This window comes from Promicromonospora xylanilytica (assembly GCF_054782895.1).
This window is the reverse complement of record NZ_BAAGRP010000019.1, coordinates 1-55,772: the sequence shown is the minus strand read 5'-3', so window position 1 is coordinate 55,772 and position 55,772 is coordinate 1. Positions and strand designations below refer to the sequence as shown.

The 55,772-nt window shown below is 71.4% G+C and carries 51 protein-coding genes, 1 pseudogene and 2 riboswitches (1 of these 54 running past the window's edge); of the genes and pseudogenes, 35 read left to right on the top strand and 17 right to left on the bottom strand.

From position 1 onward, the window contains the following. On the bottom strand, positions 1-459 hold the 5' portion of the coding sequence (locus ACYVK7_RS16320; protein ID WP_460888777.1) for an anhydro-N-acetylmuramic acid kinase. The gene continues 702 nt to the left of window position 1, outside the view; the window shows 459 of its 1,161 coding nt (coding positions 1-459); the start codon lies at positions 457-459; its stop codon lies off the left edge, out of view. Positions 460-603: 144 nt separating this feature from the next. Here ACYVK7_RS16320 and ACYVK7_RS16315 point away from each other — a divergent pair, with 144 nt between their 5' ends. Further along, entirely contained in the window at positions 604-1,452 is an 849-nt protein-coding gene (locus tag ACYVK7_RS16315; RefSeq protein WP_460888776.1) for a class I SAM-dependent methyltransferase, read from the top strand. Here ACYVK7_RS16315 and ACYVK7_RS16310 read toward each other — a convergent pair. Next, positions 1,430-2,263: an alpha/beta fold hydrolase gene (locus ACYVK7_RS16310; protein WP_460888775.1), complete on the bottom strand. Its 834-nt coding sequence runs from the start codon at positions 2,261-2,263 to the stop codon at positions 1,430-1,432. The genes ACYVK7_RS16315 and ACYVK7_RS16310 overlap by 23 nt on opposite strands. A 377-nt stretch (positions 2,264-2,640) precedes the next feature. Between ACYVK7_RS16310 and ACYVK7_RS16305 the strand changes: the two genes are divergently transcribed. The 4 genes from ACYVK7_RS16305 to ACYVK7_RS16290 all read left to right on the top strand — a co-directional run bounded on the left by ACYVK7_RS16305 (position 2,641) and on the right by ACYVK7_RS16290 (position 5,774). Beyond that, positions 2,641-3,165, top strand: coding sequence for a low molecular weight protein-tyrosine-phosphatase (locus tag ACYVK7_RS16305; protein ID WP_460888774.1), 525 nt, complete (start codon positions 2,641-2,643; stop codon positions 3,163-3,165). A gap of 62 nt (positions 3,166-3,227) precedes the next feature. Continuing rightward, a complete protein-coding gene (locus ACYVK7_RS16300; RefSeq protein ID WP_460888773.1) occupies positions 3,228-4,163 on the top strand; it encodes an NAD(P)H-binding protein in 936 nt (311 codons plus the stop codon). Then, on the top strand, positions 4,160-5,368 hold the full coding sequence (locus ACYVK7_RS16295; RefSeq protein ID WP_460888772.1) for an alpha/beta hydrolase: 1,209 nt from the start codon (positions 4,160-4,162) through the stop codon (positions 5,366-5,368). The genes ACYVK7_RS16300 and ACYVK7_RS16295 overlap by 4 nt, the downstream gene beginning before the upstream one ends. A gap of 112 nt (positions 5,369-5,480) precedes the next feature. Next, positions 5,481-5,774 carry a hypothetical protein gene (locus tag ACYVK7_RS16290; protein ID WP_460888771.1) on the top strand — a complete coding sequence of 98 codons (294 nt, stop codon included), beginning with the start codon at positions 5,481-5,483 and terminating at the stop codon, positions 5,772-5,774. A gap of 15 nt (positions 5,775-5,789) precedes the next feature. Here the strand turns inward: ACYVK7_RS16290 and ACYVK7_RS16285 are convergent, their stop codons facing one another. Next, positions 5,790-6,425, bottom strand: coding sequence for a DnaJ family domain-containing protein (locus ACYVK7_RS16285; protein ID WP_460888770.1), 636 nt, complete (start codon positions 6,423-6,425; stop codon positions 5,790-5,792). A gap of 64 nt (positions 6,426-6,489) precedes the next feature. Here ACYVK7_RS16285 and ACYVK7_RS16280 point away from each other — a divergent pair, with 64 nt between their 5' ends. Further along, a complete protein-coding gene (locus ACYVK7_RS16280; protein WP_460888769.1) occupies positions 6,490-7,659 on the top strand; it encodes a pyridoxal phosphate-dependent aminotransferase in 1,170 nt (389 codons plus the stop codon). A 16-nt stretch (positions 7,660-7,675) separates the two neighbouring features. On the opposite strand, the gene ACYVK7_RS16275 is transcribed toward ACYVK7_RS16280, so the two are convergent. Beyond that, a complete protein-coding gene (locus ACYVK7_RS16275; RefSeq protein ID WP_460888768.1) occupies positions 7,676-8,149 on the bottom strand; it encodes a DUF6328 family protein in 474 nt (157 codons plus the stop codon). A 158-nt stretch (positions 8,150-8,307) separates the two neighbouring features. Between ACYVK7_RS16275 and ACYVK7_RS16270 the strand changes: the two genes are divergently transcribed. Then, positions 8,308-9,873, top strand: a complete 1,566-nt coding sequence (locus ACYVK7_RS16270; protein ID WP_460888767.1) for a hypothetical protein — start codon at positions 8,308-8,310, stop codon at positions 9,871-9,873. Positions 9,874-9,993: 120 nt separating this feature from the next. On the opposite strand, the gene ACYVK7_RS16265 is transcribed toward ACYVK7_RS16270, so the two are convergent. Continuing rightward, a complete protein-coding gene (locus ACYVK7_RS16265; protein WP_460888766.1) occupies positions 9,994-10,419 on the bottom strand; it encodes a hypothetical protein in 426 nt (141 codons plus the stop codon). Between the two features lie 216 nt (positions 10,420-10,635). On the opposite strand from ACYVK7_RS16265, the gene ACYVK7_RS16260 reads away from it, so the two are divergent. After that, positions 10,636-11,400 carry a TetR/AcrR family transcriptional regulator gene (locus ACYVK7_RS16260; protein ID WP_460888765.1) on the top strand — a complete coding sequence of 255 codons (765 nt, stop codon included), beginning with the start codon at positions 10,636-10,638 and terminating at the stop codon, positions 11,398-11,400. After that, complete coding sequence (locus ACYVK7_RS16255; protein WP_460888764.1) at positions 11,390-13,984, top strand: PEP/pyruvate-binding domain-containing protein; 2,595 nt, start codon at positions 11,390-11,392, stop codon at positions 13,982-13,984. Before ACYVK7_RS16260 ends, ACYVK7_RS16255 begins: the two co-directional genes overlap by 11 nt. A gap of 20 nt (positions 13,985-14,004) precedes the next feature. Here the strand turns inward: ACYVK7_RS16255 and ACYVK7_RS16250 are convergent, their stop codons facing one another. Then, a complete protein-coding gene (locus ACYVK7_RS16250) occupies positions 14,005-14,865 on the bottom strand; it encodes an SDR family oxidoreductase (RefSeq protein ID WP_460888763.1) in 861 nt (286 codons plus the stop codon). Between the two features lie 146 nt (positions 14,866-15,011). On the opposite strand from ACYVK7_RS16250, the gene ACYVK7_RS16245 reads away from it, so the two are divergent. Further along, a complete protein-coding gene (locus tag ACYVK7_RS16245) occupies positions 15,012-15,698 on the top strand; it encodes a PAS and ANTAR domain-containing protein (protein WP_460888762.1) in 687 nt (228 codons plus the stop codon). A gap of 78 nt (positions 15,699-15,776) precedes the next feature. Continuing rightward, positions 15,777-16,613 carry an endonuclease/exonuclease/phosphatase family protein gene (locus ACYVK7_RS16240; RefSeq protein ID WP_460888761.1) on the top strand — a complete coding sequence of 279 codons (837 nt, stop codon included), beginning with the start codon at positions 15,777-15,779 and terminating at the stop codon, positions 16,611-16,613. 13 nt (positions 16,614-16,626) lie between these two features. Here ACYVK7_RS16240 and ACYVK7_RS16235 read toward each other — a convergent pair whose 3' ends face one another. Beyond that, positions 16,627-17,037: a VOC family protein gene (locus ACYVK7_RS16235; RefSeq protein ID WP_460888760.1), complete on the bottom strand. Its 411-nt coding sequence runs from the start codon at positions 17,035-17,037 to the stop codon at positions 16,627-16,629. Positions 17,038-17,093: 56 nt separating this feature from the next. After that, positions 17,094-17,465, bottom strand: coding sequence for a CBU_0592 family membrane protein (locus ACYVK7_RS16230; RefSeq protein WP_460888759.1), 372 nt, complete (start codon positions 17,463-17,465; stop codon positions 17,094-17,096). A gap of 190 nt (positions 17,466-17,655) precedes the next feature. Here ACYVK7_RS16230 and ACYVK7_RS16225 point away from each other — a divergent pair, with 190 nt between their 5' ends. The 6 genes from ACYVK7_RS16225 to ACYVK7_RS16200 all read left to right on the top strand — a co-directional run bounded on the left by ACYVK7_RS16225 (position 17,656) and on the right by ACYVK7_RS16200 (position 24,595). Continuing rightward, the gene (locus ACYVK7_RS16225) at positions 17,656-18,561 is read left to right on the top strand and encodes a LysR family transcriptional regulator (protein WP_460888758.1); all 906 of its coding nucleotides are present in this window, start codon (positions 17,656-17,658) and stop codon (positions 18,559-18,561) included. Positions 18,562-18,679: 118 nt separating this feature from the next. After that, a riboswitch (glycine riboswitch) is annotated at positions 18,680-18,797 on the top strand. A gap of 226 nt (positions 18,798-19,023) precedes the next feature. Beyond that, positions 19,024-21,990 (top strand): aminomethyl-transferring glycine dehydrogenase, encoded by a 2,967-nt coding sequence (gene gcvP, locus ACYVK7_RS16220; protein ID WP_460888757.1) that lies wholly within the window; start codon positions 19,024-19,026, stop codon positions 21,988-21,990. A gap of 87 nt (positions 21,991-22,077) precedes the next feature. Beyond that, the gene (gene gcvT / locus ACYVK7_RS16215) at positions 22,078-23,244 is read left to right on the top strand and encodes a glycine cleavage system aminomethyltransferase GcvT (RefSeq protein WP_460888756.1); all 1,167 of its coding nucleotides are present in this window, start codon (positions 22,078-22,080) and stop codon (positions 23,242-23,244) included. A gap of 29 nt (positions 23,245-23,273) precedes the next feature. After that, entirely contained in the window at positions 23,274-23,645 is a 372-nt protein-coding gene (gcvH, locus tag ACYVK7_RS16210; protein ID WP_460888755.1) for a glycine cleavage system protein GcvH, read from the top strand. Positions 23,646-23,846: 201 nt separating this feature from the next. Further along, positions 23,847-24,071: a LuxR C-terminal-related transcriptional regulator gene (locus tag ACYVK7_RS16205; RefSeq protein WP_454850295.1), complete on the top strand. Its 225-nt coding sequence runs from the start codon at positions 23,847-23,849 to the stop codon at positions 24,069-24,071. A gap of 98 nt (positions 24,072-24,169) precedes the next feature. Beyond that, positions 24,170-24,595: a (deoxy)nucleoside triphosphate pyrophosphohydrolase gene (locus ACYVK7_RS16200; RefSeq protein ID WP_460888754.1), complete on the top strand. Its 426-nt coding sequence runs from the start codon at positions 24,170-24,172 to the stop codon at positions 24,593-24,595. Between the two features lie 24 nt (positions 24,596-24,619). Here ACYVK7_RS16200 and ACYVK7_RS16195 read toward each other — a convergent pair whose 3' ends face one another. Continuing rightward, a complete protein-coding gene (locus ACYVK7_RS16195; RefSeq protein ID WP_460888753.1) occupies positions 24,620-25,441 on the bottom strand; it encodes a 2-phosphosulfolactate phosphatase in 822 nt (273 codons plus the stop codon). 155 nt (positions 25,442-25,596) lie between these two features. On the opposite strand from ACYVK7_RS16195, the gene ACYVK7_RS16190 reads away from it, so the two are divergent. The 6 genes from ACYVK7_RS16190 to ACYVK7_RS16165 all read left to right on the top strand — a co-directional run bounded on the left by ACYVK7_RS16190 (position 25,597) and on the right by ACYVK7_RS16165 (position 34,025). Next, positions 25,597-29,208, top strand: a complete 3,612-nt coding sequence (locus tag ACYVK7_RS16190; RefSeq protein WP_460888752.1) for a phosphodiester glycosidase family protein — start codon at positions 25,597-25,599, stop codon at positions 29,206-29,208. A gap of 17 nt (positions 29,209-29,225) precedes the next feature. Then, the gene (locus tag ACYVK7_RS16185) at positions 29,226-29,444 is read left to right on the top strand and encodes a hypothetical protein (RefSeq protein WP_460888751.1); all 219 of its coding nucleotides are present in this window, start codon (positions 29,226-29,228) and stop codon (positions 29,442-29,444) included. 352 nt (positions 29,445-29,796) lie between these two features. Next, entirely contained in the window at positions 29,797-31,041 is a 1,245-nt protein-coding gene (locus tag ACYVK7_RS16180) for an extracellular solute-binding protein (protein WP_460888750.1), read from the top strand. Between the two features lie 45 nt (positions 31,042-31,086). Continuing rightward, entirely contained in the window at positions 31,087-31,962 is an 876-nt protein-coding gene (locus tag ACYVK7_RS16175; protein WP_460888749.1) for a carbohydrate ABC transporter permease, read from the top strand. Then, positions 31,962-32,879, top strand: a complete 918-nt coding sequence (locus ACYVK7_RS16170) for a carbohydrate ABC transporter permease (protein ID WP_460888748.1) — start codon at positions 31,962-31,964, stop codon at positions 32,877-32,879. The genes ACYVK7_RS16175 and ACYVK7_RS16170 overlap by 1 nt, the downstream gene beginning before the upstream one ends. A gap of 81 nt (positions 32,880-32,960) precedes the next feature. After that, positions 32,961-33,076, top strand: a riboswitch (SAM riboswitch). A gap of 4 nt (positions 33,077-33,080) precedes the next feature. Further along, entirely contained in the window at positions 33,081-34,025 is a 945-nt protein-coding gene (locus ACYVK7_RS16165) for a methylenetetrahydrofolate reductase (RefSeq protein ID WP_460888747.1), read from the top strand. A gap of 317 nt (positions 34,026-34,342) precedes the next feature. Here the strand turns inward: ACYVK7_RS16165 and ACYVK7_RS16160 are convergent, their stop codons facing one another. The 3 genes from ACYVK7_RS16160 to ACYVK7_RS16150 form a co-directional block, all read right to left on the bottom strand. Beyond that, complete coding sequence (locus ACYVK7_RS16160; RefSeq protein WP_460888746.1) at positions 34,343-34,987, bottom strand: lysophospholipid acyltransferase family protein; 645 nt, start codon at positions 34,985-34,987, stop codon at positions 34,343-34,345. 88 nt (positions 34,988-35,075) lie between these two features. After that, entirely contained in the window at positions 35,076-36,968 is a 1,893-nt protein-coding gene (locus tag ACYVK7_RS16155) for a glycoside hydrolase family 2 protein (RefSeq protein WP_460888745.1), read from the bottom strand. A gap of 128 nt (positions 36,969-37,096) precedes the next feature. Beyond that, entirely contained in the window at positions 37,097-38,155 is a 1,059-nt protein-coding gene (locus ACYVK7_RS16150) for a LacI family DNA-binding transcriptional regulator (protein ID WP_460888744.1), read from the bottom strand. A gap of 126 nt (positions 38,156-38,281) precedes the next feature. Between ACYVK7_RS16150 and ACYVK7_RS16145 the strand changes: the two genes are divergently transcribed. From ACYVK7_RS16145 to ACYVK7_RS16130, 4 genes are read left to right on the top strand one after another with little or no spacing between them, the layout of a single operon-like run. Beyond that, a complete protein-coding gene (locus ACYVK7_RS16145; protein ID WP_460888743.1) occupies positions 38,282-39,640 on the top strand; it encodes an extracellular solute-binding protein in 1,359 nt (452 codons plus the stop codon). 14 nt (positions 39,641-39,654) lie between these two features. Further along, on the top strand, positions 39,655-40,620 hold the full coding sequence (locus ACYVK7_RS16140) for a carbohydrate ABC transporter permease (RefSeq protein WP_460888742.1): 966 nt from the start codon (positions 39,655-39,657) through the stop codon (positions 40,618-40,620). A 1-nt stretch (position 40,621) separates the two neighbouring features. Continuing rightward, a complete protein-coding gene (locus tag ACYVK7_RS16135) occupies positions 40,622-41,533 on the top strand; it encodes a carbohydrate ABC transporter permease (protein ID WP_460888741.1) in 912 nt (303 codons plus the stop codon). 15 nt (positions 41,534-41,548) lie between these two features. After that, positions 41,549-42,634: an App1 family protein gene (locus ACYVK7_RS16130; RefSeq protein ID WP_460888740.1), complete on the top strand. Its 1,086-nt coding sequence runs from the start codon at positions 41,549-41,551 to the stop codon at positions 42,632-42,634. Positions 42,635-42,641: 7 nt separating this feature from the next. Here ACYVK7_RS16130 and ACYVK7_RS16125 read toward each other — a convergent pair whose 3' ends face one another. Then, positions 42,642-43,892 carry an NYN domain-containing protein gene (locus ACYVK7_RS16125; protein ID WP_460888739.1) on the bottom strand — a complete coding sequence of 417 codons (1,251 nt, stop codon included), beginning with the start codon at positions 43,890-43,892 and terminating at the stop codon, positions 42,642-42,644. A 192-nt stretch (positions 43,893-44,084) separates the two neighbouring features. On the opposite strand from ACYVK7_RS16125, the gene ACYVK7_RS16120 reads away from it, so the two are divergent. Beyond that, the gene (locus ACYVK7_RS16120) at positions 44,085-44,702 is read left to right on the top strand and encodes a TetR family transcriptional regulator (RefSeq protein ID WP_460888738.1); all 618 of its coding nucleotides are present in this window, start codon (positions 44,085-44,087) and stop codon (positions 44,700-44,702) included. A 62-nt stretch (positions 44,703-44,764) separates the two neighbouring features. Further along, positions 44,765-45,637 carry an LLM class F420-dependent oxidoreductase gene (locus ACYVK7_RS16115; protein ID WP_460888737.1) on the top strand — a complete coding sequence of 291 codons (873 nt, stop codon included), beginning with the start codon at positions 44,765-44,767 and terminating at the stop codon, positions 45,635-45,637. A 29-nt stretch (positions 45,638-45,666) separates the two neighbouring features. Here the strand turns inward: ACYVK7_RS16115 and ACYVK7_RS16110 are convergent, their stop codons facing one another. Both ACYVK7_RS16110 and ACYVK7_RS16105 read right to left on the bottom strand, forming a co-directional pair. Beyond that, positions 45,667-46,275 (bottom strand): DNA-3-methyladenine glycosylase I, encoded by a 609-nt coding sequence (locus ACYVK7_RS16110; protein ID WP_460888817.1) that lies wholly within the window; start codon positions 46,273-46,275, stop codon positions 45,667-45,669. 154 nt (positions 46,276-46,429) lie between these two features. Next, on the bottom strand, positions 46,430-47,314 hold the full coding sequence (locus ACYVK7_RS16105; RefSeq protein WP_460888736.1) for a TetR/AcrR family transcriptional regulator: 885 nt from the start codon (positions 47,312-47,314) through the stop codon (positions 46,430-46,432). Positions 47,315-47,447: 133 nt separating this feature from the next. Here ACYVK7_RS16105 and ACYVK7_RS16100 point away from each other — a divergent pair, with 133 nt between their 5' ends. Genes ACYVK7_RS16100 through rlmC form a run of 6 tightly spaced genes read left to right on the top strand, consistent with a single transcriptional unit; the run spans position 47,448 to position 53,124 of the window. Further along, a complete protein-coding gene (locus ACYVK7_RS16100; protein WP_460888735.1) occupies positions 47,448-48,413 on the top strand; it encodes an ATP-binding cassette domain-containing protein in 966 nt (321 codons plus the stop codon). Next, entirely contained in the window at positions 48,410-49,177 is a 768-nt protein-coding gene (locus ACYVK7_RS16095) for an ABC transporter permease (RefSeq protein WP_460888734.1), read from the top strand. The genes ACYVK7_RS16100 and ACYVK7_RS16095 overlap by 4 nt, the downstream gene beginning before the upstream one ends. 44 nt (positions 49,178-49,221) lie before the next feature. Next, positions 49,222-49,956 (top strand): DUF2306 domain-containing protein, encoded by a 735-nt coding sequence (locus ACYVK7_RS16090; protein WP_460888733.1) that lies wholly within the window; start codon positions 49,222-49,224, stop codon positions 49,954-49,956. Positions 49,957-49,985: 29 nt separating this feature from the next. After that, on the top strand, positions 49,986-50,609 hold the full coding sequence (locus tag ACYVK7_RS16085) for a DinB family protein (RefSeq protein ID WP_460888732.1): 624 nt from the start codon (positions 49,986-49,988) through the stop codon (positions 50,607-50,609). 33 nt (positions 50,610-50,642) lie between these two features. Further along, positions 50,643-51,917 (top strand): M15 family metallopeptidase, encoded by a 1,275-nt coding sequence (locus ACYVK7_RS16080; RefSeq protein ID WP_460888731.1) that lies wholly within the window; start codon positions 50,643-50,645, stop codon positions 51,915-51,917. Positions 51,918-51,951: 34 nt separating this feature from the next. Further along, complete coding sequence (gene rlmC, locus ACYVK7_RS16075) at positions 51,952-53,124, top strand: 23S rRNA (uracil(747)-C(5))-methyltransferase RlmC (RefSeq protein WP_460888730.1); 1,173 nt, start codon at positions 51,952-51,954, stop codon at positions 53,122-53,124. On the opposite strand, the gene ACYVK7_RS16070 is transcribed toward rlmC, so the two are convergent. Both ACYVK7_RS16070 and ACYVK7_RS16065 read right to left on the bottom strand, forming a co-directional pair. Further along, positions 53,091-54,719 carry a zf-HC2 domain-containing protein gene (locus tag ACYVK7_RS16070; RefSeq protein ID WP_460888729.1) on the bottom strand — a complete coding sequence of 543 codons (1,629 nt, stop codon included), beginning with the start codon at positions 54,717-54,719 and terminating at the stop codon, positions 53,091-53,093. The genes rlmC and ACYVK7_RS16070 overlap by 34 nt on opposite strands. A 199-nt stretch (positions 54,720-54,918) precedes the next feature. After that, positions 54,919-55,772, bottom strand: a pseudogene (locus ACYVK7_RS16065) (hypothetical protein); the annotation flags it as partial.

Below are 55,772 nucleotides of genomic sequence, written 5' to 3'. Positions count from 1 at the left end.
GCCGGCGAGCCACAGGGCGTCGAACAGGCTCACCAGGGGAGCGCCCTGCCCGCCCGCCGCGACGTCGCGGGTGCGCAGCCCTGAGACGACGGGCAGCCCGGTGGCCTCGGCGATCCAGGCGGGCTCGCCGAGCTGCAGGGTGCCGCGCACACCGCCGTCGTCGGGCGCCCAGTGGAAGACGGTCTGACCGTGCGACACGACCAGGTCGGCCTGCCCGGCGCAGAGCTCGGCCACGGCGCGCGCGGCCAGGTCGGCGAAGACCTGGCCGATGCCGGTGTCGACCCGGCACACCGCCTCCATCGTGGCGTGGGCCGGGGGCAGCGCCGCGACGAGCGCGGACCGGAGACCCGGCGGATAGGGCACGGACAGGTGCCCGAGCGGCGTGAGCGCCAGCGTGTCCCCGGTGAGCCGGAGCTCGCACGCCGCCGCGTCGACAGCGTCGTGGGACGTGCCGGACATGAGTCCGACGACCCGGAGCGGCGGCGCCGTCTTCGCAGGTGATGCGTGATTTCTGGGTATCGGTTTCCCCATCGGACCGACTCCTCCGGTCGTGTTTGCGCCAGTGTTACCCCCTTGGGCTCACTTTGCGCCACAATCTCCACCATGCTCGACGTCTCGATCGCCCCAGCTCCGGCGCCGGACGCGCCGTTCGAGGACCACATCGAATGGGCGCGCAACGCCCCTGCTACCCCCTTGACCCCCGCGGCGCTGTTCACCGGCGGTCTCACCGACGCTCCCGTCGACGACCGTCTCACGGTCGACGCCCCCGCGTGGGACTACCCGGCGCTTGCCCGCGAGGCCGTGCTGCGGTCCCGGGGGGCGGTGCTCGACATCGGTACCGGAAGCGGTGACTTCTTCGCCGGCCTCGGCCCGCTCCCGAAGGGTTCGGCCGCCACGGAGACAGGCCCTGCCTTCCTCACCGCCCGACGCCGGCTCGAGCCGCTCGGCGTGGACGTACGCCGGGCCGAGCCGTCCTGGACGGGCGACGTGCTGCTGCCGTTCTTCGACGGTCAGTACAGCGTGGTGCTCAGCCGGTTCAGCACCATCGAGCCCAACGAGGTGGGCCGCGTCCTGGAGCCGGGCGGGACGTTCCTCACCGAGCAGGTGGACACGCGCGACGGTATCGCCCTCAACCGGGCCCTCGGGGTGCCGCTCGGCTGGGACCCGGACGGCGTCACGATCGACGTCGTCTCCGACGGGCTCGTCGCCTCCGGCCTGGAGATCGTCGAGGCCACCGAGTTCGCGGGCACGCGGACGTTCAAGGACCTGTCCTCGGTGCTCTGGTACCTCCGGACGGCGGCATGGCAGGTGCCGGACCTCGCCGACCTCAGCCCGGCCGCCGTCGCACGCCACGAGGCAGGGCTGCGCGCGCTGCACATGCACTTCGCGACGGGCAACGAGCTCGTCGACGAGGCGCCGCGGATCCTGGTCACGGCGCGCCGGCCCTTCTGAGCAGGCTCGCCACGGCGTTCGCCATCGCCTCCGGCGGCACCTCCGTGCCGTGGCCCGGCAGGGTCACCCGCCGTGCCGCCGGGAGCACGGCGGCCAGCGACTCCGCGGCGAGCGCGACCGACATGGCGCTCGCCGCGCCGTCGGCCACGACGACCGGCTGGGTGATCACGTCCCACCGGCCCATCAGGGCGCGCTGACCCAGGGCGACGCCGGCGAGGACCCTGCCGTCGTAGGCGATGGTCGGGGCGATCGCCTCGAGCCCGGGCCACGACGGCGACTCCCGCATGCGCGGCAGCAGCCGGCACGGCATGCCGACCACGTCGAGGAACAGCTCGACGGCACTGCCCGGGTCGCCTTCCTCGATGCAGTTCTCGACCCCGGCGATCATCCGGGGATCGGTGGGTGGCTCGCCGCTCGCGACGTCGTACGTGGGCTCGTAGCAGAGCACGCCGGTGACGCCGTCCCCGAGGTCCGCCGCCGCGCGCAGCGCGAGGAACGAGCCGGAGGAGATACCGAGCAGCGCCGCCGGGCCGGTCACCTCCAGCAGGGCGGCGATGTCGTCGACCTCCCGGTCCACGCTGTACGGGGGAGTGTCGCCGCTGCCACCGCGTCCCCGTCGGTCGTACCGCAGGGTGGTCGCCCGGTCGCCCAGCTCCGACGCCACGGCGAGCGTGACGGGCAGGCGGTGGGCGAGAAAGCCGTCGACCACCACGATCGCGGGAGCGAGGCCGGGTGTCGGACCGGTCAGGTCGTACGCGAGCCGGGTGCCGTCTGCCGACGTCGTGAAGGCGTCGACGGTGCTGGTGGTCATGCAGGGCAGACGGCCCGCACCCCCAAAAGTCGTCGCTCGGGCAGGTGACCGGGGCCGGCGATTTCGCCGCGAGGAAAAAACCTGGGCGACTGCCGTGTCGAGGCGTAGGTTCGTGGGCACATGAGAAGGGAGGTGATCCGAGCTGTGATTTCACATCGGACCCATGAGGTGGTCGCGCGCTAGTCGCGTGACGCGTATGCGTTTCGCGCCCACGCAGGTCGGAAGGCTCAGCACGGGGCCTCGCTGATCTGTTCGGGCGCAACGGGACATGGTGGCGAGTCTCTCGCGACCACCGGAGCCCGCGGGTGCCGTGCCCTCGTCCAGCACGGCTGACGAAAGTCGCCCCGCGGGCTTTCCCGCGCCTGCGGACGGGGAGAATGGGGCGCGTGACTGCCTACCGTGTGATGACCGTCTGTACGGGCAACATCTGCAGGTCCCCGATGGCCGAGATCGTGCTCCGTGACCGCTTCGAAGCGGCGGGCCTCGGCGAGTCCGTCGTCGTGGACTCGTCCGGCGTGAGCGACGAGGAGCACGGCAACCCGGTGGACCGGCGGGCACGGGCGGTCCTCGCCGAGCACGGCTACGACACCGGTAGCGCACACGGCGCGCGCCAGGTGGCCGCGGCGGACGTCGGATCGCGAGACCTGCTGCTCGCGATGACGGCCCGGCACGCGCGCCGGCTGCGGGACCTGGCCGGGCGGGTGCCCGGAGACACCACGATCCGGATGTACCGTTCCTTCGATCCGGCGGCCGACGGGCTTGCCGAGGAGCAGCTCGACATCGCCGACCCCTGGTACGGCGGCCCGGACGACTTCGAGGTGTGCCTGGCCGAGATCGAGGCGGCCGCCGACGGGGTCGTCGCCTTCGTCCGGGCGCGGCTCGGCGCGCCCACCCGCAGCTGACGCAGGGGCGTTTCACCCCGCTACATCCGGCTCGGTGACGCCACGCCGATTACGGTGTGGGAATGACGTCCGCGTCGCCCGGCCGGCTGGTCGTCCTCACCGGGGCCGACGGCCGCCTGGGGTCCAGGCTCGCCTTCCGCGTGGCAGCGGCGGGTGGTCACCAGCGCCTGCTGGTCGCCGGCAAGGGTGCGGCACCGCGCCTGCCCGACGGCACCCCGCTGCCGGAGGCGGAGATCGTCGCCGTCCCCGCCGAGGCAGGCCCGCGGGTCCTGGCCGCCGCGTTCCATGGTGCGTACTCGGTGTTCCTGGTGCCGGGCAGGGAACGCCCCGGGCGGGTGGCCAGGCACCGTGCGGTGATCGACGCCGCGGTGCTCGCAGGGGTGCGGCACGTGGTCTACGTGTCATCGGTGGGGGCGGGGGCGGACGCGGTGTCGTCCGCCGCCCGTGACGACTGGCTCACCGAGGAGTACCTGCGCGGGACCGACCTGGCGTGGACGATGCTGCGGGTCTCGATGTTCCACCGCACCCTGACCTTCGCCGTCTACGACGAGTCACGCAGGTCCGGGCAGGGCGCCGTGCTGCGCGCGCCGGCCGGGGACGGCCGGGTCGCCTCCGTTTCGCACGACGACGTGGCCGACGTCGCCACGGCCGTGCTCCTGGACGAGGACCCCAAGCGTCACGCGAGCCGGACCTACCACCTCACCGGACCGGAGGCGTTGAGCCTTGACGAGGTGGCCGCCGCCCTGTCCACCGCGACGGGCCGCACGATCCGGTACGCGCCACAGACTCTCGACGAGGCGCGCTCGCTGTTCTACCGGTCGACCGCCGCGGAGGTCGAGGACTGGATCACGCAGTGCCAGGCGATCGCGGCAGGCGTGCTGGCCCAGGTGAGCCCCGACGTCAGGCATCTGGCGGGGCGCGGCGCGCGGTCGCTCGAGGCGTGGCTCGACGACTATCCGACGGAGTGGGCGCACCTGCGGTTACCGTCGGTGAGATGACGAGCCTCTCCTCGGACCTGGACGACGGAACGACGCCGGAGCCCGCGTGGGAGCCCGATGTGCTGCCGGGCTTCGAACGCCTGACACTGCCTCTGCACCCCGACGAGGACGAGCCGGAGGTCGTGGCGACCCTCGTGCGCCGAGCCCGGCCCGCGCCGGACGAGCCCTCGGAGGGCGACGGCGTCCCGTCGCGCCGAGGCATGCGCCGGGTGGGTGCCGAGAACCCACAGGTGGCGCGCCTCTGGGACGAGCTGTCGGAGCTGGGACGGCGGCTGCACCTGCGGGGTGCGGCACGTCAGGACACTGACGCGGCGGAGGACGCGGCCGAGGCCACCGACCCGAAGGTCGTCGTGCCCGACGCCGGAGTCGACGTCCTGTACGTGCACGGCTGGCTCGACTACTTCTTCCAGACCCATCTCGCGGACTTCTGGGAGACCCTCGGAGTCCGTTTCCACGCCCTCGACCTGCGGCGTTACGGTCGCAGCCTGCGGGAGGGGCAGACCCCCGGATACGTCCGCAACCTCGGCACCTACGACGAGGAGATCGAGGCGGCGCTCACCGCCATGGGGCACGGACGTGACGCGGCTACCGAACGCAAGCTCTTGCTCATGGGCCACAGCACGGGCGGTCTGATCGTCAGCCTGTGGACGGCGCGCAACCAGGAACGGGTCGCCGGACTGGTCCTGAACTCGCCGTGGCTGGAGTTCCAGCCGCGCGAGGCGGTGCGCAAGATCATGGAGCCCGGCATCCGGGTGCAGTCGGCGCTCGTGCCGCGCAGCCAGCTCGTCAACCTCGATCGCGGCCTCTACGCGCGCTCGATCTCCGCGCGCTTCGACGGCGAGTGGGACTACGACGTCGCCTGGCGTCCCGACGCCGGATGGCGCGCGACGCCGGGCTGGCTCGCGGCGATCTTCCGCGGGCAGGACCAGGTGGCGCGCGGGCTGGGGATCCAGGTGCCGGTCCTCGTGCTGCTCAGCACCCGGAGCACCATCCCGACGCGGTGGAGCGAGGACATGAAGAGCACCGACTCGGTGCTGGACGTCGTCGGGATCGCCCGCAGGGTGCCCGACGTCGGCTCACTCACCACCCTGGTACGCATCGCCGGAGGCCTGCACGACGTGACTCTCTCGGCGAAGCCCGTGCGTGAGCAGGTGTGGCGCGAGACGCGCCGCTGGTTTCGCGGCTACGTGCTGGCCGGTGACTGACGCAGGGGCGCGATTCCGGGCCTCCGGCCCCTGGCGAGGCCGCGCGCATGGTGGGATCCTTGAAGGGAGTCGAGGTGCCCACACCGACGTCGGGCACGAAGGGCGATGCGCCATGACAACGCACCAGGAGACCCATCCCCGGGCTCGCCGGGGCGGGTTGTTTCTCGCTCGGAACGAGGCAGCCGTCGGGATCGCCGCACTGGTCCTCGGCATGCTGATCTCTCAGGGAACAGCGGAGGGGGTGACGATCGCCGGCTGTCTCGCCATGGCTGCCGGCGTGGTGCTGGGCAAGGCCGGCGCCCGCCGGGCCCGCCTGGCCGTGGCAGCGGGGCTGGGGCTCGTGCTCGGGTCCGTTCCCTACTGGCTGATGACCGCGGTGGTCATCGTGACCGTGTACGGGTTCTGACGCCGTTCCACCGCCTCACCAGAACCTCCACCAGGGCCGGTTCTGCGAGGTCGCCGGCTGACGCGTGGCCGGCGTCGCACTGGATCCTGCCGTCCGCCGGGCCGCGCGCCTGGCCCGCCACCTGCGCACCTCCTCGTCCACGTCCCGGGTAGGCGTGACGACGGGCGGTCCGCCCTGGAGCTGGCGCCGGGCGTCGACGATACGGGCGTTGAAGTCAGCGACGGTCTCGCGCACCCGCTCCTCCGTCACCTCACGGTCGAGCGTGTCGTCCAGCTCGGCGCTGTCCTTGCGCAGCTGGGCCGACGGCAGGACACCGGTGATGTTCTCGCGCTCGATCAGGCCCTTGAGCCACCAGTCGGGGTCGTGGGTACCGCTCAGCCCGGGGATCGGCTTGCCCTGCAGCGGGAGGTTGTCGAACTCGCCGCGCCGCATCGCCTGGTCGACCACGGTGTCGACGTAGCGTGAGCGTTCCTCGACGCTCATGCTGCCGAGCGACTTCTTCTCCTCGGCGCTCTCGTCCGGGCGTTCGGCGTCGAGGGAGTCGTCCCGGTCCTCGGCGCTCGCCGCCTCCCGGTCCACGCGGTACTGCGCGACCCGGCGGAGCGGGTCGTTGTCTGCGTCGTTGCGCGAGCCCGGCGCCATGGCAGCCATGTTACGACTTTCACAAGGGGCGGGGAAGGGCGGCACTGCGACCGCGTGGGCCATGATGGGCCGCATGAAGGTTTCTCGTCGGTCGCTCGTTCCCCCGTTCGCCGTCATGGAGGTGCTGGCCGCCGCGAACGCGCGCCGTGCCACCGGCGCCGACGTGCTCAACCTCTGCGCGGGGGAGCCGTCGACCGGCGCGTCCGACGTGGTGCGCGAGCGCGCCATCGAGATCCTCCGTGACGGCGCTCTCGGCTACACCGAGGCGATGGGCGTCCCGGCACTGCGTGCCGAGATCGCCGGCCACTACAAGCGCTGGTACGACGTCGACGTCGACCCCGCGCGGATCGCCGTCACCACGGGCTCGAGCGGCGGGTTCGTGCTCGCGTTCCTCGCGTCGTTCGACGTCGGTGACCGGGTGGCGCTCGCCCGTCCCGGCTACCCCGCCTACAAGAACATCCTGTCGGCGCTGGGCTGCGAGGTCGTGGAGCTCGACTGCGGCCCGGAGACTCGTTACCAGCCCACCGTGTCGCAGCTCAACGAGGCGTACTACGGGGGAGGTCTCGACGGCGTCATGGTCGCCTCGCCCGCGAACCCGACCGGCACGATGATCACGCCGGCCGAGCTGGCCGCGATCGCGGAGTGGTGCGCGGACCACGACGTGCGGCTGATCAGCGACGAGATCTACCACGGCATCGCCTACTCGGACGAGGTGGCACAGGCTACGGCGGCCACGTTCGTCGGGCAGGGCGCGGTGGTCGTCAACTCGTTCTCGAAGTACTGGGCGATGACCGGCTGGCGGCTCGGGTGGCTCGTGCTGCCGGACGAGCTGGTCGCGCCTGTCGACGCCCTCGCGGGCAACGTGGCGCTCTCGCCGCCCGCGCTCGCGCAGCAGGCGGGCATCGCCGCGTTCACGCCCGAGGGTTACGCGGCGGCGGCGGACAACGTGGCCCGGTACACGGCGTCGCGCACCCTGCTCCTTGACCGCCTCGGCGAGCTCGGCTGGCGGCCGGTCGCGCCCGCGGACGGCGCGTTCTACCTGTACGGGAACATCTCGGCGTTCGGCCTGGACTCCGTCACCTACTGCGCGCGACTCCTGGCCGAGGCCGACGTCGCGATCACCCCGGGGACGGACTTCGACGGGGTGCACGGGCGCGACTGGGTGCGGCTGTCGTTCGCGTCGTCCCTTGACACGGTGTCACGCGCCGTCGACCGGATTGCCGCCTGGCACGCGACGCTCTGACCGATCGCGACCCGGCTCAGTCGCGGCGGCGCAGCACCTCGGGGAGCGCGACCCAGACGACGGCGAGCAGCACCAGCACGCAGGAGCTGACCACGATCCCCTCGGTCCGGCCCACCACGACGTCGAAGACGAGCAGCGTCGCACCGGTGATCACCAGGCCGAGCACGCCGAGTGCCACCCGGGTCAGCCGGTCACCGAGGGTGACGATGTTGACCTTCATCCGCCTGCGGAAGAGGGACCGGTGCACGGCTACCGGGGCCACGATGAGGGCCGTCGCCGTCACCGAGGTCACGACCAGAACCAGGTAGACGGTGCGCTGGAAGTCGTCGAGGTCGGCGAACCGTGCCTGGAACGGCAGCGTGAGCAGAAACCCCGTGAGGATCTGCACGCCTGTCTGCATGACTCGGAGCTCCTGGAGGAGCTCGTTCCAGTTGCGGTCTGCCCGCTCGGCGGGTGACTCGTTGCGTCCATCGGTCTCCACGGTCCCCATTGTGGCGCGATTCGGGCGTGCCGGGCGGTCGGGCCGGATTTCACCCTCTCGCATCACCGCCTCCCGTGGCCCGCCCCCGGCGGCCGGGGGAATATGCCGCTGGGGCGGGACGCGTCCGCGTCCCCGGAACGAGGGGGCATGCACTGATGAGATCGATCATGCGACTGCCGCTGAGCATGGCGCTCGGCGCGACACTGATGGTGACCGGCGTGGCGGCGACGCCGAGCGTCGCGGCGGAGGCGGGTTCGGCGGACTCCCTGCGTTCGGCGGACTCGGTGGCTTCGCCGGGTGCGACGGCGATGACCACCCGGGTCGACGACGTCGTCGTCACCGCGAAGATCTCGTTGCCGCCGGGGTCGTCGGTGGAGGGGTCCATCGTCGGGACGCTCAGCATCACCCACAACGGCACGTCGGCCGCCATGCGGTCCGGGCGCATGACGATGGTCGACCCGGAGGGCCGGAACCTCGTGGGTGGGCAGTTCACCGCGTCCGGGACGGCCAATGCCTGGACCTCGACCGTGCCGCTGTCCGCGGACGCCGCGTCGGGCATCTATCAGGTAGATGTGGACGCCGAGGTCGCGATCACCACCGACGACGGTGTGGTCAACGTGCCGATCCGCACGGCGAACCCCGTTCTGGTGCCGTTCCGCGCACAGCGGAGCATCCCCATGATCTGGACGTCGCCGTCGAGCGCACCGGCCGGCTCGACCATCTCGGTCTCGGGCGCGGCGAACATGAGGAGCCTGGGGACGGGCGACTACTCGCCGGCGACGGGGCAGGAGGTCAAGGTCTACTTCGATCCCACCGGGGACGCACCGGAGACGCTGCGCGCGACCCTCACGACGGACAACCGTGGCTACTTCACGACCCGGCAGGTGGCCGGTGCGTCCGGCAAGTGGCGCGCGGAGATGCCGATGACCGATGAAGGCGCTCGTACGGCGTGGACCATCACCTCCGCCGAGCGGGAGCGCAAGACCCGGCTGCGGCAGGGCTCGGTCAGCGCCACCCAGGGCGGCTTCACGGCGGGCAACCACCTGATGACGCACGACGTGGTGGTGGGCCTGGCCCCGGTGCAGCGGCGGGTCGACGTCGGCAGCCTCGGGTTCAGCATCGGCGGCAAGTCCGGCTGGGTCAGCGCGGACAGCCGGCGCGGCGAGGGCAGCTTCCCCGACGGGTACCGGGTGCAGAAGGAGCTGGTGCACTCCGGGGTCGGCACGAGCCACGTGACGTTCACGTTCAACCCGACGCTTCCGGCCGGCGTCTACGACCTCGGCATCCGGGATGCCATGAAGGCCTGCTCCGCACCGGACTGGGTGGAGAACGACGCGGCCAGCGGCGCGAGCAACTGCACGCACGACGTGCTGGTCCAGGACTCCACGGTCGCGACCATCGTGGTGAAGCGCGCGAGCACCACCACCGTCACGGCGTCCTCGACGTCGATCCCCGAGGCGGGGAACATCAGGCTGCGGGGTGAGGTGCGCAAGGTGCAGCTCGTGAGCGGGGGCGGAGCCCAAGACCGGCCCGCACCGAACACCGACGTCAAGCTGTACTTCGACCCGGCGGGCTCCGCAGGAGCCGTCTACAAGAAGACGGTCACGACGGCAGCGGACGGCACCTTCTCGACCCGCGTCGTGACGAACTCCTCCGGCCGGTGGATCGCCAAGTATGCGGGCACGCGCCTGCAGGCGCCGTCCCAGGACGCGGTGGGCATCACGGTCGGCTAGCGGCGGCCGGTAGTCGAGCGAAGGTCCGTCTCGACCATGCTGTTCAGCATGCCTTCTCACGAGGATGCATGCTGAACAGCATGGTCGAGACGGACCTTTCTGCGTGTCCGCGACCACACGTCAGTCATAGGTGGGGAGCTTGGCGTTTTCCGGGACTGTCACGCGCGGCGCGCCACCGCTAGGCATCAAGCTCGCCGAGCGCCCGGGGTCCGCCGGATTGTCATGCTGGGTCTGGTCAAGCCCCACCAGCTCCCGCAGCTGTGCGCCGCCCGGAACTGTGAGCTCGCCCATCCCGGGTACGGGCACCGGGCCGGCGAGAGCCAGCGAGAACGCCACGGCGGCCGCCGTCGCGCAGGCGCCCGCGGCCTGCCAGGACCGGTAGGAGCGCTCGAACGTCGCCTGCACCAGCTCCTCGGCGCGGTGGGGATCGCCGGACAGGAGGAGCGCCGTCTTGTAGAGGTACGGCCCGGCGTCGTGCACGAACGCCGTGAACTCCTGGCCCTTGGTCCGGGGAACGTCGACCCGAACCTGCTGATCGTCGCTCATCTGGGCAGACACGGTCGCGTGCTCTCCCTCGTCATGTTCCCCACCACGTGCGGGGCTGTACGAAAGGTTCCACGCCGTCGGGGCCGCCTCCGAATCCACTGGTCAGACGGCCCTAGCAGGTCGATTGACCGGGCTGATACCCGGGTCTAGCATGAGTTCATGACCAGAATGACGAATCTGGTCATGAGTTCACGTCACTCGCTCGGAGCCAGCCACATGACCGCCACCACCCGCCGCCACGGGACCGCTCAGCGCCGGATCCAGCGCGCCGAGCGGATCCTCGAGGCCGCGAGCGGGCTCGTCCTGCGCTGGGGCTACGACAAGACGACGATCGACGACGTCGCCCGCCGCGCCGGTGTCGCCAAGGGGACCATCTACCTGCACTGGAGCAGTCGCGAAGAGCTGTTCGTCGCCCTCATGCGCTGGGACCGCGCGGACATGGTCGGCGCCGTGCGTCGCCGGCTCCGCGAGAATCCGGCCTCGGCGACCCTCCCTGGACTGTTCGGCCACCTCGCGCGCGAGATCCACCGGCGCCCGCTGCTCCAGGCGGCACTGACACAGGACTCCGAGGTGCTGGGCAAGCTCGTGCGCCGCAAACGAACGAGCGGCACGGGCGGCGAGGTCGTCGAGCCGTTCCGGGAGTACCTGGCCACGCTCCGCGAGCACGGCATGGCGCGCGCCGACCTGACGGCGCAGGACCATCTCACCGTGCTCGCCACGGTCCTGTACGGCTCCGTGGTGTCCCCACAGATGCTGCCTCAGGCGTTCCTGGTGTCGGACGAGCGCAGGGGCGAGCTGCTCGACGACACGTTCGAGCGTCTGCTCGCCGCGGACCGGGCGCCGTCGAAGGCCGCGCGCGCCGCCTGCGCCGCCGCCACCCTCGAGTACGTCGACCGGGCTCACGCGATCGCGCGGGCCAAGCTGCGGGAGTCGCTCGGTGACGACCTCCCGCCGGAGAAGGGCCCACACCGTGACGACTGAGGTAGAGCTGCCGTTCGCCCTGGACCTTGCGGACCCCGAGGCGGTCCGGTTGGAGCTGACCGGCGGCAAGGGGTCGTCCCTGGCGCGGCTCGCTCTGGCGGGACTGCCGGTCCCCGGCGGCTTTCACGTCACCACCGACGCGTACCGCGCTGCGGTGCAGGGCGCACCGCAGCGCTCGATCATCCATGCGATGGGATCCGTGGACCCGGACCGGCCCGAGACGCACGAGGCCGCGGCGGCCCGCATCGCCGAGGTGTTCGCGGCCCTGGAGGTCCCGGCGGCGGTGGCCGACGCCGTCCGGGCGGGGTACTCGACGCTGCGCGCCGCCGGTGAGGCGGACGACGCGCCCGTCGCGGTGCGCTCCTCGGCCACCGCCGAGGACCTACCCGGAATGTCGTTCGCCGGCCAGCAGGACTCGTTCCTCGACGTCCGCGGCGCGGACGCCCTGCTGCGCGCCGTCAGGGACTGCTGGGCGTCCCTGTGGACGGCGCGCGCCATCGGCTACCGGGCCAGGCACGGCATCCCCGCCTCCGACGTGGCCCTCGCCGTGGTGGTCCAGCACCTCGTCGACGCCGATGCGGCGGGCATCCTGTTCACGGTCGACCCGATGACCGGTTCCCGCGACCGGGTGCTGATCAACGCGGCGTGGGGGCTGGGGGAGGCTGTCGTCGGAGGGCAGGTCACGCCCGACACCTACCTGGTGGCCCGCGTCGGCGGCGCGGTCGAGGCCAGGGTGATCACCAAGGACGTGCGGACCGTGCGGACGGCTGACGGGACGCGGAACGAACCGGTGCCCGCCGCGCTGCGGGACCGGCCGGCGCTCACCGACGAGCAGGCCGCCGGGCTCGCGGCGCTCGGCGCCCGCATCGAGGAGCTGTACGCGGTGGCCATGGACATCGAGTGGGCACTGCGCGACGGGTCACCCTTCATCCTTCAGGCGCGGCCTGTCACGGGCGCCGCCGGTCAGCGAGCCGTCACGGAGGTGTGGAACGACAGCCTGCGCGGTGACTACCTGTGGACGAACGCCAACCTCGGAGAGGCGCTCCCCAGCGTGATGACGCCGCTGACCTGGTCGCTCGTACAGGTCTTCATGGCCAACGCCATGGCCTCCGCCGATTTCGGCCATCCCGTGTACGGCACGATCGGCGGCCGCTTCTACATGAACCTCAGCGTGACCGAGACCGTCGGTCGAGCACTCGGCATGACCAAGATGTCCGACGCCGCGCAGCGTGAGGTCTTCGGTCAGCTCCCCGGCCACGTCGAGATCCCCGTCATCCCCATCGGGCGATGGGCCCTGATCAAGATGCTCGTCCCGGCGGTCCGGGCCAACCGGAAGGCGCTCGCCGCCGACCTGCGAGCCTTGCCGGGCTACCTGGCGACGGCCGAGCGGCGCGGCACCGAGCTGCGCGAGCGCGCCGCCCGTATCGACGACGTGCGGGAGCTGGCCGCGTTCTGGCGGGAGGAGCTCGCCCCGTACCTGGTGGAGAGCTCCCGGATGCTGCGCGGCGCCGGCAAGCAGGACGGCAACGCGTTGCTCAGCCTCCGCCGCGACCTGCGGGAGAAGCTCGGCGACGCCGATGCCGAGACGCTGACGTCCGGTCTGTCCGCCGGCGGACAGGGCCTCGCCAGCATGGGGCCGCTGATCGGCCTGCGCGAGGTGGCCCGTGGCGAGATCGACCGCGAGACGTACGTGCGCCGGTACGGGCATCGCTGCGCGGACGAGCTCGAGGTCTCGGAACCCCGCCCGGCGGAGCAGGCGGGCTGGCTGGACCGACAGCTCGCCGGCCTGGCCGAGACGGATGTCGACGCCCTGCTGGCACGGCAGGACGAGGCCCGGGCCGCCGCGTGGGCACGCCTTGACGCCCGGTCGCCGCGCGAGGCCGCAGCCCTGCGGCGCCGGCTCACCCGCTGGTCCAGGACCGTGCGGGACCGGGAGAGCGCACGGTCCGAGGTGGTCCGTACGTTCTGGGCGCTCCGTACCTTCGCGTTGCGAGCCGGCGAGCTCACCGGTCTGGGTGACGACGTCTTCTCCCTGCATCACGACGAGCTGTCGACCATGCTCGACGGTGGCGAGGTACCTCGCGCGCGCATGGCGATCCGTCGCGCCACCTACGAGCAGTACCGCGACCTGCCCGCGTACCCGGCGGTGATCCGCGGACGGTTCGACCCGGTCCGGTGGGCGGCCGACCCGGCACGCCGCACCGACATGTTCGACGAGCACGGCCGGGAGACCGAACCGGGGGACGAGGTGAGAGGTTTTCCGGGTGCCGCGGGTGTGGTCGACGGCGTCGCGAGGGTGGTGCGCACGGTGGACGACGGCGAGGCGCTCCGGCCCGGCGAGGTGCTGGTCACCTCGGTCACCAACGTCGGCTGGACGCCGCTCTTCCCCCGCGCGGCCGCGGTGGTGACGGACGTGGGCGCGCCGCTCTCGCACGCCGCGATCGTCGCTCGTGAGCTGGGCATCCCAGCGGTGGTGGGCTGCGGCAACGCGACGATGCGGCTCCGCACGGGCGACCTGCTCCGGGTGGACGGCGCGCGTGGGACCGTGGAGGTCCTGGAGCCGGCGGGCGCCGGGAACGGCTGACCTGCCCGCCGGTCGTGCCGTCAGAACACCGGCTTGCCGCCGGTCACGCCGAGCACGGTGCCGGAGACGTACGACGCCGTCACGGGGGAGGCGAGGAACACGAACGCCGGTGCCACCTCTGCGGGCTGTCCCGCACGGCCCAGCGGAGTGTCCGAACCGAACGAGGCCACCTTCTCCTCGGGCTGGGTGGCAGGCTGCAGCGGTGTCCAGATCGGGCCGGGGGCCACGGCGTTCACCCGGATCCCACGGGGCCCCAGCTCCGCCGCGAGGTTGACCGTGACGTTGTTGATGGCGGCCTTGGTCGCCGCGTAGTCCAGCAGCGAGGTCGAGGGCTGGTACGCCTGGATCGACGAGTTGTTGATGATCGCCGAGCCCTCGCCGAGGTGCGAGAGCGCCGACTGCGTCACCCAGAACAGCGCGTACAGGTTGGTCTTGAGCACGCGGTCCAGCTCGTCGGTCGTCACGTCCTCGACGGACTGCCGGCGGGCCATCTGATAGCCCGCGTTGTTCACGAGCACGTCGAGCCCGCCGAGCTCGCCGGCCGCCCGGTGGGCGATGCCCCGTGCGGTCGCCTCGTCCCGGAGGTCGCCGGGCAGGAGCGTGCACTGGCGTCCCGCCTTGTGTACCCACTCCGCCGTCGTCCGCGCGTCCCTCTCCTCCTCGGGGAGGTAGGAGATGGCCACGTCGGCGCCCTCACGGGCGAACGCGATGGCGACGGCGCGGCCGATGCCGGAGTCACCACCGGTCACCAGGGTCTTGTAGCCGACCAGCTTCTCGCTGCCGACGTAGCTGGCCTCGCCGTGATCCGGAGTCGGGATCATCTGATCGGTCGTTCCGGGCGGGTTCTGCTGCTGCGGTGGGAAGGGCTGGTCCGGGCTCATCTTTGTCCTCCATCGCCGTGTGGCGTGTCCGACCGACGTGGTGGCCTCTCCTCGACCCTGAAAAACACGCTAGCCCGTGCGCTCTTGTGTCGCACATCCCGTACTGTCAGAGCACCGGTTCTACGAACTGTTCTGAAAGGAGCCTCGTGACCTCCGCGACAACACCTGGCGAGCCGCCACTCGACGAGACTCTTGAGGAAGTGCTCGCCGGAGGCGCGCGCCCGCCGGTCGGGCGATACCGGCTCGACCTGGCGACCGGACAGTGGGCATGGTCGGACGAGGTCTACGTGATGCACGGTTTCGAGCCAGGGCAGATCGTGCCGACCACGCCGCTCATGCTGTCCCACAAGCACCCCGACGACCGTGCGCGGGTCGACGGGCTCCTGCGCCGCGCGGCGGAGACCGGGCAGCCGTTCAGCTCGGTGCACCGGATCCGCGATGCCCACGGGAAGACCCGCACGCTCGCCGTCACGGGCCAGGGGCGGCGTGACCCCGCAACCGGCCGGGTGACCGAGCTGTTCGGCTACTTCATCGACGTCACCGAGTCGCACCGGGAAGCCGCGGCACGCGACGCGACGGCCTCGATCAGGGCCTCGGCGGAGCGGCGAGCGGTGATCGAGCAGGCCAAGGGCGTGCTCATGGTGGTGTACGGCACCAACGAGGAGTCGGCGTTCGAGCTGCTGCGGCAGGCCTCGAACCTGGCGAACATCCCGGTCCGGGACATCGCGCAGACGCTCGTGCACCTGTTCTCCGGACCGGACGTCACGGCGTTCCCGACACGCGAGGCGATCGACGAGTTCCTGGACGACCCGGCTCCACCGGCGGACGACTGACCTGACATCCGGACCGGTACACCTCCGCACGTCACCCGCGCGGTAGCGGACCTGGCCACCTGGGCTCAAGATCAGCACGTGCGCATAGCCACGTTCAACGTCCAGCACGGCCGCGGTCCCGACGGGCGCGTCGACAACCGCCGCCTGGCCGATGCGGTCGCGGCGCTCGACGCGGACGTCGTCGGCCTGCAAGAGGTCGACCTGCGCCAGGCGCGGTCCGGAGGAGTGGACCAGGCGCGGCTCTGCGCGCGCGCCATGGGCGCCGTGGACCACCGGTTCCTGCCGGCGCTCGCGGGCCCGTTCCGCTACCCCGGCGTCCGGCGCCGCGCGCGTCGTACCGAACGGCCCGGCGTCCCCGGGTACGGCATAGCGCTGCTCTCCCGATATCCGGTGCGACACTGGCGGCCCGTCCTGCTGCCGCCCGCGACGCCGTGGGTGCTCGGCAGGGTGCAGCTCGGCACCGACGAGCCGCGCGTGGCGCTCGCGGCGCAGGTCGACGCGCCGGAGGGACCCGTCACCGTCGTGTGCACGCACCTGAGCGTGTACCGGTTCCCGTCCGTCAGCTGGGTGGGCGGGGTCGCCCGGCGCACGATGGGATACCGCAGGGGCACGCCCGGAGAACGGCACGCGGAACGCCAGGTCGACCATCTCCGGCGTCAGCTCCTGGGACTGCCACGGCCGCTCGTGCTGCTGGGCGACTTCAACCTGCGCGGATCCGTGCCGGCCGACCGCACGGGCTGGCACCCCCTGGCGACGGGCGACACCTTTCCCCGGCACGATCCGCGGTTCCAGATCGACCACATCCTGTGGGACGGCGGCGCGGCACCCGACGCCGAGGGCCGGGCGGTCGACACGGGAGTGTCGGACCACCGGGCACTGGTCGTGGACCTGAGGGCTGCCCCGCCGGCGCGATAGCGAGCTCTGATCGTCAGGCGACGAAGATGCAGAACGTGTGACCCATGGGGTCCGCCAGGGCGTAGAGCGGCTCCTCCGGGTCGTCGGAGCGGTCGAGGCGCAGGGTCGCACCGAGCGCCAAGGCACGGTCCCGCGCTTCCGTGAGCGCGGCGACGTCGGGCACCGTGGTGTCGAGATGAAGCTGTTGCGGGACACCGGGTTCCGGCCAGGTCGATCTCGGAAGCTCGTCGACCTGCTGGAACGCGAGGGGTACGCCGCCGTCGTTCTGGAGGACCAGCCAGTCGCTACCGTTCGGGTCGGCCTCGCCGTCCGGCGGCGGTTCGTCACCGGGGCGGTAGGTGAGCCCGAACAGCTCCCGATAGAACTCGGCGAGGGCGCGTGCGTCCGTGGTGTCGAGCACGACCTGTCGGATGCGCGGAGTCACCGGTACAGCCCATCACGTTCCGCGCCGGGTGCCAACGGAACCCGGCGCGGCGTGGGTCAGGCTGCCTCGGCGTAGGCCCGGTGGGTTGCGGCGACCGGCTGCGCGACGCCGACTGCCTCCGGCGCGTCCTGTGCGGCCTCCTCGACGACCGCCAGCACCGGTGCGCTCTGCGACCGGCGGCGGCGGCCGCGCAGCACGGTGAAGAGCGCGTTCGCGCCGATCACGATCACCACGGTGTTGGAGGCGGCGGACGGCCAGGCGCCGTTGGCCCCGGCCACGGTCATCAGGATGGTCGCCGCCAGCACGTTGGTGCCCTGGAACGCGAGGGAATCGGCGCTCCAGCGACCGCGACTGACCATGGCATACGCCACGATTCCGGCGATGGCGCCGAACCAGCCGAGGACGGTGATGACCATCATGAAGGTCATGGCAATACTCCTGGGAGAAAGACGGATCGAAACGATTCGAGAGGTGCGGTGGAGTCCAGAGCGGAATCCATGTGGGGGTGTTGGCATCAGGCCGGGAGAGCTCAGTTCGACCACCGCCACGGTCAAGCATGAGGCAGAATCAAGTTCAGCACAATCGAATGTTCGTGACTCCGGGATGTAGCATTGCTACATGCCAACCGACCCGCGACGACTCGCCTTCCTGCTCGCCGTGCATCGCGCCGGCGGAGTGCTCGCAGCCGCTGATCTACTGCACGTGACGCCCTCAGCGGTCTCCCAGCAGATTGCTCGGCTGGAGGCCGAGGAGGGCATCGACGTGCTGGACCGCGGGCCTCGCGGAGTCACGCTCACACCGGCCGGCCGGGTGCTCGCCGACGCGGCCGAGAGCATCGAGGCGGAGCTCGTCCAGGCGCGTCAGGCCGTCGCCGCGCTGGGCGGCGAACTCACGGGGCGGGTTTCTGTCGGTTCGATCCAGACTGCGATCCGCACGGTCGTCGCGCCGATGCTCGTCTCGCTCGCCGAGCGGCACCCGCACATCGAGGTGGACGTGCAGGAGTACGACCCGCCGGAGGCGACCCGTCGCCTGCGCGCGGGTGACCTCGACGCGATCGTGCTGGAGCGCGACGTCGAGGTCGACGCCCCGGCTCCGCGCGGAGCGCACGACGTCCCGCTGCTCGACGAGCCGTGGCGCATCGTGGTGCCGACCAGCCTGCCCGAGCCCGAACGCATCGACGACCTCGCCGGGCTCATGTGGGTGGGCCCGCAGGCGGGATCGGCCGCGGACCGTGCGGTCGGCCGCCTGGCGGCCCAGCTCGGCACGGCCTTCGACATGCGCCACGCGTACAACGACTTCGACACGGCGATCTCGCTGGTCGCCGCCGGCCAGGGGATCGCGATGCTCCCCGCGCTCGCCCTGCAGCAGGAGGTGCCGGACGGCGTCGCGGTGGTGGCGCTGGCCGGGCTGGGCTCCCGGCGCATGGTGGTGCGGCACCGCAAGAACCGGCATGAGCCGGGTCCGGCGGTGCGGGCGGTCGTGGACGAGATGGTCGCGGCGGCCCGCGACATCGACCTCGGGTAGCCGCCGGCGCGGGCCTCCCTGAACGGCGTGCGTGCCCGCGCCGTTACGATGTGCGCATAACTGAAGATCTTCAACGGTCCCGGGTGTCGACAGCTCGATCACCCGGGCCGTGCCGCCATCAACCGTGACGGGAGAGTCCGGCCCGCGCCGTCGTCGTACAGACGTCGCGAGACCCGGCGCCGAAGGAGCAAGTTCCTCCCCGGGAATCTCTCAGGCCCCCGTACCGTCGCGGTGAGGCAACTCTGGAAAGCGAGCCGTCGTGGCCGGACAACCGGGCGCGAGGGCTCCACCGACGGTGCAAGCCGGCGCGTCCCGACCTCCTCCCGAACTTCCGGGCAGGGCCACGGCGGACCGGCAAAACTCTCAGGTAGACGCACGCCCGCGAGCGGGCAGGGCGTCCGGTGACAGAGCGGGGAGGGACCCGCAGTCGTCCCCACGCCCTCGGACAGCCAGGAGCCCGCCGTGAGCACGCCCCACAACCCCGACGTCTTTGCCGACCGGCATCTTGGTCCCCGTGGCCGCGAGGTCGCGACCATGCTGGACCAGCTCGGCATCGACACCATGGACACCCTCGTCGACCGGGCCGTCCCGAAGGCGATCCGCAGCCAGGCGCCGCTGAACCTGCCCGCCGCCCGCACGGAGCCCGAGGTGCTCGCCCACCTCCGTGAGCTCGCGGGCAAGAACCAGGTCAAGACGCAGATGATCGGCCAGGGCTTCTACGGGACGCACACGCCCGCCGTCATCCGCCGCAACGTGCTCGAGTCGCCCGCCTGGTACACGGCCTACACGCCGTACCAGCCCGAGATCAGCCAGGGCCGGCTCGAGGCGCTCCTCAACTTCCAGACCGCCGTCGAGGACCTCACCGGGCTCGAGATCGCCAACGCCTCGCTGCTCGACGAGGCCAGCGCCGTCGCCGAGGCCGTCGCCCTGATGTGGCGCGGGTCGAAGGCCAAGGAGGGGTACGTCGTCCTGGACGCCGACCTGTTCGGCCAGTCGCTCGCGGTCGCGAAGGGCCGCGCCGAGGCGATCGGCCTCCCGGTCGTCGTGGCCGACCTCAGCAAGGGGCTGCGGGCCGGCCTGCCGGCCGAGCTGCCCGCCGGGCCCCTGGTCGGGCTCGTGGTGCAGCAGGTCGGGGCGTCGGGCCGCGTGCTCGACGCGCGCGGCGTGATCGCCGAGGCCAAGGAAGCCGGTGCGCTCGTCACCGTGGCCACCGACCTGCTCGCGCTGACGCTCCTGGTCAGCCCCGGCGAGCTCGGCGCGGACATCTCCGTGGGCTCCGCGCAGCGCTTCGGCGTCCCGCTGTTCTACGGTGGCCCGCACGCGGCCTACATGGCGGTCAAGAAGGGTCTGGAACGTCAGCTCCCCGGTCGCCTGGTCGGTGTCTCGATCGACGTCGACGGCGCCGCCGGCTACCGCCTGGCACTCGCCACCCGCGAACAGCACATCCGGCGCGAGAAGGCCACGAGCAACATCTGCACGGCCCAGGCCCTGCTGGCCATCGTCGCCAGCATGTACGCGGTCTACCACGGCCCGGAGGGCCTGAAGGCGATAGCAACCCGCGTCCACACCCACGCGACGACCCTGGCGACCACCCTGGACGCGGCCGGTGTCGAGATCGAGCACGCCACCTTCTTCGACACGATCCGCCTGAACGTTCCCGGCAAGGCCGAGGAAGTAGCGGCGGCAGCAGCCGAGGCGGGCTACAACCTCTACGTCCCGGACGCCGACCATCTCCAGATCAGCCTCGACGAGACGACCACGCAGTCGGACATCGAGACGGTCACCACCACCCTCCTCACCACCCTTGGTCTTGAGCCGAACGCAGAGGCGGGGAAGTCGGCGAATGCTCGCGCGGCAGTATCCCTTCCCGAAGTGGAGGGCGCCCTGGCGCCCGTGAACGCTGCCGCGCGAGCGTTCGCCGACTTCCCCGCCGGACTGAAGCGAGAAACGAACTACCTGCAACACCCGATCTTCCACACACACCGCTCCGAGACCAGCATGCTCCGCTACCTGCGCAAGCTCTCCGACAAGGACCTCGCGCTGGACCGCACCATGATCCCGCTGGGCTCCTGCACCATGAAGCTCAACGCCACCGCCGAGATGGAGGCCATCTCCTGGCCCGGCTTCGCGGACATCCACCCGTACGCGCCCGTCGACCAGACGCAAGGATACGAGGAGCTCGTCTCGGCGCTGGAGAACCAGCTCGCCGAGATCACCGGCTACGCCGCCGTCTCGCTGCAGCCCAACGCGGGCAGCCAGGGCGAGTTCGCCGGTCTGCTCGCGATCAAGGGGTACCACGCGTCGCGCGGCGAGGCCGGCCGCGACATCGTGCTCATCCCGGCGTCGGCGCACGGCACGAACGCGGCGTCGGCGGCGCTCGCGGGCCTGCGGGTCGTGGTGGTGGCGACGGCGGACGACGGCGAGGTCCTGCTGGACGACCTGCGCGCCAAGCTGGAGCAGCACGGGCCGCAGGTCGCGGGCATCATGATCACGTACCCGTCGACGCACGGCGTGTACGAGGAGCACGTGCGCGAGGTCTGCGACCTGGTGCACGAGGCCGGTGGCCAGGTGTACATCGACGGCGCGAACCTGAACGCCCTGGTCGGGCTGGCCCGGCCGGGCGAGTTCGGCGGCGACGTCTCGCACCTGAACCTGCACAAGACGTTCTGCATCCCGCACGGCGGCGGCGGCCCGGGTGTCGGCCCGGTCGCGGTGGCCGAGCACCTCGTGCCGTTCCTCCCGGGCGACCCGACACCCGGGTCCGGGGCGGGCGAGACGGGCGGGGCCGGCACCCCGGTCGCCTCGACCCGGTACGGCTCCGCCGGCATCCTGCCCATCTCGTACGCCTATGTGGCGCTGATGGGCCCGGACGGGCTGACCGAGGCGACCAAGACCGCCGTCCTGACGGCGAACTACGTGGCCTCGCGGCTCGACCCGTACTTCCCCGTGCTGTACACCGGCCCGAACGGGCTGGTGGCGCACGAGTGCATCCTCGACCTCCGCAAGATCACCGCGGAGACGGGCGTGACCGCCGAGGACGTCTCGAAGCGCCTCATGGACTACGGCTTCCACGCGCCCACGCTGGCCTTCCCCGTGCCGGGCACGCTCATGGTGGAGCCCACCGAGTCGGAGGACCTGGCGGAGCTCGACCGGTTCATCGCCGCGATGATCGCCATCCGGGGTGAGATCGACGCCGTCGCCGAGGGGCGCTGGACCGTCGCCGACTCGCCGCTGCGCGGGGCACCGCACACGGCGGCGTCCCTCATGACGGACAAGTGGGACAAGCCCTACTCGCGCGAGCTGGCGGCCTTCCCCGTGGCGAGCCTGCGGGCCGCGAAGTACTGGCCGCCGGTGCGCCGCATCGACGGTGCCAAGGGCGACCGCAACCTGGTGTGCTCCTGCCCGCCCGTCGAGGCCTACGCCGAGTGAGCTGTCAGACGACCCCGCACGTGTCAGACGTACGGATCACCCGGGTGACCCGTACGTCTGACAACGCGCCGACGAGAGGATTGATCCATGGGTGACCGGAAGACTCCGCTGTACGACGAGCACGTGGCGCTCGGCGCCTCGATGACGCCGTTCGGCGGCTGGCTCATGCCCCTGCGATACACGTCCGACCTGGCCGAGCACCGAGCGGTGCGCGAGGCCGCCGGCCTGTTCGACCTGTCGCACATGGGCAACATCCACGTGACCGGGTCCGACGCCGCCGCGTTCCTCGACCACGCGCTCGTCGGCTACATCTCCAAGGTCCGTGAGATGGGCGCGCGCTATTCGATGATCTGCGCCGAGGACGGCAGCGTGCTGGACGACCTGATCGTCTACCGCCTGGCTCCCGACGAGTACTCGGTCATCGCGAACGCCGCCAACGCCGAGCTGGTCCTCGCCACGCTGCAGGAGCGCACCACCGGGTTCGACGTGGCGCTCGACGACGTCCAGGCCGGCCAGGCGCTGATCGCCGTGCAGGGTCCGCGGGCCGCCGAGATCATGCTCGCCACCGCGGGTCTCGCCGAGGACGCCGAGATCTCGGGCGGCACCGACTTCGCGGACCTCAAGTACTACGCCTGCCTGCGCATGCGCTTCGAGGGCGAGCCGGTGCTCGTCGGCCGCACCGGCTACACGGGCGAGGACGGGTTCGAGATCTGGGTCCCCGAGGAGCGAGCCGTCGCGCTCTGGCGCGCGCTGCTCGCAGCGGGTGAGCCGCTGGGCCTCGTCCCCGCGGGGCTCTCGGCGCGCGACTCGCTGCGTCTCGAGGCCGGCATGCCGCTCTACGGGCACGAGCTCGACACCACCACCACGCCCTTCGAGGCGGGGATGGGGCGCGTGGTGCGCCTCGACAAGGTGTCCGACGACGGCTCGCCGCTCCCCTTCATCGGCAGGGACGCGCTGGCCGCCCGCAAGCAGTCGCCACCCGCTCGCGTGCTGGTCGGGCTGCGCGGCGAGGGCAGGCGCCCGGCCCGTGCCGACTACGACGTCGTGCTGCGGGGCGAGGGCACCGCACCCGGGACGGTCGTCGGGCGGGTGACCTCCGGCGTGCCGTCGCCCACGCTCGGGTACCCGATCGCGATGGCCTACGTGACGCCAGAGGTGTCGGCGGAGGGCTCCCAGCTCGCGGTCGACGTGCGCGGGCGGGCCGAACCGTTCGTGGTGGTGCCCATGCCGTTCTACCGTCGTCCCCAGAACTGATCCCCCACATCACCGCGCAAGGAGCTGTCATGGCCGACTTTCCCGAGAACCTGAAGTACACCACCGAGCACGAGTGGCTCGACGAGTCCACGCCCGCCGTCATCGGCGTGACCGACGTCGCCGCCGAGGCGCTCGGTGACGTGGTCTACCTGGAGCTCCCCGACGTCGGCGCCACCGTCGAGGCCGGTTCCGTGGTGGGCGAGATCGAGTCCACCAAGTCCGTGTCCGAGCTGTACACCCCGGTCAGCGGCACCATCACCGAGGTGAACTCCGAGGCCGTGGACAACCCCGAGATCGTGAACCAGGACCCGTACGGCAAGGGCTGGCTCTTCAAGGTCGAGGTCACGGGCGCCGGCGAGCTGCTCACCGCGGCCGAGTACGCGGCGCACACCGGGAGCTGATCGCAGCCCTCCCAGGCCCACGTCGTACCGCCCCTCAGGTCGCCCTTGAGCGTTCCCTGGGGGGCGGTTCGGTCTCGGAAAGATAACGGTCAGAAAGTTCTTCCAGAACCGCGTCATGAACTCCGCACGAGCCGCTTTATCTCATAGCAGCAACCGTAGGCCGGAACCCCAGAACCGGCCGCTGTGTGGAGGAAACCGATCATGACTGCGATGACCCTTGACCACCGTGTGCCCAGCCTCACCCGCCGCGAGCGGGTAATCCTGGCGAACCTCACCGAGGACGCCACGCTCGAGCAGATCGCTCGACGCCTGTATGTCACCCGTAACACGGTGAAGACCCAGGTTCGTAGTGTCTACCGCAAGCTCGGCGTGTCCTCGCGCGCGGAGGCGATTGCCAAGGCGAACGAGTTCCACATCGCTGACTGACACACACAGGTCCACGACGACGGCGCCCGTCCCCAGAGGTGCCGTCGTCGTCCTGTGTCCAGGGCCGTGTGTCGGTGTCGGGTGCAAGACTGCTCGGCATGCAGGAGACCCTCATCGACGTGGTCGCCGCGGCGATCGTGGACGACCTGGACCGTCCCACCCGCGTGCTCGCCGCCCGCAGGTCGGCTCCTGCCGCGCTCGCCGGCCGTTGGGAGCTGCCCGGCGGCAAGGTGGAGCCGGGCGAGGAGCCCGTGGCCGCGCTGCGCCGTGAGCTCACCGAGGAGCTCGGCGTGACCGTGACCGTCGGTCCTGAGCTGCCGGGACCCGACGGCGGGCCGTGGCCGATCACCAGCAGGCACCGGATGCGCGTCTGGTTCACGCGGTTGCGGCACGGTGCTCCAGCGCCGCTGGAGGATCATGACGAGCTGCGCTGGCTGACGGCGGCGGAGCTGGACGACGTCCCGTGGCTGGACGGCGACGTCCAGATCGTGGCGGCCCTCGCCGAGCACCTCCTGCCCGCATAGCGCACGTGGTCGGACCCGGACGCCTCAGCGCGCGCCGGCGGACACGTTCCTGCGGTTGCGGGCGGCGGCGACGCGGTGCCCGAGCGGCACGAACGCACCGTCCATCAGCACCGGCACCACGTCGGTCACGTCCACCTCGGTGGCGATCGTGACGTCGTCGGCGAACCCGGAGTCGAGGAGCTCGCGGCCGCTCGCGGTGCCACCCACGGAGTCGGCGGTGTCCTTGGTGCCCTTCCACAGGGTGATGGTGGCGGCGGTCTCGGGGGAGATGCTGACCGTGGGCAGCATCCCGGTGAGCCGCGCCGCGATGGCCCCGACGGCGAGGTAGTCCTCCAGGGCGGGGCGCAGGGTGTCGTCGGGCCACCGCTCACCCACGGGGACCAGCACGACGTCGTGCTTGTCCGACGCGTCGAGATGTGCCGCGGCGAGGCCGGCCACGGCCTTCGCATTGCGCAGGCTGCCCGCGACGATGAGGGCGCCCCGGTTGGCGATGGTGTGACAGATCTGGGCCGCGCTGGGCGACGGGATCACGAGGCGCTCGGCATCGAGGTCCTGCAGGGACGCCGGGGAGATGCTGATGCCGTCCTCCCACCGCGGGCCGGCGAGAGCGGCGCGCATCGTGCGCGCGAGCCGGGCGGCGCCGGCGGGATCGTTGTACGGGAAGGGGTATACGCCGGCGCCCTGTTCGCACGCGATGGTCACCGTGGTGGAGAAGGAGAGCACGTCCACGACGACCACGAGCGACGAGCGCGCATCCGTAGCGGTCAGGGCGAGCGCGCCGGAGATACCCCAGTCCGTGCGCACACGGGCGGGACGCTGGTCGAAGGCGGGGGACGTGTTTGCCACGAACGCATCGTAGTGTCACCCGAACTCGCCCATGTTTCGCGCTCAGCGAACACCGTTGCGGTTCCGGCACTATTCACACTCCGGCCGCCGGGCCATAACCTCGCCGCGCAACGCTGCCGCCGAACGCTCCACCCGATTCCCCAGAAGGAACGAGCATGCGACGAGTGATGCCCGCAGTGCCGGCAGCGATGCCGCGCAGAACCCTGACCAACGCGCTGACCTGCGGAATCACGGCCATTCTCCTGGTCACACCCACAGCGGGCGCCGCAGCAGCACCGTCGCCCTCGCCGGAGGACGTGCCCCGTGACGCCGCCGCACTGACGGCTCCGACACCGTTTGCGAAGGCGCCGCCCCACTCGGGCAGACCGGTCGAGACGTCCGAAGATGTCACCCACCTTCCGCTCGACGACGACGGCAATGCGATCGTCACGCGCAGGGACGAGCAGCGCATCGCGCCCGGCCTGGAGCTCACCCGGTTCGCACGGCTGAGCGAGGACGGCTGGCTGAGCGGCGAGGTGCTGGTCGCGGACGTCGGCTCGTCGGGCGGCGAGGCACCGCGTCCGGGTGACGTGCGGGTCGGCTACGTCGGCCCGGACCACGTGGCCGGCAATGCCACCGTCTCGGAGATGGCCGCCTCCCGTGGCGCGGTCGCCGCCGTGAACGGCGACTACTTCGACATCAACAACTCGGGTGCGGCGCTCGGCGCGGCGGTCGACGGCGGCACGCTGGTCAAGTCCGCGTCACCCGGCAGAGAGCGCTCGGTCGTGTTCGGGTCGGACGGCGCCGGGCGTCTCGCGCAGATCTTCCTCGAGGGCTCGGTGAGCTGGGGTTCGACCGGCTCGACCAGCGAGGTGCCCGTCAGCGGCCTCAACGTGACGGCGCTGCCCGCCGGCGGCGTCGCCGTGTACGACGCCGGCTGGGGCACCTTCACGCGGGCCCGTCCGCTCGCCCCAGGGGAGCAGGGCGTCGAGGTGACCGTGGACGCCCAGGGGAGAGTGACCGCCGTCGGGCAGCCCTCCGGCGGACAGCTGCCTGATGGTACGCGCGCCCTCGTGGCGCGGCCCGGTGCGGCGGCCGAGGCCCTCGCGGGGCTGCGGCCCGGCGACCAGGTCGAGGTGTCCTACGGCCTGCGCGAGGACGCGGGCGACGTCGCGGTCGCCATCGGCGGCGGGCCGGAGGACCCGCTCCTGGAGGACGGCGAGGTCACGTCCGCGACGGGCGACCACGTCGAGCTGCGGCACCCGCGTACCGCCGTCGGATTCGACGAGACCGGCGAGCGTGCGTACTTCGTGGTGGTCGACGGCCGCCAGAGCCACAGCATCGGCATGAACCTCTACGAGCTCGGCGAGCTCATGGCGCAGCTCGGCGCGGACGACGCCATCAACCTCGACGGCGGCGGCTCCTCCGAGATGGTCGCCCGGCTGCCCGGCGACACCGGCACCACGATCCTGAACAGCCCGTCCGACGGCTACGAGCGGTCGGACGCGAACGGCCTCGGCCTGTTCGTCGAGCCGGGCTCGGGTCGGGTCACGGCGTTCGACGTGCGCACCACCGTCCCGGCCGCCGACGCCGACCGGGTGTTCCCCGGCCTGCACCGCACCCTGACCGGCAAGGGGTACGACGAGGCCATGGGGCCCGTCGACACCGAGCCGTCCTCGTGGCGCACTCGCAAGGGGTCGGTCGCGTCGGTGCGCGACGGTGTGGTGACCGGCCGCAGGCCCGGCACCACGGTCGTCACGGCCGCCTCTCTCGGCCGCGGCGGTCTCGCCACCGGGACCATGGAGGTCGAGGTGCTCGGCAGCCTGGTCCGGACGGGCGTGGACACCCCCGTCATCGGGCTGGACGACGCCGATGCGACCGCGCCGCTGGTCCTGACCGGCTATGACGCGCAGGGCTACGCTGCCCCGATCGAGGCGCGGGACGTCACGGTCTCGGTGTCCGGGGACACGGGAACCGGCCCGGCCGGCGAGCCCGTCGCCGAGCTGGTCCCCGCTCCCGACGGCTCGTTCGAGGTCCGGGCGCTCGCCGAGGTCGGCGGCACCACCTTCGAGCTCTCCGTGCCCGGCCCGGACGGTGCGGAGCTGACGACCGAGGTCGCCGTGACCGTCAGCCTGGAGGAGCACGTGGTCGCGGACCTCGCAGACGCGGCCTCCTGGACGTCGGCGCATGCCCGCGCCCCGGGCGGCTCGGTGGCACCCGCCGACGGGCACGACGGCGCGGCCGGACTGCGGATGACGTACGACTTCACCCAGTCGACGGCGACGCGTGGCCAGTACGCGCTGTTGCCGGAGGCCGCGACGGGAGGGCGAGAGCTGCCCGGCGCGCCGCGCGCGGTGACGATGTGGGTGGACGGCGACGGCAACGGCTCCTGGCTGCGGCTGCAGGTGCGGCAGGGCGACGGTGTGGTCACACAGCTCGACGGCCCGGAGGTCACCTGGACGGGCTGGCGCCAGGTCACCTTCCCGGTGCCCGACGGCGTCGAGTTCCCGCTCCAGCTGCAGCGGATCCGCGCCATGGAGACGGCGGCGGGCAAGCAGTACTCCGGTGGCCTGACGTTCTCGACGATCGCGGCACAGGTCCCGCCCGCCGTGGACGCTCCGCAGGCGCAGCGTGTCGAGGACCCGACGGTGGTGGCGGACGGTGCCACCGACGACGCTCCCCTGCGGGTGGCCGTGCTGTCCGACGCCCAGTTCGTGGCCCGCGACCCGGAGTCCGGAGCGGTGGCCGGCGCGCGGGACGCCCTGCGCGAGATCGTCGCCGACGACCCGGACCTCCTGGTCATCAACGGTGACCTGGTCGACGAGGCCGCACCGGAGGACTTCGACCTCGCCCGGCGGATCCTCAGCGAGGAGCTCGCCGACGCGAACTTCCCCTGGTACTACCTGCCGGGCAACCACGAGGTCATGGGCGGGTCCATCGCGAACTTCGAGGAGGAGTTCGGCGACCGGACCCGCGTGCTCGACGTGCCGACACCCCGGACCCCGGCCCGCCCGGACGCCGGCGGCACCACGCGGCTCGTCATGCTCGACTCGTCGGCCGGCCGCCTGGGCGCCGACTTCGCACAGGTCCGGATGCTGCGTGACGCGCTCGACGACGCGGCGACCGACCGCTCGGTCACGGGAGTCGTGGTGTTCGCCCACCACCCGCTGGACGACCCCCTGCCGACCAAGGCGAGCCAGCTCTCCGACCGCCTGGAGGCCGACACGCTGCGCGGCTGGTTCGAGGACTTCCGGGAGACGTCCGGCAAGTCGATCACCTCGGTGGGCTCGCACGTCGGCGTCTTCCACGCGAGCACACAGGACGGCGTCCCCTACCTGGTCAACGGCAACTCCGGCAAGAGCCCGGCGAGCACTCCTGCCGACGGTGGCTTCACCGGCTGGTCGATGCTGGGCCTCCGGCCGGCCGCGAGCGACGGCGGAGCGGGGCCCTGGCTGAGCTGGGAGGTCAACACCCGCGCCGAGCAGGTCACCGTCTCCGGGCCGCGATTGCTCGACGTCGGCGAGTCCGCGGTGGCGCACGCCGTCGTCGTCCAGGACGAGACGCGTGCGGTGCCGGTCGAGTGGCCGGTGTCGTCCGCCTGGGGTGGCGAGCGGGTGTGCACCACCGACGGCAGCGGACGCGCCGCTCTGCGGGAGTGCCCCCGGGACGCCGTGCTGGCGGTCGACCCGGACACGCACGAGCTGACGGCTCTGCGAGCCGGTCAGGCAGTGGTGACCGTCACGGTCAACGGCCAGGTCGGCGAGCTGGCCGTCCGGGCGACCCGATAGGACGGTAGATTTGCCCCATGAGTAACTTCGAGGTGGCCCGTCGGCAGAAGCAGGAGCCCACGGCGACTCTGTTGGTCCGGGTGATCGGGTGCTTCGCACTCTTCGCCGGCGGGTTCGCGCTGATGGCCGTCGGTGCCATCGGTGACGCGGCGTCGTCGCCGTATCTGTTCGTGGGCGGCATCCTCGTCGTCGGTCTGGCGTTCGGCCTGCCGATGATCGGTGCCACCGAGCGGTAAGCAGCGCACACGCAGCAGAGCGCCCGTCCGGGTCCCGACCGGGCGGGCGCTCTCGCATGCCCGGGCTCCCGCGCCCACAACGTTCCGGCCGCCGGCTCGACCGCACCCTCACCTTTCTCCCGGACCGCGTGGGCTGCGGCTGCTGACCGCAGGGTCCACCTTCGGACCACGGAACATCGCAGGAGAGGGGCCGCGGCCGGTGCCGCGGCCCCCCTCGCTGTCGTCTTTTCCGGTTCTGGAGTTGCCTCGACGGCCGCATGTCACCCCTGTGTCACAGGTTTGTTAGAACTGTTGACAGATTCAGGGGCAAGTGCAAACGTGACCTGCACCACCACGAAGGAGAGGGACGGTAATGGCTCAGTACAAGAGGCTCGGCGGGATCATGGCGATCACGCTCGCCGCGACAACGGGACTGACGGCCTGCGGGTTCGGCGGGTCGAGCGGTGAAGAGAGCGGCGACGGAGCCACGCTCGATCTGCTCGTCCCCAGCTACTCCGACGCCACCCAGGGCCTCTGGGAAGACGTGATCGCCGGGTTCGAGGAAGCCAACCCGGACGTCAAGGTCAACCTCCAGGTCGAGTCGTGGGACAACCTCGAGTCCGTCATCGCCACGAAGATCCAGGGCGGCGACGCACCCGACATCTACAACGGCGGTCCGTTCGCCGGCTTCGCAGAGGACGAGCTGCTGTACCCGGTGGAGGAGATCACCTCCGACGAGACCTACGCGGACTTCCAGCCGACGTTCCTGGAGAACGCCCAGGTCGACGGCACCACCTACGGCCTGCCGTGGATCGCGTCGTCCCGCGCGCTGTTCGTGAACGACGCGCTCCTCGAGGAGGCGGGCGCCGAGGTGCCGGCCACCTGGGACGAGCTGCTCGAGTCGGCCAAGAAGGTCTCGAAGCTCGGCGGCGGCGTGGCCGGCTACGGCATGCCGCTCGGGTCCGAGGAGGCGCAGGCCGAGGCCGGCGTGTGGCTCTGGGGCGGTGGCGGCACCTTCGGTGACGCCGACGCGATCACCATCGACACCCCGGAGAACCTCGAGGGTGCAGAGTTCATCAAGAAGATGATCGACGAGGGCGCGACCCAGGCCGACGCCGGTGCGTCCGACCGCAGCCCGCTCTTCGACATCTTCGTCCAGGGCAAGATCGGCATGCAGGTGGGCCTGCCGCCGAGCGTCGGCCAGATCGAGTCGGACAACCCGGAGCTCGAGTACTCGATCCACCCGATCCCCACCAAGGACGGCAGCCCGTTCACCCTTGGCGTGGCGGACCACCTCATGGCCTTCGAGAACGACGGCGACAAGCAGGAGGCCATCACCGCCTTCTTCGACCACCTGTACTCGGCGGACGTCTACGTCCCGTGGGTCGAGGCGGAGGGCTTCCTGCCCACCACGCTGTCCGGTTCGGAGCAGCTCGCCGACGACGAGGCACTCGCCCCGTTCCTCGAGACCCTTCCGGACGCGCAGTTCTACCCGAGCACCAACCCCGACTGGGCGGCGGCGGACTCGGCGTTCAAGGCGCTGTTCGGCCAGCTCGGCGGCAACAAGTCGGCCAAGGACGTCCTGACCGAGATCCAGGAACAGGTCGACGCGGGCTGACGCCCGCCGCTCACGCACCGCTGAACTGAAAGCACGAGGAGCCTCGTGAAGGACCTGTTGAAGGCCCTGCCGTGGATCGGGCCCGCGGCCGCACTCATCGCGGCCGTGGTCCTGTTCCCGGTGGGCGTCATGTTCTGGAACTCGACGCGCGACATCAGCCAGAGCGGGCTGGACGACGGAGGTGTGGGTCTCGCGAACTTCGCGACGGTGGTCGGTTTCCAGTACTTCTGGCCGATCCTCGGGCGCACCGTCATCTGGGTCGTCGGCGTCGTCGGCATCACCCTTCTCGGGTCGCTCGCGCTCGCCGCGCTGCTGAACAAGTCTTTCCCCGGACGCCGCCTGGTGCGCATGGCCGTCATCGTGCCGTGGGCGTCGAGCGTGGTGATGACGACGATGGTGGTGCACTACGGCCTCGAGCCGTACTTCGGCATCATCAACTCGTTCCTCGTGGACGTCGGCCTCATCGCGTCGCCGGAGGGCTACGGCTGGACCAGGCACCCGGTCACGGCGTTCGCCTGGGCCATGGTCGTCGCGGTGTTCGTGTCGCTGCCGTTCACCACCTACACGATCCTGGCCGGACTGCAGTCCGTTCCCGGCGAGACCGTCGAGGCGGCCCGCATCGACGGCGCCGGGGGCCTGCGCACGTACTTCAGCGTGGTGCTGCCCCAGCTGCGAGGTGCCGTGTCGGTGGCGGTGCTGATCAACATCATCAACGTGTTCAACTCGCTGCCGATCCTGCGGGTGATGACGGGATCCATCCCCGGCTATGACGCCGACACCGTCATGACCATGATCTTCAAGTACCTGCAGAACCAGCGGCAGATCGACCTGGCGAGCGCCCTGTCGGTCATCGCGTTCCTGGTGGTCATCGGGATCGTGGCCATCTACGTGCGGGTCGTCCGACCCCTGGAGGAGGTCTGATGGCCGCGATCACGGGGACGGCCCCCCGCAGGACCAGCCGCCCCACGGGCGCCGACCGCACACGGGTGCGCAAGTACACCGCCGACCAGGTGCCCATGGGGTCCCTGCTGCTGCGCATGTTCACCGGGTTCGTCGTGGCCGTGGTGTTCCTGCTGCCGTACCTGATCATGTTCTTCGGCTCGGTGAAGACGAAGGCGGAGATCAGGTCGGTCGATCCCACCTACTTCCCCACGGAGTGGCACTGGGAGAACTACGTCACGATGTGGTCGACGCCGGAGACCCCGCTGGCGCAGAACGTCATCTCGACCCTCGTCATCTCGCTGTGCGCCACGCTGCTCGTGCTCGCGGTCGCGCTGCCCGCCGCGTACTACACGGCGAGGTTCCGGTTCAAGGGGCGGCTCGTCTTCCTGTTCCTCGTGATCGTGACCCAGATGGTTCAGCCGGCGGTGCTCACCTCGGGCTTGTTCCGGGAGTTCATCGCCATCGGGATCCTCGACACGTGGGCGGCCATGATCCTGGTCAACGCGGCGTTCAATCTCTCGTTCGCGGTGTGGATCATGCACAGCTTCTTCGCGGCCATCCCGCGGGAGGTCGACGAGGCGGCGCAGATCGACGGTGCGGGCACGTTCGCCGTCCTGACGAAGATCAACCTGCCGCTCGTGTGGCCGGGGATCGTGACCGCCGTGATCTTCACGTTCGTCGCGTCCTGGAACGAGTTCGCCGCCTCGCTGGTGCTGCTGACCACGCCGGGCAACCAGCCGCTGTCGGTGGCGCTCACCAAGTTCGTCGGCCAGTACGAGACCTCGTGGCACTACGTGTTCGGGGTGTCGATCGTGGCTATCATCCCCGTGATCATCCTGTTCATGGCCATCGAGAAGCGCCTGGTGGGCGGCCTGGTGGCAGGGTCGGTGAAGTAGCGGGATAGTCGGTGGACCAGGGCGTCTCGACCCACGGACGAAATCCGTCCCAGTGCTGGACAATCGCTTAGCATGGTGGCGATCCCATCCAGAGCGGTCGAGAGTCCTGGCTCCCTGACACCGCAGCAACCTGCAGACTTCCTGCCCCGCAACCGTGGCGCGTGGACGTAAGGTGCTCACGCCAGGTTCGATGGAGCAACCATGGTCGTCGAGGCTTATCCGCACCGCCCCACCGTGTCGTTCGAGCTGATGCCACCGCGTCGGCCCGAGGCCGCGCCCAACTTCTGGGAGACGGCCCGGCGGCTCGTGGCGGCGCGTCCGGACTTCGTCTCGGTCACCTACGGCGCCGGCGGGGGTGACCGGGCGACGTCGCGCGAGGTGCTCGCCACGCTGCTGAGCGGTACCCCCGTGCTCCCGGTGGCCCACCTGACGTGCGTGGGCGCGTCCCGCGAGGACGTGTCCGAGGTGATCGACGAGTTCCTCGAGGCCGGTGTGCGGTCCTTCCTCGCGCTCCGTGGCGACCCGCCGCGCGACGAGCCCGACTGGCGGCCGGCGTCGGACGGGGTGCGTTCCAGCGTCGACCTGGTCCGGCTGCTCACCCAGGTGGACCAGCGTCGTGTCGCCGCCGACGCCAGCGCTGCGCTGCGGGCTGCCGCCCGACCCCTCACCATCGCCGTGGCGACGTTCCCGGACGGCAACCCCGGGGCGGGCACCACGCGCGGTCAGGAGGTGCGGCGGCTGCTGGAGAAGCAGGAGGCCGGCGCGAGCTTCGCGATCACCCAGTTCTTCTACCGGGCGGAGTCCTACATCGGGTTCGTCGAGGAGGCGCGCTCGGCCGGCGTGACCATCCCGATCCTCGCCGGGATCCTGCCCACCACGGAGGCTCGCCGGCTGCGCCGGGTCGAGGAGCTCACCGGCGTGGTGGCGCCGGCCGGTCTCCTGCGCGACCTGGACGGGCTCACCGCACCCGACGGCTCCGTGGACGCCGAGGCCCAGCACGAGCACGGCCTCCGGTACTCCGCTGCCCTCGCCCGCGAGGTACTCGACGCGGGAGCGCCCGGTGTGCACGTCTACACGTTCAACAAGCACCGGCCGGCGCTCGACCTGCTCGAGCGCGTCGGCCTGACGGGGCGTGCGGCGGCCTGACGGCGTGAACCGGCCGGTCCGTCGGCGGCTGACGGCGCCCGGCGGTGCACAGCGGTGCAGCCCATCCAGTGGTCCCACGGTGTGGCTGTGAGATTGCCCGCCCCACCGTCCACATCCCCGCGAGTGCAGAGTTAGTCGCGGACCTGATCGCCGAGTGCAGTGTTGGTCGCGGCTGAGGACTCCTCAGCCGCGACCAACACTGCACTCGGCAGCGGTGTCGGCGACAAAGTCTGCAGTCGGCGGAGGGGCAGCCGGAGAGCCAGTCGGCAGCAGCAGCGGCACACGGCGGCGGAGCCTGCACCCGACCGGGAGCGGCGTCAGTTGTCCGCGCGCTCCTGGCCGCTCATCGCCTGGATGGACTGCATGACCTGCTCGGTCAGCTCACGGCGGGCCTGAGCGGGCTTGGTGCCGGCCGCGATCTGCCTCGACGGGTCGATCGGGACCCCGAAGTGCAGCTCTACCCGGGCGAACCGCGGCATCTTGCCGATGGGCTTCACCTTGTCCGTCCCGAGCAGCGCCACCGGGACCACCGGGGCCTTGCCGGTCAGGGCCAGCCACGCGACGCCGGTGTGCCCCTTGTGGAGCTTGCCGTCGCGCGAGCGGGTGCCCTCGGGATAGATGCCGAAAGCGCCCCCACGCTGCAGCACTGCCAGGGCGTCCTCGAGGGAGCGCTGCCCGGCGCGCGGGTCGTCCCGCTGTACCGGGATGTCACCCATCTTGGTGAAGAACCAGCGGGAGAGGCGCCCCTTGATCCCCTTGCCGGTCCAGTACTCGGCCTTGGCCAGGAACGCGACGTGGCGCGGCGCCATGATCGGGATGAGCAGCGAGTCGATGAACGACAGGTGGTTGCTCGCCAGGATCACGGCGCCGCGCTTCGGGATGTTCTGCAGGCCAGTGACGCGCGGGCGCAGAAGCACGAGCACGAGGATCGAGAGGATGAGCTTGAGGAACCGGTACGTCACCGGCCTATTGTGCACCCCTCAAGCGTCCCTGTGGACGGGGTGATATGTGGTGAAAAAGACTAAAGAGACCTACAACCTCGTCCGCCGGTCAGGCGACCTGGTCGCCGGCACTCTCGTCGCCGTGGGCCGCCTCGATGGCTGCGACCTGGACCTGGACCTCCCGGACGCGTGCGACGTCGAGCTTCTCGCTGCGGTCGAAGCGGTAGACGCCGTTCTCCTCCTGGAACACGTCGGTGAGCTGCGTGTAGCAGTAACCGAACATGCGGGGGTCGCCGAGCAGCGCGTCGGTGAGGCCGCGGAACCGGGCGTGGAACTCCTCCTCGTCCACGACCCGCTGGCCGTATCCCCAGGAGTCGGGGGAGCTGCCGGACGCGGTGGCTGCCGCCTCCGGGTTCCACCAGATACCGCCGTACTCGCTGACGAAGTACGGCTGGCCACGGTACGGCACCGACATCTTCGTGCCGTTGTCGCGCGTGTTCTCGTACGGGCGCCCCTCGGCGAGGCCACCCACCTGCTTCGCGAACTCCGTCGGCTCCTGCTCGTACAGGTGCGAGTCCCAGATGTCGGTCTCGAGGACGCGGTGCGAGTAGCCGCTGGCGTCCAGGACGGGCCGGGACGGGTCGGCCACCTTGGTGGCGAGCCACATGGCCCGGGTCACGTCGTCGAGCTGCGTGATGCGGTCGTGCAGGTCCTGGTGCGTCTCGTTGAGCGGGCACCACCCGATGATCGACGGGTGCGAGTGGTCGCGCTGCAGCGCCTCCATCCACTCGGCGACGAACGACGTGGTCTGCCGCTGGCCGTCCGCCGGTGTGCCGTAGCCGCTGACGCCCCAGTCGCCGAACTCGCCCCAGACGAGGTAGCCGAGCCGGTCGGCGTGGAACAGGTAGCGCTCCTCGAAGACCTTCTGGTGCAGGCGGGCGCCGTTGAAACCGGCCGCCAGGCCGAGCTCGACGTCGCGCGCGAGCGCGGCGTCCGTCGGCGCGGTCATGAGCGACTCCGGCCAGTATCCCTGGTCCAGGACGAGACGCTGGAACACGGCCTCGCCGTTGATGCGCACCACCTGTCCGTCGATGGACACGGAGCGCAGGCCCGCGTAGGAGCGCACGGAGTCGACGACGGCGCCGTCGGCGTCCCGCAGCTCGACGTCCACACCGTAGAGGTGCGGGTCCCCTGGGCCCCAGGTACGCAGACGGTCCGCGGGCACGACGACGCGCAGCGCCGGCGCCAGGTCCAGGTCCGCGCGCGCGGTGGCGGCCGCCACCTCACCCTCCGCGTCGGTCAGGGTGACCGTCACCGTGTGGCCGCGGCGGTTCGCCGACAGCGGGACCACGACGTCGAAGGCCGAGCTCGCCAGGTCCGGCGTGATCCGCGGCCGGCGCAGGTGCGCGGCGGGCACCGGCTCCAGCCACACGGTCTGCCAGATGCCCGTGGTGCGGGTGTAGTTGCACTCGAAGTTCTCGTAGCGGTTGCTCTGCTTGCCGCGGGCCTGCGGTCCGTGCCGCGTGTCCCTGGCCCGCACGACGACGGTGACCGTGTCACCGGGGCTCGCGATCCCGTGCAGGTCGGCCGTGAAGGGGGTGAACCCGCCGCGGTGCCGTACGACCTCCGTGCCGTCCACCCACACCGTGGCGTCGTGGTCGACGGCGCCGAAGTGCAGCAGGACGTGCGGGTCGTCGCCGACGGCGGACCACTCCGCGGGGACGGTGATCTCGCGGCGGTACCAGACGGCCTCGAGGAAGTCGGTGTTCTCGATACCGGAGAGCTGTGACTCGGGTGCGAACGGGACGACGATCTCGCTCTGGAGCGGTCGGTCGACCAGCCCGCGCTCGAGCCCTGAGTCGCCCGAGTCGATCTCGAACTGCCAGGTGCCGTTCAGGTTGAGCCAGTGGTCCCTGGCCATCTGCGGGCGGGGGTACTCGGGGCGCGGCACGGCTGTGGCCGTCGGCGCGCCGGCCGGCGAGAAGCGGTCGAGGAAGGTCATCAGCTGCTCCATTGCGTCTACGACATGTGCGCCGTGATTCAACACGTCTTCCGATCGGAATGCAACGTTGTATCACCGCGAGACGCCCGGGCGTCTCGCGCGGCGAGGCTCCGTACGGCGCCCCGGGCTCAGGCCTGTGTGCTCTCCCGGACCAGCAGTCGGTGGGGCATGACGGCGTCGACCGGCTCGATGGACGAGTCCTCGAGCTGGGCGAGGACCCGGTCCACCGCCGTCTCCGCGATCGCCCGTAGGTCGGGCGCGACAGTGGTGAGCGACGGGTTCGAGAAACGACCGTCCTCCGTGTTGTCCCAACCCGTCACAGCCAGGTCCTCGGGGACGCGCACCCCGTTGCGGCGCAACGCGTACAACGCACCCAGCGCGAGCTCGTCGTTGGCGCACACGAGCCCGTCGATCTGGCCGATGCGCGGCAGCACCGCCTCGACCGACGCCGCACCGGAGCTGCGCGAGAACTCCGCCGCGCCGAGCACCCAGCGCTCGTCGACGTCGATCCCGGCCGCCGCGTGCGCCTCGCGGAACCCCTGGACGCGCGGGGCGCCCGTGCGTGCGACGCCCCGCGGCTCGTCGCCGAGGAACGCGAGCCTGTGCCGCCCGGACGCCAGCAGGTGTTCCGTGACCTGCGCCGCCGCGCGGACGTTGTCGATGCTCACGTGGTCGGTGCGGCGTTCGCGCGCCGGGTCCTGGTCGGCACGCTCACCGAGCAGGACCAGGGGCACGCTGCCGCGCACCTCGTCGATCTCGGCCGGGAAGAGCTCCAACGGCGAGAAGATGATCCCGTCGATCGACTGGACGTCGAAGCCCCGCGCGACCTCGAGCTCGGTCTCGCGCGTGGACCGCGTCTCCTCGATGAGCACCCGGTAGCCGCGCGAGTTGCCGACGTCGATCATCTGGTGTGCGAGCACCGAGAAGTACGGCGCGTGCACCCACGGAACCGCGAGGGCGAGCGTGTTGGTGCGCCCGCGCCGCAGCTGTCGTCCGGCGAGGTTGGGCCGGTAGCCCAGCTCGGCGATCACCGCCTCGACCCGTGCCCTGGTCGCGTCGCCGACACGCCCTGTCTCGTTGACAACGTTGGAGACGGTCTTCCACGAGACCCCGGCCGCGGCAGCGACCTCCTTGATACCGACCCGCCGGCCCGGCTGTTCCGACAACCCCGTCACTTCCTTCCGCACCGTTGCCCCTTGACGGGACGCCCGCCCTAGTCCATCGTGATCCAACGTTGGAGCGCAACGTTGCACCATTGGAGGTCGATGATGACCGTGCTACGAGGACGTGGCGTCCCGGGGCAAGGCAGCCCCGTGATCGCGTCGAGGACCCGCAGCCGAGCGGAGAGTTCCGGTGGCCTGAGCCGCCGCGACCTCCTCCGTGCTGCGCTGGTAGGAGCCGGCGGGGTCGCGCTCGGCGGGACGCTCGCCGGCTGTGCCACAGCGGACGCGGCAGGCGCCGGCCGCACGTCGGTCATGATCTGGGACCTCTTCTCGGGCGGCGACGGTGCGCTCATGCAGGAGATGGTCGGCGTGGTCGCGTCGGCCAACCCGGACATCACCGTCGAGTCGACGACCCTCGCCTGGGGGCCGCCGTACTACACGAAGCTGGCGATGGCGTCGTCGGGAGGCCGACCGCCCGAGGCCGCCGTCATGCACATGTCCCGGCTCGCCGGGTACGCGCCCGGCGGGCTCCTCGAACCGTTCGACCTCGACGCGCTCGCCGCGCTGGGGGTGGGCGAGGAACACTTCGCCCCAGCCGTGTGGGAGAAGGCCCAGTTCGACGGCCAGCTCTACGCCCTGCCGCTGGACACCCACCCGTACATCGCGTTCAACAACCCGACGATCGTGAAGGACGCCGGGCTGGCGACCGCGGACGGCAAGCTCGACGTCGACGCCGTGGCGGGGGCCGACAACTTCCTCGCGGCGGGCCGCGCGCTGGCCGAGGTGACGGGTGAGTCCGGCGTCGGCTGGGGCTACCAGCGCGACCCCGCCGGCTGCTGGCGCATGTTCTGGGGCCTCTACTCCCAGAACGGCGGCGGCTACGAGCTCACGCCCGGCCGCCCGGCGGCGCTCGACGAAGAGGCAGCCGCCGAGGTCTTCGAGTTCCTGCAGGCCATGCTCGACGGCACGGTCGCCGCGAAGAACCAGGACGGCAACGCCGCGTCCGCGCGGTTCATGGCGAAGCGCACCGGCATGATGTTCGCCGGTGAGTGGGACCTGCCGATGTTCCGCGACGCCCTGCCCGACGTGGGGGCCACACCGTTCCCCGCAATCTTCGACACCCCGGCGAACTATGCCGACTCGCACGCGTTCGTGCTTCCCCGGCAGGCCCAGGCGGATCCCGCCGCTCGCGAGGCGACGTACCGGGTCCTCGCCGGCCTCCTCAAGGAGGGCCTGACCTGGGCATCGGCCGGGCACATCCCGGCCTACCAGCCCATCGTCGAGCAGCCGGCGTACCAGGAGCTCACCCCGCAGCGCGACTACGCGCCGGCGGCCGAGGTCGCCGTCTTCGACCCCGACGCCTGGTTCACGGGTGGCGGCAGCGACTTCCAGACCCGCATGGCCGACGCGATGACCGACACGCTCGCCGGCACCGCACCGCCCCGTACCGCCGTGACCCGAATGCTGAGCGAGATGGACCGCTTCCTCGCTCTGCCCAACCCCGCCTGATCGAGAGGACGACGATGACTGTCTCGAACACCGGCGTCACCGCGCCCCCGGGGCGGGCCCTGCCCGGCCGGCGGGCCACCACCAGCGGCGGCGCGACCACCCGCACCACGGAGAAGTCCCTGCGCTCGCGGGACCGGTCCGGCTACCTGTTCGTGGCGCCGTTCGCCGTGGCCACCGGAGTCTTCCTGGTGATACCCACGCTGTACGGCCTGTGGATGAGCTTCACCAACCAGAGCCTCACCGGTACCGGCAGCGAGTTCATCGGATTCGCCAACTACGCCGAGGCGTTCGGCGACCCGCAGGTCTGGCAGACGCTCTGGAACACCGTGTGGTTCACGATCCTCAGCACCGTTCCCCTGGTGCTGGTCGCCCTGGTCATGGCGCTGCTCGTCCACACCGGCCTGCCCGGGCAGTGGGTGTGGCGCATGTCGTTCTTCGCGCCCTACCTGCTGACCAGCGCCGTGGTCTGGCATCTGAGCAACTGGATGTTCCAGCCCGACATCGGCCTGCTCGACACCTGGATGAAGGGCCTGGGCCTGGAGCCGCTCGGCTGGCTCACCGACGAGAACGTCGCGATGTTCTCCATCGCGGGGGTCACCGTGTGGTGGACCGTCGGCTTCAACTTCCTGCTCTACCTCGCGGCGCTGCAGGGCATCCCCGCCCAGCAGTACGAGGCGGCGACGATCGACGGCGCCGGCGGCTGGCGCAAGCTGTTCTCCATCACGCTGCCCCAGCTGGGCACCATCACCGGCGTCATCGTGGTGTTGCAGCTCCTCGCCTCGCTCAAGGTGTTCGACCAGATCTACATGCTCACGGCGGGCGGGCCGAACGGCAGCACGCGGCCCATCCTCGAGTACATCTACGACACAGGGTTCACGAACTACCGGCTCGGCTACGCCTCGGCGATCTCCTACGTGTTCTTCGCCCTGATCCTCGTGTTCACGCTGGTGCGGCTCATGCCGGCCCGGAAGGAGGCCTGAGATGGCTGTCGCCGACCTCACCGACATCCGCCGGAACAAGGCCGCGCAGGAGCGGGCCGAGAACCGGACCCTCACCAACCTGACCATCGGGCCGTCGCCCTGGGCACGGGTCGGTGCGCTCGTGGCGCTCGTCGTGCTCGCCGGGATCTGGGTGGTGCCCCTCGTCTGGGGCGCCGTCACGAGCTTCAAGCACGAGGCCGAGGCCGCTCTCCCGGCCTCGCTGTGGCCCACCATGGGCTGGACGGTCGACGCCTACCGGTCCGTGCTCGGCAACAGCGACCTGCTGCTGTGGATGTGGAACAGCCTGGTGGTCGCGGTGCTGGTCACGGCGCTCACCGTGCTGATCTCCGCGATGGCCGCCTACGCCTTCTCGCAGACGCTGTTCAAGGGCCGGGCGCTGATGCAGTGGCTCACTCTCGCGGCGATCATGATGCCCACGCAGATCCTCATCGTGCCGTTGTTCCGGGAGATGCAGGTCCTGGGACTCGTGGACACGTTCGCGGGCATCGTGCTGCCGCAGATCGTGGCACCCGTGATGGTCTTCATCCTCAAGCGGTTCTTCGACGCGATCCCGCAGGAGCTGCTCGACGCCGCCCGGATCGACGGCGCCGGGCCGTGGCGCCTGTTCTGGACCATCGTGGTGCCCCTGTCGAGGTCGATCCTCGTGGCCGTGGCGATCTTCGTGTTCATCGGCGCGTGGAACAACTTCCTGTGGCCGTTCATCGTGACCACCGACCCGCAGTTCATGACGCTGCCCGTCGGCCTGTCGACGGTGAAGGACGCCTACGGCGTGCAGTACGCCCAGAACATGGCCTCCGCGATGATCGCGGCCCTGCCGCTGCTCATCCTGTTCATGTTCTTCCAGCGTCGCATCGTGCAGGGCGTGGCGACGACCGGCATGGGCGGTCAGTAGCAGCCACAATCGGGTGTGGCTACTCCGACCCCGCACCCCTCACAGCGCCCGCACCTCGCCGCGGTGGTGGAAGACCGCTTCTACGCCGCGGCGGGGTGGGCGCTCTCCCGTGCGGGCTGGCGGCCCCGCATCGAGACCTATACCGGTTACGGCACACCGGACCGGGTGCGGGTGCTCGCGCGCGTGCTCCTCGCACGGCCGGGGCCGGTCGTGCCCGACCGTGACGCGCTCCGCGCCGGCCGGCGCGGGTTCCGCCATTTTCTGACCGTGCCGGCGCCGGACCACCGGGTACGGGTCCAGGTGGGCGGGCACACGACCGTCGCGACGAGCGACCGTGCCGGCTACATCGACGTCGAGGTGCCTACCGAGGTCCCGCTGCCCGCCGGCCGGCAGTCCGCGGTCCTGACCCACCTCGACGGGACGGAGCCCTGCCCGACGGACGCGTCGCTGCTGATCGTGGGCCCGCACACGCGCTTCGGTGTGGTCAGCGACATCGACGACACGACCATGGTGACGGCGGTGCCGCGCCCGCTGCTCGCGGCATGGAACACGTTCGTGCGGCACTCCAGCAGCCGCCGTGCGGTGCCCGGTATGCCCGAGCTGTACCGGGCGTTGCAGCAGGCGCACCCGGACGCCTGCTTCTTCTACCTGTCGACCGGAGCCTGGAACACCGCCGGCACCCTGCGCGCGTTCCTCTCGCGCCACGCGTACCCGGCAGGCCCGCTGCTCCTCACCGACTGGGGACCTACCCTCACCGGATGGTTCCGTCGCGGTCCCGCGCACAAGGAGGCGAGCCTCGAGCTGCTGATGTCGTGGTTCCCGCACGTGCGCTGGGTACTCTTCGGCGACAACGGCCAGCACGACGCCGAGATCTACGCGAAGGCCGTCCGGCGCCGTCCGGACCGCGTGCGGACCGTGGCGATCCGGCGGCTCACCGGCGGACAGCAGGTACTCGCCGGGAACGCGCCCGACGCCGGCTCCGGGGTGGACGACTCCGCCATCCCGCAGGTACCGACCGTCACGGGCCGCGACGGGTTCGAGCTCACCCGGCATCTCGCCACCGTGCGCGGTGTGCTCGGCCCGGAGTCACCGGGGTCCTAGGTGGTGATCAGGCGGTGATCAGGTAGTCGTCGGCGTCGTCGTCCCAGGCCAGGGCGACCGTGCCTGCGGCCTCCGCCGCCTTCGCGAACTGCAGGAACCCGCGGAAGCCGAGCGCCTTCTCCGAGAAGTCCGGGCGCTTCTTGCGCACGGCGTTCTTCAGACCGGACAGCGCGGCCGAGCCGCCGGACTCCTGCACGACGGCCCGCAGCAGCACGAAGGCGGCGTCGGTGTCGCCCTGTTCCGGCAGGGACACCTCGGGGTCACCTGCCGACGGCCCTGTCGCGAGCTCCACGAACCCACGGTCCGCGAGGAAGCGCAGGAACTCGCCGAACGTACGGAACCCGTAGTCCGACTCGCTGAAGGTCGGGTCCTTGCGCAGCAGCGTGCGCTTGAGGGCCGACGCGGTCACCGGGCCGCTCGTGGAGGACTGCAGGTCGGCGAGGGTCTGGGCCACGCGCACCTCCATCGGCGCGTCGCTCGACGCCGGGGCCTCCTCGTCCTGCTCGCTCACCTCGACCTCTGGCACGGCCTCGACCGGCGCCGGGGCGGCGGGCTCCGCCTTGCGCCGGCGGCGGGTGGCGGGCTTGGCCTCGGGCTCGGCGACGTCGGTCGTGGCGGGTACGGACGGCTCGGCGACGGCCTCCGCGACCGCCTCGGCGGCCTTGGCGCGGCGTGACGGTGTGGGGGCCTTCTGCGCGGTGGCGCGCTCCGTCGTCGTCGCCGGCTTGCGCGAGCGGGTACCGCGCTTGGGGGCGGGGGCGCCCTGGTCCTCGTCGGGCACCTCGACGCCCTCGAGGCGGTCGTAGAAGAGGAACTCGTCGCACGCCGCGGGCAGCAGGCGTGACGTCGACTTCTCGACGCCCACCCCGATGACCCGCTTGTTGAGCTCGCGCAGCTTGTGGACGAGCGGCGAGAAGTCGCTGTCGCCCGTGCACATGACGAACGTGGAGATGTAGTCGCGCTCGAACGCCATCTCGATGGCGTCGACCACCATCTTGATGTCCGCGGCGTTCTTGCGGGAGGCGCCCATCCGCTGCGTCATCTCGATCAGCTCGACCTGGTGCCGGGTCAGCATGCGACGGTCCTCGTCGAAGTACGACCAGTCCGCGTAGGCCCGGCGCGCGACCACCCGGCCACGCACGGCGAGGGCGTCGGCGATCGGGCCGAAGTCGAACTGCATCCCGCCCAGGTGCTCCCGGGCGCCCAGCGCCAGGTTCTCGTAGTCGATGAAGACAGCAAGGCGCTCTTCGAGGTCCATGTTCGCCACCCTATGGGGTTTCGACGCCGGAGGTTTCGTGGCGGCCGTTGGCTCCTGGCGTGGTGCACCACCCCCTCCGGCGGCGCGGACGAGGCCGGCCTGAGGCGCTCGCCGGTGGCCGGAGGGGGTGAAATCCGTCGTGTCGGGCGTGCGACTCCGGCCGGGATGCCGCCTGTTGCCTACGATCGAGGCATGGCAGAGGTGGTAGCTGGGCACGACGACCCGATCTCCAGCCGGAGCCGGATCATCGCGGCTGCGGTCCGCCTCACGTGCGCCGACGGCTGGTCGAAGGTGACCATGGGGCGCCTGGCGACCGACGCGGGTGTGAGCAGACAGACTGTCTACAACGCCGTGGGCAGCCGAGACGACCTCGCCGAGGCGATGGTGCTGACGGAGTCGGCCAAGTTCATCTTCGAGATCGTCGAAGGGTTCGACAACCACCCCGACGACCTGCTGTCCGCGATCCACGAGGCGGTGGAGAACACCCTCGTCCTCGCCCAGGGGAACGCGCTGCTGCGTGCCGTGGTCTCGGCCACGCACGGCGCGGACACCGAGTTGCTGCCCCTGCTCACCACCCATTCGGAACCGCTGCTGGGGACCCTGCTGGTCGTGGTCCAGGACCGGGTGGACCAGTACGAGATCGACCTGGAGCCGGAGCGGGTCACCGCGGTCATCGACATCGTGGTGCGGTCGGCGCTGAGCCACGTCATGCAGCCGACGGCGACGCCGCGCGAGACCGCCGACTCCATCACCTGGCTCGTGGCACGGGTGCTGGGCCTCACGGAAGAGCTCGTCGCCCCGCGCGCCTGACGCCGTGCGCACGTGGCGCCTCCCGCACTTGACGCCGCGCGAGGGCGGGGGAGGATCGTGACATGCGAATCGGCACCCACTTCATGCGTTTCGACTCGATGGAACCCGCCCGGATGCGGACGGAGCTGGCGGACGCCGCCCGGTACGCGGACGACGGCGGCGTCGCGTGGGTCTCCGTGATGGACCACTTCTTCCAGATGGAGCACCAGGGTTTTCCGGCGTCCGACCCGATGCTGGAGGCGTACACGACGCTCGGCTACCTGGCCGGTGTGACCGAGAACGTGCGGCTCGGCGCCCTGGTCACCGGCGTCACGTACCGGTACCCGGGGCTGCTGGCCAAGATCGTGGCCTCGCTCGACGTGGTCTCGGGCGGGCGGGCCACCTACGGCATCGGGGCAGCGTGGTACGACAAGGAGCACGCCGCGCTCGGAGTGCCGTTCCCGCCGCTCAAGGACCGCTTCGAGATGCTGGAGGAGACGGTCCGGATCGCACGTCAGATGTACGACCCGGACAACGACGGCCCGTTCGAGGGCAAGCATTACCAGCTCGCCGAGACGATCTGCTCACCGCCACCGCTGTCGGGCCCGGAGATCATGATCGGCGGGTCGGGGGAGCGGCGCACCCTGCGGCTCGTGGCGCAGTACGCGGACGCGTGCAACCTGTTCGCGGAGACACCCGACAGGCTGCGCCACCTGCTCGAGGTGCTGCGGCGGCACTGCGACGACGTGGGGCGTGACCCTGCCGACATCCGCGTCACGATGCTGCACCGGGGTGCGCCGATCGGTCCCGGCGACACCGCCGCCTTCGTCGAGGAGATGCGCGGGTTCGCGGAGCACGGTGTCGACACCGTGATGCTGCGGCCGCCGGCCACGTCGCTGGCCGAGTGGGTGCGCGACGCGGTTCTGCCGGTCGTGGAGCCGTGCGCGGAGCTGTGACGCCCGGGCAGCCGCGACGCCCGTGACGCTCAGGTAGCCGCCCCCGGCGTGGCGACCGGGGCGCGGCCGAGCGCCACCGGGCACGTGGCCACGTGGTCGTCCACGAGGCCGCAGGCCTGCATCGCCGCGTAGGCGGTGGTCGGGCCGATGAACCGGAACCCGTGCTTCTTCATCGCCTTGCTCATGGCCTTCGACTCGGGGGTCCAGCCGGGCACGTCGGCGAAGCTGGCCGGGCGCTCTCGCGCGGCCGGATCAGGGGCGAAGGACCAGAACAGCTCGTCGAGCGTGCGGCCGGAGTCGTGCAGCGCGACCACGGCCCGCGCGTTGTCGATGGTGGCCTCGATCTTCATGCGGTTACGGATGATGCGGGCGTCGGCGAGCAGGCGCTCGACGTCGTCAGGCCCGAACGCGGCCACCTTCTCCGGCTCGAACCCTTCGAAGACCTCACGGAACGCCGGGCGCTTGCGCAGCACCGTTATCCACGAGAGCCCGGACTGGAACCCCTCCAGCGCGATGCGTTCCAGCAGGGCGGGCTCGCCGTGCACGGGCACGCCCCACTCGTCGTCGTGATAGGCCGCGTAGAGGGGGTCTCCGTCACCGAAGCAACGCAGGGCAGGGCTTGCTGCCGCCGCCGTCACGGTCTTGCCGTCTGTTCTGGGATCACTGGTCACGCCCACTACTCTGACGCACACCACCGACACTCCACGCGATGCGGCCGCCGCCCTGTGTACAACGTCCGAAATCCGCTGCCTGTGGTCGCGCCAGGACCGTTGTGCGGCCGATCCGGGGGGCTCATGACTCGTCGTCGGGGATCGCGCCACGTTGCCGCAGGTAGGCCTCTATCCCGTCCAGGACGACGTCGATCCCGAACGTGATGTCGTCCGCCACCGGCGAGGCCTCCGCGGGACCCGTCCACTCCGCGAACGCCGCGAACAGATGGGCGTACCGCGTGGGGTCGGCGTACCGGGCGAGCACCGCCTCGAAGTCGGAGTAGGGGTCGGCCGCCGCGACCGCCGCGGGGTCGAGCTCGGACTCCGGCGTGTCGTCGGGCATCCCACCGGCACGGCGCACCCGCTGGAGCGCCGCGCGGTGGGACTCGATGTGTACCCGGGACTCCCCCAGGACGTGCTGGGCGAGCAGGCCGATGATCGCGAGCTTCTCGTCGGCAGGAAGATCGACGTGCCGCAGGACGCCGAACGCCTGGTCCATCCAGCGCAACCGGTTGGGCCCGGGCAGCACGGCCGACAGCGGCAGGTCGAGCATCCACGGCCGGTCGAGCCCCATGTCGATCTGCGCGCGCGTCCAGGCCTTGAGCCCGGCGCGCCAGCCGACGTCGGCCGACAGGTCGGGCAGGTCGCACGCCACGGCGTCCGACATCAGGACCAGCAGCTCGTCCTTGCTGGAGACGTGCCGGTACAGGGCCATCGGGGTGTAGCCGACGGCTTTCGCGACGCGCGCCATCGAGACGGCGGCCAGACCCTCGGCGTCGGCCACGTCCAGCGCGGCCTGGACGATCTGCGCGACGGACAGCGCCGGCTTGGGTCCGCGGCGGCGCGGCGCGGCCTCTCCCCACAGGCGCTGGACGGCAGCGGGAAGCTCGGCCCGCGGGTCCGCGTCCTGCGGCCACTCGTCGGTGTGCGGCCCCTCGGCCGGCTCGGGCGTGCTGTCGGTGCTCATCGGCTCCCATCCTGCCCTGATCCGCCGCGGGCTCCGACTCGGAACTCTCTTGACCGAATACTGTTTACGGTCCACACTGAAACGCGTACGACATAAACAGTATGCATCATCAGCAGAGGAGAAGAGGGAGACCATGGCAGCGATCGTCACGGCCGAAGGCGTGCACAAGTCCTTCGGCAGGCGAGGCTCGACGAGCCCGCCCGTGCTGGACGGGCTGGACCTGACGCTCGAGGAGGGCTCGGTCCTCGCACTGCTCGGCCCCAACGGCGCGGGCAAGACCACCACCGTCCGCATCCTGTCCACGCTCCTGCGGCCCGACGCGGGCCGGGCCACCGTGGCCGGGTACGACGTGGTGCGAGACGCGCGCAGGGTCCGCGAGATCATCAGCCTCACGGGCCAGCAGGTAGCCGTCGACGGCAAGCAGACGGGCGCGGAGAACCTCACGATGATGGGCCACCTCGCGCACCTCCCACGCCGGGTGGTGCGAGACCGCGTCACCGAGCTGCTCACCGCGTTCGACCTGGCGGACGCCGCCGGCCGCAGGGTCGACACCTACTCGGGCGGCATGCGCCGACGGCTCGACCTCGCCGCCGGCCTGCTCACCAGGCCACGCGTCATGTTCCTCGACGAACCGACGACCGGCCTCGACCCGAGATCGCGGCAGGCGCTCTGGGACGTGGTCCGCGGCGTGGTCGACGAAGGCACCAGCGTCTTCCTCACCACCCAGTACCTGGAGGAGGCGGACCGGCTCGCCCAGCGGGTGGCGCTCGTCGACGGCGGCCGCGTGGTCGCCGAGGGGACGCCCGCACAGCTCAAGCGAGAGGTGGGCGAAGCGGGCGTCGAGCTCACCTTCGCCTCCGCGTCCGACGCCGGCCAGGTCGCCCCGGCGCTCGCGGCCACCGTCGACGGCGCGCGGGTGCGGGTACCCACCGACGGATCGGTCGCCCACGTGCGGTCGGTGCTGTCCGTGGTCGAGGCGACAGGTGTGACGCCCGACCACTGGGAGGTGCGCGCACCCACCCTCGACGACGTCTTCCTCACGCTGACCGGCCACGTCGGCCAGGAGCGTGCGGCGCGACCGGCGGAGGTGGCGGCATGACGTATCTGCTCGGAGACGTCTCGACCATGACGGTGCGTGGTTTGCGCCTCGTCTCGCGCGACCTGGACGCCATGATCACGGCCGTGGTGCTGCCCGTGATCATCCTGCTGATGTTCGTGCTCGTGTTCGGCGGGGCCATGGACACCGGAACCGGATACATCAACTACGTGACGCCTGGCGTCATCCTGCTCACCGCGGGGTTCGGCGCCGCCAGCACGGCCGCCGCCGTCGAGCACGACATGTCGAGCGGCATGGTCGAACGGCTACGGTCGATGCCCGTCACCGCCTGGACCGTGCTCTCGGGGCACGTGGCCGCGAGCCTCGTGAAGAACCTGGTGACCACCGCCATCGTGTTCGGGGTCTCGATCCTGATGGGGTTCCGCCCCGAGGCCTCCGCCCTGGAGTGGCTCGCCGCCGTCGGCATGATCCTGCTCTTCGTCGGCTGGATCACCTGGCTCGCGGCCCTGGTGGGGGTGCTGGTCCGGTCGCCGGAGGCGGCCGCCGGCTTCTCCTTCTTCGTGATGTTCCTGCCCTACGTGTCGAGTGCTTTCGTGCCCGTCGACACGCTGCCGAGCTGGCTGCGCGGGTTCGCGGAGCACCAGCCCGTGACGCCGGTGATCGAGACGGTGCGCGGTCTGCTGGGCGGTGACGCCGCGGGCGTCGCCGACCCGGTCGGTACCGCCGTGCTCGCCGTCGTCTGGTGCCTCGGCCTCGGGCTGCTCTTCGCGGTCGCGGCGGGCCTGGCTTTCCGTGCCCGGCGATGACCCGGAACGCCGCCCTCGAGCTCACGACCTGAAAGCAGGCAGACATGGCAACCGACACGACGACCGGCGCCGCGCCGAACGACACACCCGCACCGCGACGGGAGCCGGCCCGCTGGTGGCGCCGCCCCTGGATCGCGCCGCTCGCCGTGGTCACGGCGATCTTCCTGGCGACGACGCTGCCCCGCTACGTGGGCCTCGACCCGTCCCAGGCGCTTCTGCCCGCCGGGGAGATCGGTGACCGCGGGCCCGCCTACTACCCGGCACTGGTCACCCACATCTTCACCGGTTCGGTGCTGCTCGCCGCGGGAGTGCTCCAGCTGTGGCCGTGGCTACGGGCCAACCACCCGCGCGTCCACCGCTGGAGCGGACGGGTCTACGTGGTCGCGGCGATCCCCACCGGGGTCGGAGCCCTGGTCACCGCACAGTTCCCGAGCGAAGGACCGAGCCAGCGGATCGCGAACTCGCTCCTCGCGGTGCTGCTCCTGACGTTCACGCTGCTCGGGTACCGGGCGGTACGGCAGCGCCGCTTCGCCGACCATCGCGCGTGGATGGTCCGGAGCGCCGCGCTCGCCTTCTCGATCGTGGCGAACCGCTTCTGGGGTGTGGTGCTGGTCATCGCCTTCGTCCCGTCGTTCGACGGGGACCTGGCATCCTCGCCCGAGGCGATGTCGGCCGCGGCCGCGTCCGCCTGGGTGTCCTGGGTGGTCAACCTGCTGTTCGCGGAGTGGTGGCTCCACCGCAGGCCGAAGCGGCGCGCCCGGGCGCACCCGGCTCCGTAGATGTCAGTGGCACGGGACACACTGTCCCCATGGCGCAGACGACTGGCAGCTCGACCGAGTACACGGACGAGCTCGAGCAGAAGAAGATCCTGAAGCAGTACCTGAACGAGACCCGTGAGGCCCTCCTGTGGAAGCTCGAGGGCCTCACGGAGAAGCAGGCGCGCTGGCCACTCGTGCCCTCCGGCAACAACCTGCTGGGCCTGGTGAAGCACTGCGTCAACACCGAGATCGGCTACTTCGGGCCCTGCTTCGGTCGTGAGTGGCCCACGCCGGAGGAGATCACGTCGGACCAGGCGCTGGAGGAGGACCCGCAGGCGGACTGGTACGCGACGGCGGACGAGTCGATCGCCTCGGTCACCGACCTCTACCGGCGTGCCCGGGTGTTCTGCGACGAGACCATCGACACCCTTCCGCTGCACACCGTCGGGCACGTGCCCTGGTGGGGCAACCGTGAGGTCACCCTGTTCCGCATCATCACGCACGTGGGCAACGACCTCGCCCGGCACGCCGGGCACGCCGACATCCTGCGTGAGCTGACCGACCGGTCCGTCGGCCTCCTGCCTCAGAACACGAACATCCCGGACTGGCAGGCCGGCGAGGCCGCCGTCTACATCGACAAGCTCAAGAACCTCGCGGAGCGGGCGGAGAACTAGCGCCCGGGCCCTGGATTCGCCACACTTCGGGCCATGCCCCTCAACGTGGAGCCACCCGCACCCGCAGGGCCGCCCGAACCCGCCGCCACGTCGGAAGGCGGGTCCGGGCGGCCCCTGGTCGTCTTCCTGGTCGCCGCCGCGGTCGCGCTGGTCGGCACCATCGTGTTCGCGCTCGTCCACGCCGGCAACGAGCGCGAGCTGGAACAGCTTGCGGGTGCCCGCGCCGACGTCGTGCACGCCGTGGACGACGGACGCACCCTCCAGGAGGACCTGGCTCAGCAGGTCGCGGAAGCGGAGCAGGTCCTCCAGGAGACCCAGGGCAAGGTGGCCGACGACGCCGTGCGCGCCGACCTGGCCGGACACGTCGCCGCGGCCAAGGAGCTCGGCACCACGCAGCCACCAGCCGTCCCCGAGCCCGGCGCCGCCGATGCCACCCGCGAGGACCTCGACACCCTGCGGACGAGGACCACCGAGTGGGCGGGCACCCTGCGCACCACCTCGACCGCGCTCACAGCGGCGACCGAGGACGTCAGGGCGTCGAACCGCGAGTGGCAGCAGGACCGCAAGGACGCGCGGGCCGAGGCCCGCGCGGCCGCCGAGAAGGAGAGGAAGACCGCCGCGGCGCTCGAGACGGCGAAGAAGACCCTCACGGCGGTCACGGCCCAGCTCGAGATCTCCGTGCGCGACTCCGGGTACACGCTGAGCTGGACCGCTGACACGGGAGCGCCCGCCGCCGTCCGCGACACCCTCGCGACCCATCGGGCAGAAGGCCAGGCGGCGCTCGCCGCCGGGGTGGACCCGACCACGCTGAGCTCCGTGCGGGAGCTGGGCGAGCGGCGCGAGGCGGCTCGGGCCGCGATCGAGGCGGCGGCGTGGGACGCCCGGGCGACCGTGGCCGACGGTTCCAACGGCCGGCTCGACCTGGACTCCCTGTGCAAGGTCGGGGTCGGGCCCGAGGGGCAGGACCAGTACCTGCGGTGCGACGCGACCGAGGCATGGAAGAAGCTCGGCAAGGAGTTCGAGGCCGAGTTCGGCAAGCCGTTGCGCGTGGAGTACGGGTACCGCCCCTACGACTGGCAGCTCCAGGCGCTCGACGAGTTCGGCGCGGGGCAGGTGGCGGCACCCGGCACCTCGAACCATGGCTGGGCACTGGCGATCGACGTACCGACGGACGACGGTTTCCGCTTCGGCCAGCCGGAGTTCGAGTGGCTCGCCGCGAACGGACCCCGGGCCGGCTGGCACCACCCCGAGTGGGCGCGAGCAGGCGGGGGCCGTGAGGAGCCGTGGCACTTCGAGTACGAGGAATGACGGCAGCTGACCGTGCGCCCTGGATAATGGTGGTGTGCAGTGCCCCCACTACGACGCCGGCCGCTGCCACTCCTGCACCCTCCTGGAGATCGACTACCCCACCCAGGTGCTCGACAAGGAGCGGCACGTCGCCGCGCTCCTCGAACCGGTCTCTGCCGGGCTGACCTGGCTCCCGGCGGTCAGCAGCGCGGAGTCGGGCTTCCGCAACAAGGCCAAGATGGTGGTCAGCGGCACCGTCGCCGAGCCGGTGCTGGGCATCCTGGACGGGACCGGACGCGGCGTCGACCTCACCGACTGCGGTCTCTACCCGGACACGCTCCAGGCGTCGTTCGCGCCGCTCGCGTCCTTCGTGACGCGGGCGAACCTGGAGCCGTACGAGGTCTCCGGCCGGGGCAAGCGCGCTCAGCAGCGCGGTGAGCTCAAGTACCTCCTGGTCACCCTGTCGCCCGACGGCGAGCTCATGGTCCGGTTCGTGCTGCGCTCCCAGGAGTCGATAGCGCGGATCCGCAAGCACCTCGGCTGGCTGCGGGCCGAGCTCCCCGCCCTGGCCGTCGCGTCGGCGAACATCCAGCCCGCGCACGCGGCAGTCCTGGAGGGTGACCTCGAGATCCCGCTCACCGAGCGCGCCACCCTGCCGATGCGGATCGACGACATCACGCTCGACCTGCGGCCGCAGAGCTTCTTCCAGACCAACACGGCTGTCGCGACAGAGCTCTATCGGCAGGCGCGCGCGTGGGTGGACGAGGTGGGGCCGAGCGACCTCTGGGACCTGTACTGCGGTGTGGGCGGCTTCGCGCTGCACTGCGCGGCACCGGGCCGCACCGTCACCGGCATCGAGATCAGCGCGGAGGCGATCACAGCGGCGTCGGGCACGGTGGAGAAGCTCCGCGCCGACGACGCGACCGGACGATTCCGCGACGTCACGTTCGCAGCGGGTGACGCGACGGCCTTCGCCGTAGGACCGGACACCGCCTCGCTGCCCGAGATGGTGATCGTGAACCCGCCCAGGCGGGGCATCGGTCCGGACCTTGCGCGGTGGCTCGACGCCTCAGGGATCGAGCACGTGCTGTACTCGAGCTGCAACGCGACGACGCTCGCCAAGGACCTCGCCGCGATGCCGTCGCTGCGCCCGGTGGCCGCGCGCCTGCTCGACATGTTCCCGCAGACCTCGCACTACGAGGTGCTCGTGCTCCTGGAACGGGCGTGATCAGGCGGTACCGGTCGCTCGCTGCCCGGCGCGTGCGCCGTTCCCGGGGAGGCATCCCTCGGTTCGCCCTTCGACCGGCCGTTGCCGGGGTGGGCTGCCCCGTCCTGGCCGGACCTGCCTCGGCCGGGAGCCGCGCGGAAATCGGCCTGGCCCGGCGGATCCGGGCGCGTCGCCGCGCCTGAGCCGCCGGGCGACGTCTCGTCCCTCTTCGCCTGACCCGGCGGAGTCTCCTCCTTCTTCGCCAGGCCCGGCGGCGTCCAGTCCTTCTTCGCCAGGCCCGGCGGCGTCCAGTCCTTCGTCCCGAGGCCGGGAGGTGCTCCGTCCTTCTTCGCCAGGCCCGGCGGCGTGCGGTCCGTCGGCGTCTGGCCAGGCGAGGAGGACACGCCGTGCTCGTCCGGGTTCACCGCGTTTCCGGTCCCGTCCGGGATTGCCGGTATCCCGTCCTGCTTGGTCAGGCCCGGGGGCAGGCCGTCCTGCTTCAGGCCCGCGGGCAGACCGTCCTGCTCGGCGAGGCCGGGCGGCAGGCCGTCCTGCTTGGCCAGACCCGGTGGCACGCCGTTGGCGCGCGCCGGCCCGGCTGGGACGAATCGCGTCGACTCCGGACGGTTCGCGTGGTCCTCTTCCTGGGAGGAGCCACCGTCGCCGGGGGGCAGGGCTTCCCTGTGCTCCGGTGTGGAGACGGAGACGATTCCGTTCTCGATGAACGTCGGCGCTGCTCCCGCGTCACCCGCCACGCCGGTGGTGACGGCGGTCGTGAGGAACAGCCCTCCGGCCACGGTCGCCGTGAGGCTGACCGGGTCGGTCAGCGCGCTCCGGACGGTCAGCGCGACGCGAGTGCCCAGCGTCGCGATCCCGCCGCCGAGGCCAGCTCCCGTCACTGCGACGCCGGCGACCGCCGTACCCGCCTTTGCGGCGGTCGCGGCACCGAGCAGCAGGACGGGAGCGGCAGCTCGCAGCATCCAGTAGGACTCCCGGACGTCGACGAAGGCCCTGGTGCAGCCGGCGCAGCCCACCATGTGGTCCTCCACCCGCTGGCGACGGCGGGGTAGAAGACGATTTCGCACGAAGTCGTGCATCGAAGCGCGGGCGGACTCGCACTCGACGTCGTCGGCCGTGTTCGTGTGGGTCTCGGCGAAGCTGCTCGCGAGACGGTTCTCGGCGCGGCGCAGGCGGCGCTTGGCGGCGTAGGGCAGCACTCCGATCTCGTCGGCGATCGCGGCCACCGGCCGGGAGCCCACGTGGTGGTCCCAGAGAAGCTGCTGGTCACCGGCCGACAGCCGCTCCATTGCCGCGGTCAGCACCTCGAAGTCCAGTGCTCGGGGGATCGGCGCCGTGATGGCCTCGCCCGGTGTGCCCCGATCATCCGGGAGGCTCTCCTCGTGTGCCATCGCCAGGGCGACGTCCACGGCCGCGGCGTTCCAGAACGCGACGGGGTCGGACACGTCGCCGTGGTTCAGGAGCTCGAGGCACAGCAGCTCGAGCCCGCGGCTCGTGGCCAGCTCGGGATCCACGCCCGGGACCCGTCGGGAGACCGTGAGAACGACAGCGCGTCGGTGTGCTGCCCACTGGCTGAGGTCTGCGCCGGTGACGGTCACGCTTCCCCCCTACTGCACGCGACGGGGCGCCGCGTGATCTCACGTTGCACGAAACCTCGGGGGTGCATGCTCGCAAAGAATGCAGGCGCATGGAAGGTGTTGGCGTGATCACGCGCCGATCTTGGGCTGCAGCCCAGAAGGGCTGTGCGTCCGCACAGTGACGAGGAGTCGCGGGCCAGGTCAGGAGCCCGCACGGTCATCAGTCCTTGGCCACGGGCTGAACGTCGTCAGCTGCCTGTCCGGCGCTGTCCGTGGCCGTGCCGAAGAGCAGGGCCCAGACCTCGTCCAGCGTGGTGGTCGCGAGATCGATACCCGGAAGGTCGGCGAGACCCAGGCTGTCGAGCAGGTCGTCCACGGCCGCGCTGACCGGGCTCGAGGGAACGTCCGGCGCGTCCGGTGGGTCAGGCGGGCTCGGCTCGGGGTCGGCCGGTTCCTCCGGCGTGGGTTTCGTCGGGGGAGCGGGGTCCGGCTGGTCGGCGCCGCCGTCCGGGTCCGGGTCGGTGCCGGAGCCCGGACCGGCCACCGGCGGGGCATCCCCCTGATCGGGCGCCGGCGCTGGATCGCGACCGTCCGGCTCGGACGGAACCACCGGGTTCGTCACCGGGGTCGCGTCCTCCTTGGGCGTGGTCGCCGGGCGCGGCTGGGGGTCGGCCGGCGGGATGGACGGTGGCTGCTCCTGTGCGGGCTCGCCGGGCGGGTTCGACGTGCCGCGGTCACCGTCGCCCTCGTCAGCGTCGGCACCGTCGCCGGCGCCAGAACCGTCACCGGCACCCGCTCCGCCGCCTCCCCCGCTGCCGCCGTCCCCGCCGGCGCCGCCTTCGGCAGCGGCTCCGGTGTCATGGATGGCTTGGGTGGGTGGTTGGTCGTTCTGCTGGGCGATGAGGGCCCAGGCGCCGCCGCCGATCGCGAGGGCGGCCAGGACGCCGGCGGCGACGGCGGTCTCCTTGGGGCCGAACGAGCGTGGTGTGCTCGTGGTGGTGCCGGTGGCTGCGCCGAGGGCTGCGGTGCCGGCGGTGCTGGTGAGCAGGCCGCCGGTGACGAGGTGCTGGCCGA

What these genes read in the sequence shown, in the direction of transcription:
- ACYVK7_RS16115 (WP_460888737.1), top strand. Translation starts at nt 44,765, where the DNA reads ATGCGAATCGGCACCCACTTCATGCGTTTCGACTCGATGGAACCCGCC.
- ACYVK7_RS16135 (WP_460888741.1), top strand. Translation starts at nt 40,622, where the DNA reads ATGGCTGTCGCCGACCTCACCGACATCCGCCGGAACAAGGCCGCGCAG.
- ACYVK7_RS16125 (WP_460888739.1), bottom strand. Translation starts at nt 43,892, where the DNA reads ATGGACCTCGAAGAGCGCCTTGCTGTCTTCATCGACTACGAGAACCTG.
- ACYVK7_RS16280 (WP_460888769.1), top strand. Translation starts at nt 6,490, where the DNA reads ATGAAGGTTTCTCGTCGGTCGCTCGTTCCCCCGTTCGCCGTCATGGAG.
- ACYVK7_RS16265 (WP_460888766.1), bottom strand. Translation starts at nt 10,419, where the DNA reads ATGAGCGACGATCAGCAGGTTCGGGTCGACGTTCCCCGGACCAAGGGC.
- ACYVK7_RS16140 (WP_460888742.1), top strand. Translation starts at nt 39,655, where the DNA reads ATGACTGTCTCGAACACCGGCGTCACCGCGCCCCCGGGGCGGGCCCTG.
- ACYVK7_RS16275 (WP_460888768.1), bottom strand. Translation starts at nt 8,149, where the DNA reads ATGGGGACCGTGGAGACCGATGGACGCAACGAGTCACCCGCCGAGCGG.
- ACYVK7_RS16290 (WP_460888771.1), top strand. Translation starts at nt 5,481, where the DNA reads ATGACAACGCACCAGGAGACCCATCCCCGGGCTCGCCGGGGCGGGTTG.
- ACYVK7_RS16270 (WP_460888767.1), top strand. Translation starts at nt 8,308, where the DNA reads ATGCGACTGCCGCTGAGCATGGCGCTCGGCGCGACACTGATGGTGACC.
- ACYVK7_RS16285 (WP_460888770.1), bottom strand. Translation starts at nt 6,425, where the DNA reads ATGGCTGCCATGGCGCCGGGCTCGCGCAACGACGCAGACAACGACCCG.
- ACYVK7_RS16230 (WP_460888759.1), bottom strand. Translation starts at nt 17,465, where the DNA reads ATGACCTTCATGATGGTCATCACCGTCCTCGGCTGGTTCGGCGCCATC.
- ACYVK7_RS16100 (WP_460888735.1), top strand. Translation starts at nt 47,448, where the DNA reads ATGGCAGCGATCGTCACGGCCGAAGGCGTGCACAAGTCCTTCGGCAGG.
- ACYVK7_RS16305 (WP_460888774.1), top strand. Translation starts at nt 2,641, where the DNA reads ATGGGGCGCGTGACTGCCTACCGTGTGATGACCGTCTGTACGGGCAAC.
- ACYVK7_RS16260 (WP_460888765.1), top strand. Translation starts at nt 10,636, where the DNA reads ATGACCGCCACCACCCGCCGCCACGGGACCGCTCAGCGCCGGATCCAG.
- ACYVK7_RS16165 (WP_460888747.1), top strand. Translation starts at nt 33,081, where the DNA reads ATGGTCGTCGAGGCTTATCCGCACCGCCCCACCGTGTCGTTCGAGCTG.
- ACYVK7_RS16300 (WP_460888773.1), top strand. Translation starts at nt 3,228, where the DNA reads ATGACGTCCGCGTCGCCCGGCCGGCTGGTCGTCCTCACCGGGGCCGAC.
- ACYVK7_RS16310 (WP_460888775.1), bottom strand. Translation starts at nt 2,263, where the DNA reads ATGACCACCAGCACCGTCGACGCCTTCACGACGTCGGCAGACGGCACC.
- ACYVK7_RS16120 (WP_460888738.1), top strand. Translation starts at nt 44,085, where the DNA reads ATGGCAGAGGTGGTAGCTGGGCACGACGACCCGATCTCCAGCCGGAGC.
- ACYVK7_RS16090 (WP_460888733.1), top strand. Translation starts at nt 49,222, where the DNA reads ATGGCAACCGACACGACGACCGGCGCCGCGCCGAACGACACACCCGCA.
- gcvH (WP_460888755.1), top strand. Translation starts at nt 23,274, where the DNA reads ATGGCCGACTTTCCCGAGAACCTGAAGTACACCACCGAGCACGAGTGG.
- ACYVK7_RS16155 (WP_460888745.1), bottom strand. Translation starts at nt 36,968, where the DNA reads ATGACCTTCCTCGACCGCTTCTCGCCGGCCGGCGCGCCGACGGCCACA.
- ACYVK7_RS16190 (WP_460888752.1), top strand. Translation starts at nt 25,597, where the DNA reads ATGCGACGAGTGATGCCCGCAGTGCCGGCAGCGATGCCGCGCAGAACC.
- ACYVK7_RS16250 (WP_460888763.1), bottom strand. Translation starts at nt 14,865, where the DNA reads ATGAGCCCGGACCAGCCCTTCCCACCGCAGCAGCAGAACCCGCCCGGA.
- ACYVK7_RS16185 (WP_460888751.1), top strand. Translation starts at nt 29,226, where the DNA reads ATGAGTAACTTCGAGGTGGCCCGTCGGCAGAAGCAGGAGCCCACGGCG.
- ACYVK7_RS16200 (WP_460888754.1), top strand. Translation starts at nt 24,170, where the DNA reads ATGCAGGAGACCCTCATCGACGTGGTCGCCGCGGCGATCGTGGACGAC.
- ACYVK7_RS16295 (WP_460888772.1), top strand. Translation starts at nt 4,160, where the DNA reads ATGACGAGCCTCTCCTCGGACCTGGACGACGGAACGACGCCGGAGCCC.
- ACYVK7_RS16080 (WP_460888731.1), top strand. Translation starts at nt 50,643, where the DNA reads ATGCCCCTCAACGTGGAGCCACCCGCACCCGCAGGGCCGCCCGAACCC.
- ACYVK7_RS16095 (WP_460888734.1), top strand. Translation starts at nt 48,410, where the DNA reads ATGACGTATCTGCTCGGAGACGTCTCGACCATGACGGTGCGTGGTTTG.
- ACYVK7_RS16105 (WP_460888736.1), bottom strand. Translation starts at nt 47,314, where the DNA reads ATGAGCACCGACAGCACGCCCGAGCCGGCCGAGGGGCCGCACACCGAC.
- ACYVK7_RS16225 (WP_460888758.1), top strand. Translation starts at nt 17,656, where the DNA reads ATGCCAACCGACCCGCGACGACTCGCCTTCCTGCTCGCCGTGCATCGC.
- ACYVK7_RS16170 (WP_460888748.1), top strand. Translation starts at nt 31,962, where the DNA reads ATGGCCGCGATCACGGGGACGGCCCCCCGCAGGACCAGCCGCCCCACG.
- ACYVK7_RS16085 (WP_460888732.1), top strand. Translation starts at nt 49,986, where the DNA reads ATGGCGCAGACGACTGGCAGCTCGACCGAGTACACGGACGAGCTCGAG.
- ACYVK7_RS16205 (WP_454850295.1), top strand. Translation starts at nt 23,847, where the DNA reads ATGACTGCGATGACCCTTGACCACCGTGTGCCCAGCCTCACCCGCCGC.
- ACYVK7_RS16180 (WP_460888750.1), top strand. Translation starts at nt 29,797, where the DNA reads ATGGCTCAGTACAAGAGGCTCGGCGGGATCATGGCGATCACGCTCGCC.
- ACYVK7_RS16315 (WP_460888776.1), top strand. Translation starts at nt 604, where the DNA reads ATGCTCGACGTCTCGATCGCCCCAGCTCCGGCGCCGGACGCGCCGTTC.
- gcvT (WP_460888756.1), top strand. Translation starts at nt 22,078, where the DNA reads ATGGGTGACCGGAAGACTCCGCTGTACGACGAGCACGTGGCGCTCGGC.